Origin of the sequence: Aeromicrobium sp. Root236 (assembly GCF_001428805.1) — a bacterium.
Classification (GTDB): domain Bacteria; phylum Actinomycetota; class Actinomycetes; order Propionibacteriales; family Nocardioidaceae; genus Aeromicrobium.
In genome coordinates this window covers 3,851,850-3,906,969 of the sequence record NZ_LMIS01000001.1, presented here as the reverse complement: position 1 = coordinate 3,906,969, position 55,120 = coordinate 3,851,850, and the positions used below count along the sequence as shown (strand labels likewise).

The 55,120-nt window shown below is 69.2% G+C and carries 57 protein-coding genes (2 of these 57 only partly in view); 15 read left to right on the top strand and 42 right to left on the bottom strand.

Going from position 1 to position 55,120, the window contains the following annotated elements:
• The 5 genes in view from ASE12_RS19560 to recO are tightly spaced (at most 51 nt apart) and all read right to left on the bottom strand, a layout consistent with a single transcriptional unit that may run on beyond the window.
• A protein-coding gene (locus tag ASE12_RS19560; protein WP_056404394.1) for a fumarylacetoacetate hydrolase family protein crosses the window boundary here: on the bottom strand, positions 1-188 show its 5' end (the start). It extends 595 nt beyond the left edge of the window; the window shows 188 of its 783 coding nt (coding positions 1-188); the start codon lies at positions 186-188; its stop codon lies beyond the left edge, outside the window.
• Between the two features lie 51 nt (positions 189-239).
• Positions 240-1,181: a hypothetical protein gene (locus ASE12_RS19555; protein ID WP_056404392.1), complete on the bottom strand. Its 942-nt coding sequence runs from the start codon at positions 1,179-1,181 to the stop codon at positions 240-242.
• Positions 1,178-1,738, bottom strand: coding sequence for an RNA polymerase sigma factor (locus ASE12_RS19550; protein ID WP_200955057.1), 561 nt, complete (start codon positions 1,736-1,738; stop codon positions 1,178-1,180). The genes ASE12_RS19555 and ASE12_RS19550 overlap by 4 nt, the downstream gene beginning before the upstream one ends.
• A gap of 43 nt (positions 1,739-1,781) precedes the next feature.
• Positions 1,782-2,546 (bottom strand): isoprenyl transferase, encoded by a 765-nt coding sequence (locus ASE12_RS19545; protein ID WP_056404389.1) that lies wholly within the window; start codon positions 2,544-2,546, stop codon positions 1,782-1,784.
• Positions 2,547-2,550: 4 nt separating this feature from the next.
• On the bottom strand, positions 2,551-3,279 hold the full coding sequence (gene recO / locus ASE12_RS19540; RefSeq protein WP_056404387.1) for a DNA repair protein RecO: 729 nt from the start codon (positions 3,277-3,279) through the stop codon (positions 2,551-2,553).
• A 68-nt stretch (positions 3,280-3,347) separates the two neighbouring features.
• On the opposite strand from recO, the gene ASE12_RS19535 reads away from it, so the two are divergent.
• On the top strand, positions 3,348-3,752 hold the full coding sequence (locus ASE12_RS19535) for a hypothetical protein (protein WP_056404385.1): 405 nt from the start codon (positions 3,348-3,350) through the stop codon (positions 3,750-3,752).
• On the opposite strand, the gene ASE12_RS19530 is transcribed toward ASE12_RS19535, so the two are convergent.
• The gene (locus ASE12_RS19530; RefSeq protein ID WP_056404383.1) at positions 3,749-4,186 is read right to left on the bottom strand and encodes a VOC family protein; all 438 of its coding nucleotides are present in this window, start codon (positions 4,184-4,186) and stop codon (positions 3,749-3,751) included. The genes ASE12_RS19535 and ASE12_RS19530 overlap by 4 nt on opposite strands.
• Positions 4,187-4,237: 51 nt before the next feature.
• Here ASE12_RS19530 and ASE12_RS19525 point away from each other — a divergent pair, with 51 nt between their 5' ends.
• Positions 4,238-4,903, top strand: coding sequence for a DUF429 domain-containing protein (locus tag ASE12_RS19525; protein ID WP_056404381.1), 666 nt, complete (start codon positions 4,238-4,240; stop codon positions 4,901-4,903).
• On the opposite strand, the gene ASE12_RS19520 is transcribed toward ASE12_RS19525, so the two are convergent.
• Together ASE12_RS19520 and ASE12_RS19515 are read right to left on the bottom strand one after the other, a co-directional pair.
• Positions 4,900-6,405: an aldehyde dehydrogenase family protein gene (locus ASE12_RS19520; protein WP_056404380.1), complete on the bottom strand. Its 1,506-nt coding sequence runs from the start codon at positions 6,403-6,405 to the stop codon at positions 4,900-4,902. The two genes, ASE12_RS19525 and ASE12_RS19520, sit on opposite strands and share 4 nt — an antisense overlap.
• Before the next feature lies 1 nt (position 6,406).
• The gene (locus ASE12_RS19515) at positions 6,407-7,489 is read right to left on the bottom strand and encodes a saccharopine dehydrogenase family protein (RefSeq protein WP_082582415.1); all 1,083 of its coding nucleotides are present in this window, start codon (positions 7,487-7,489) and stop codon (positions 6,407-6,409) included.
• Positions 7,490-7,658: 169 nt separating this feature from the next.
• Here ASE12_RS19515 and ASE12_RS19510 point away from each other — a divergent pair, with 169 nt between their 5' ends.
• Entirely contained in the window at positions 7,659-8,846 is a 1,188-nt protein-coding gene (locus ASE12_RS19510; RefSeq protein ID WP_056404378.1) for an MFS transporter, read from the top strand.
• Here ASE12_RS19510 and ASE12_RS19505 read toward each other — a convergent pair.
• From ASE12_RS19505 to ASE12_RS19495, 3 genes are read right to left on the bottom strand one after another with little or no spacing between them, the layout of a single operon-like run.
• The gene (locus ASE12_RS19505) at positions 8,843-10,573 is read right to left on the bottom strand and encodes a glycerol-3-phosphate dehydrogenase/oxidase (RefSeq protein ID WP_056404376.1); all 1,731 of its coding nucleotides are present in this window, start codon (positions 10,571-10,573) and stop codon (positions 8,843-8,845) included. The genes ASE12_RS19510 and ASE12_RS19505 overlap by 4 nt on opposite strands.
• Positions 10,574-10,614: 41 nt before the next feature.
• Positions 10,615-12,132, bottom strand: coding sequence for a glycerol kinase GlpK (gene glpK / locus ASE12_RS19500; protein ID WP_056404374.1), 1,518 nt, complete (start codon positions 12,130-12,132; stop codon positions 10,615-10,617).
• A 45-nt stretch (positions 12,133-12,177) separates the two neighbouring features.
• Entirely contained in the window at positions 12,178-13,023 is an 846-nt protein-coding gene (locus ASE12_RS19495; RefSeq protein WP_056404372.1) for an MIP/aquaporin family protein, read from the bottom strand.
• Between the two features lie 143 nt (positions 13,024-13,166).
• On the opposite strand from ASE12_RS19495, the gene ASE12_RS19490 reads away from it, so the two are divergent.
• Positions 13,167-13,925: an IclR family transcriptional regulator gene (locus ASE12_RS19490; protein WP_157413068.1), complete on the top strand. Its 759-nt coding sequence runs from the start codon at positions 13,167-13,169 to the stop codon at positions 13,923-13,925.
• Positions 13,922-15,430: a glycerol kinase GlpK gene (glpK, locus tag ASE12_RS19485; RefSeq protein WP_056404367.1), complete on the top strand. Its 1,509-nt coding sequence runs from the start codon at positions 13,922-13,924 to the stop codon at positions 15,428-15,430. The genes ASE12_RS19490 and glpK (ASE12_RS19485) overlap by 4 nt, the downstream gene beginning before the upstream one ends.
• 21 nt (positions 15,431-15,451) lie before the next feature.
• Here the strand turns inward: glpK (ASE12_RS19485) and leuA are convergent, their stop codons facing one another.
• On the bottom strand, positions 15,452-17,182 hold the full coding sequence (gene leuA / locus ASE12_RS19480; RefSeq protein WP_056404366.1) for a 2-isopropylmalate synthase: 1,731 nt from the start codon (positions 17,180-17,182) through the stop codon (positions 15,452-15,454).
• A 222-nt stretch (positions 17,183-17,404) separates the two neighbouring features.
• Here leuA and ASE12_RS19475 point away from each other — a divergent pair, with 222 nt between their 5' ends.
• Entirely contained in the window at positions 17,405-18,334 is a 930-nt protein-coding gene (locus ASE12_RS19475; RefSeq protein WP_369797255.1) for a glutathione S-transferase family protein, read from the top strand.
• On the opposite strand, the gene ASE12_RS19470 is transcribed toward ASE12_RS19475, so the two are convergent.
• The 6 genes from ASE12_RS19470 to ASE12_RS19445 all read right to left on the bottom strand — a co-directional run bounded on the left by ASE12_RS19470 (position 18,320) and on the right by ASE12_RS19445 (position 25,288).
• Complete coding sequence (locus ASE12_RS19470) at positions 18,320-20,548, bottom strand: DUF3488 and transglutaminase-like domain-containing protein (RefSeq protein WP_157413067.1); 2,229 nt, start codon at positions 20,546-20,548, stop codon at positions 18,320-18,322. The genes ASE12_RS19475 and ASE12_RS19470 overlap by 15 nt on opposite strands.
• Entirely contained in the window at positions 20,535-21,797 is a 1,263-nt protein-coding gene (locus ASE12_RS19465) for a DUF58 domain-containing protein (protein WP_056404360.1), read from the bottom strand. Before ASE12_RS19465 ends, ASE12_RS19470 begins: the two co-directional genes overlap by 14 nt.
• A 5-nt stretch (positions 21,798-21,802) precedes the next feature.
• On the bottom strand, positions 21,803-22,741 hold the full coding sequence (locus ASE12_RS19460; protein ID WP_082582413.1) for a MoxR family ATPase: 939 nt from the start codon (positions 22,739-22,741) through the stop codon (positions 21,803-21,805).
• 108 nt (positions 22,742-22,849) lie between these two features.
• Entirely contained in the window at positions 22,850-24,283 is a 1,434-nt protein-coding gene (locus tag ASE12_RS19455) for a bifunctional 2-polyprenyl-6-hydroxyphenol methylase/3-demethylubiquinol 3-O-methyltransferase UbiG (RefSeq protein WP_056404356.1), read from the bottom strand.
• 84 nt (positions 24,284-24,367) lie between these two features.
• Positions 24,368-24,715: a hypothetical protein gene (locus ASE12_RS19450; RefSeq protein ID WP_056404354.1), complete on the bottom strand. Its 348-nt coding sequence runs from the start codon at positions 24,713-24,715 to the stop codon at positions 24,368-24,370.
• Between the two features lie 114 nt (positions 24,716-24,829).
• A complete protein-coding gene (locus ASE12_RS19445) occupies positions 24,830-25,288 on the bottom strand; it encodes a hypothetical protein (protein WP_157413066.1) in 459 nt (152 codons plus the stop codon).
• A 192-nt stretch (positions 25,289-25,480) separates the two neighbouring features.
• Here ASE12_RS19445 and ASE12_RS19440 point away from each other — a divergent pair, with 192 nt between their 5' ends.
• Together ASE12_RS19440 and ASE12_RS19435 are read left to right on the top strand one after the other, a co-directional pair.
• Positions 25,481-25,966, top strand: coding sequence for a flavodoxin family protein (locus ASE12_RS19440; protein ID WP_056404348.1), 486 nt, complete (start codon positions 25,481-25,483; stop codon positions 25,964-25,966).
• A 37-nt stretch (positions 25,967-26,003) separates the two neighbouring features.
• Positions 26,004-26,723, top strand: coding sequence for a hypothetical protein (locus ASE12_RS19435; protein WP_056404346.1), 720 nt, complete (start codon positions 26,004-26,006; stop codon positions 26,721-26,723).
• 3 nt (positions 26,724-26,726) lie between these two features.
• Here the strand turns inward: ASE12_RS19435 and ASE12_RS19430 are convergent, their stop codons facing one another.
• From ASE12_RS19430 to ASE12_RS20190, 4 genes are all read right to left on the bottom strand, one after another.
• Positions 26,727-27,746: a PHP domain-containing protein gene (locus tag ASE12_RS19430; RefSeq protein ID WP_056404344.1), complete on the bottom strand. Its 1,020-nt coding sequence runs from the start codon at positions 27,744-27,746 to the stop codon at positions 26,727-26,729.
• A gap of 9 nt (positions 27,747-27,755) precedes the next feature.
• Complete coding sequence (locus ASE12_RS19425; RefSeq protein WP_056404342.1) at positions 27,756-28,556, bottom strand: pentapeptide repeat-containing protein; 801 nt, start codon at positions 28,554-28,556, stop codon at positions 27,756-27,758.
• Between the two features lie 74 nt (positions 28,557-28,630).
• Positions 28,631-29,794 carry a hypothetical protein gene (locus ASE12_RS19420; RefSeq protein WP_056404339.1) on the bottom strand — a complete coding sequence of 388 codons (1,164 nt, stop codon included), beginning with the start codon at positions 29,792-29,794 and terminating at the stop codon, positions 28,631-28,633.
• Between the two features lie 2 nt (positions 29,795-29,796).
• Positions 29,797-30,183 (bottom strand): hypothetical protein, encoded by a 387-nt coding sequence (locus ASE12_RS20190; protein ID WP_157413065.1) that lies wholly within the window; start codon positions 30,181-30,183, stop codon positions 29,797-29,799.
• Between the two features lie 92 nt (positions 30,184-30,275).
• On the opposite strand from ASE12_RS20190, the gene ASE12_RS19415 reads away from it, so the two are divergent.
• The 3 genes from ASE12_RS19415 to ASE12_RS20440 all read left to right on the top strand — a co-directional run bounded on the left by ASE12_RS19415 (position 30,276) and on the right by ASE12_RS20440 (position 32,579).
• Complete coding sequence (locus ASE12_RS19415) at positions 30,276-30,542, top strand: acylphosphatase (RefSeq protein WP_200955056.1); 267 nt, start codon at positions 30,276-30,278, stop codon at positions 30,540-30,542.
• Positions 30,543-30,623: 81 nt separating this feature from the next.
• Positions 30,624-31,061 carry a hypothetical protein gene (locus ASE12_RS19410; RefSeq protein ID WP_056404338.1) on the top strand — a complete coding sequence of 146 codons (438 nt, stop codon included), beginning with the start codon at positions 30,624-30,626 and terminating at the stop codon, positions 31,059-31,061.
• Between the two features lie 90 nt (positions 31,062-31,151).
• Complete coding sequence (locus tag ASE12_RS20440; protein ID WP_056404337.1) at positions 31,152-32,579, top strand: hypothetical protein; 1,428 nt, start codon at positions 31,152-31,154, stop codon at positions 32,577-32,579.
• Positions 32,580-32,622: 43 nt separating this feature from the next.
• Here ASE12_RS20440 and ASE12_RS19400 read toward each other — a convergent pair whose 3' ends face one another.
• Genes ASE12_RS19400 through ASE12_RS19370 form a run of 7 tightly spaced genes read right to left on the bottom strand, consistent with a single transcriptional unit; the run spans position 32,623 to position 37,704 of the window.
• Positions 32,623-33,150 (bottom strand): GNAT family N-acetyltransferase, encoded by a 528-nt coding sequence (locus ASE12_RS19400; RefSeq protein WP_056404335.1) that lies wholly within the window; start codon positions 33,148-33,150, stop codon positions 32,623-32,625.
• Between the two features lie 2 nt (positions 33,151-33,152).
• On the bottom strand, positions 33,153-34,070 hold the full coding sequence (gene era / locus ASE12_RS19395) for a GTPase Era (protein ID WP_056404333.1): 918 nt from the start codon (positions 34,068-34,070) through the stop codon (positions 33,153-33,155).
• Complete coding sequence (locus tag ASE12_RS19390; protein WP_056404330.1) at positions 34,067-34,396, bottom strand: hypothetical protein; 330 nt, start codon at positions 34,394-34,396, stop codon at positions 34,067-34,069. The genes era and ASE12_RS19390 overlap by 4 nt, the downstream gene beginning before the upstream one ends.
• The gene (locus tag ASE12_RS19385) at positions 34,380-35,687 is read right to left on the bottom strand and encodes a hemolysin family protein (RefSeq protein ID WP_056404328.1); all 1,308 of its coding nucleotides are present in this window, start codon (positions 35,685-35,687) and stop codon (positions 34,380-34,382) included. The genes ASE12_RS19390 and ASE12_RS19385 overlap by 17 nt, the downstream gene beginning before the upstream one ends.
• Before the next feature lie 10 nt (positions 35,688-35,697).
• A complete protein-coding gene (ybeY, locus tag ASE12_RS19380; RefSeq protein WP_056404325.1) occupies positions 35,698-36,174 on the bottom strand; it encodes an rRNA maturation RNase YbeY in 477 nt (158 codons plus the stop codon).
• Positions 36,152-37,180, bottom strand: a complete 1,029-nt coding sequence (locus ASE12_RS19375; protein ID WP_056404323.1) for a PhoH family protein — start codon at positions 37,178-37,180, stop codon at positions 36,152-36,154. The genes ybeY and ASE12_RS19375 overlap by 23 nt, the downstream gene beginning before the upstream one ends.
• Before the next feature lie 41 nt (positions 37,181-37,221).
• Positions 37,222-37,704, bottom strand: a complete 483-nt coding sequence (locus ASE12_RS19370) for an Rrf2 family transcriptional regulator (protein ID WP_056404319.1) — start codon at positions 37,702-37,704, stop codon at positions 37,222-37,224.
• 89 nt (positions 37,705-37,793) lie between these two features.
• Here ASE12_RS19370 and ASE12_RS19365 point away from each other — a divergent pair, with 89 nt between their 5' ends.
• Positions 37,794-38,528, top strand: a complete 735-nt coding sequence (locus tag ASE12_RS19365) for an SDR family oxidoreductase (protein ID WP_056404318.1) — start codon at positions 37,794-37,796, stop codon at positions 38,526-38,528.
• Here ASE12_RS19365 and ASE12_RS19360 read toward each other — a convergent pair.
• From ASE12_RS19360 to hrcA, 3 genes are read right to left on the bottom strand one after another with little or no spacing between them, the layout of a single operon-like run.
• Positions 38,525-38,875, bottom strand: a complete 351-nt coding sequence (locus ASE12_RS19360; protein ID WP_056404316.1) for an HIT domain-containing protein — start codon at positions 38,873-38,875, stop codon at positions 38,525-38,527. The genes ASE12_RS19365 and ASE12_RS19360 overlap by 4 nt on opposite strands.
• Positions 38,872-40,020, bottom strand: coding sequence for a molecular chaperone DnaJ (gene dnaJ / locus ASE12_RS19355; RefSeq protein WP_056404314.1), 1,149 nt, complete (start codon positions 40,018-40,020; stop codon positions 38,872-38,874). Before dnaJ ends, ASE12_RS19360 begins: the two co-directional genes overlap by 4 nt.
• Before the next feature lie 29 nt (positions 40,021-40,049).
• Positions 40,050-41,066 carry a heat-inducible transcriptional repressor HrcA gene (gene hrcA, locus ASE12_RS19350; protein ID WP_056404311.1) on the bottom strand — a complete coding sequence of 339 codons (1,017 nt, stop codon included), beginning with the start codon at positions 41,064-41,066 and terminating at the stop codon, positions 40,050-40,052.
• A 59-nt stretch (positions 41,067-41,125) separates the two neighbouring features.
• Here hrcA and ASE12_RS19345 point away from each other — a divergent pair, with 59 nt between their 5' ends.
• Together ASE12_RS19345 and ASE12_RS19340 are read left to right on the top strand one after the other, a co-directional pair.
• Positions 41,126-41,569, top strand: a complete 444-nt coding sequence (locus ASE12_RS19345) for a hypothetical protein (protein WP_157413064.1) — start codon at positions 41,126-41,128, stop codon at positions 41,567-41,569.
• Positions 41,562-42,401 carry a DUF3097 domain-containing protein gene (locus tag ASE12_RS19340; RefSeq protein WP_056404307.1) on the top strand — a complete coding sequence of 280 codons (840 nt, stop codon included), beginning with the start codon at positions 41,562-41,564 and terminating at the stop codon, positions 42,399-42,401. The genes ASE12_RS19345 and ASE12_RS19340 overlap by 8 nt, the downstream gene beginning before the upstream one ends.
• On the opposite strand, the gene ASE12_RS19335 is transcribed toward ASE12_RS19340, so the two are convergent.
• The 7 genes from ASE12_RS19335 to lepA form a co-directional block, all read right to left on the bottom strand.
• Entirely contained in the window at positions 42,391-43,233 is an 843-nt protein-coding gene (locus tag ASE12_RS19335) for a CHAP domain-containing protein (RefSeq protein WP_056404305.1), read from the bottom strand. The two genes, ASE12_RS19340 and ASE12_RS19335, sit on opposite strands and share 11 nt — an antisense overlap.
• A gap of 55 nt (positions 43,234-43,288) precedes the next feature.
• Positions 43,289-44,392, bottom strand: coding sequence for a CHAP domain-containing protein (locus ASE12_RS19330; RefSeq protein WP_082582411.1), 1,104 nt, complete (start codon positions 44,390-44,392; stop codon positions 43,289-43,291).
• A 106-nt stretch (positions 44,393-44,498) separates the two neighbouring features.
• Positions 44,499-45,665, bottom strand: coding sequence for a radical SAM family heme chaperone HemW (gene hemW, locus ASE12_RS19325; RefSeq protein ID WP_056404302.1), 1,167 nt, complete (start codon positions 45,663-45,665; stop codon positions 44,499-44,501).
• A 4-nt stretch (positions 45,666-45,669) separates the two neighbouring features.
• The gene (locus ASE12_RS19320) at positions 45,670-47,505 is read right to left on the bottom strand and encodes a long-chain fatty acid--CoA ligase (RefSeq protein WP_056404298.1); all 1,836 of its coding nucleotides are present in this window, start codon (positions 47,503-47,505) and stop codon (positions 45,670-45,672) included.
• Positions 47,506-47,577: 72 nt separating this feature from the next.
• Positions 47,578-48,213: an MOSC domain-containing protein gene (locus ASE12_RS19315; RefSeq protein WP_056404297.1), complete on the bottom strand. Its 636-nt coding sequence runs from the start codon at positions 48,211-48,213 to the stop codon at positions 47,578-47,580.
• An 89-nt stretch (positions 48,214-48,302) separates the two neighbouring features.
• On the bottom strand, positions 48,303-48,932 hold the full coding sequence (locus ASE12_RS19310; RefSeq protein WP_157413063.1) for a hypothetical protein: 630 nt from the start codon (positions 48,930-48,932) through the stop codon (positions 48,303-48,305).
• A 162-nt stretch (positions 48,933-49,094) separates the two neighbouring features.
• Positions 49,095-50,951 (bottom strand): translation elongation factor 4, encoded by a 1,857-nt coding sequence (gene lepA / locus ASE12_RS19305; protein WP_056404293.1) that lies wholly within the window; start codon positions 50,949-50,951, stop codon positions 49,095-49,097.
• Between the two features lie 243 nt (positions 50,952-51,194).
• Between lepA and rpsT the strand changes: the two genes are divergently transcribed.
• Positions 51,195-51,455 carry a 30S ribosomal protein S20 gene (rpsT, locus tag ASE12_RS19300; RefSeq protein ID WP_056212949.1) on the top strand — a complete coding sequence of 87 codons (261 nt, stop codon included), beginning with the start codon at positions 51,195-51,197 and terminating at the stop codon, positions 51,453-51,455.
• A 66-nt stretch (positions 51,456-51,521) separates the two neighbouring features.
• Here rpsT and holA read toward each other — a convergent pair whose 3' ends face one another.
• The 3 genes in view from holA to ASE12_RS19285 are tightly spaced (at most 14 nt apart) and all read right to left on the bottom strand, a layout consistent with a single transcriptional unit that may run on beyond the window.
• The gene (gene holA / locus ASE12_RS19295) at positions 51,522-52,493 is read right to left on the bottom strand and encodes a DNA polymerase III subunit delta (RefSeq protein ID WP_056404291.1); all 972 of its coding nucleotides are present in this window, start codon (positions 52,491-52,493) and stop codon (positions 51,522-51,524) included.
• A gap of 9 nt (positions 52,494-52,502) precedes the next feature.
• Positions 52,503-54,722, bottom strand: coding sequence for a ComEC/Rec2 family competence protein (locus ASE12_RS19290; RefSeq protein ID WP_056404289.1), 2,220 nt, complete (start codon positions 54,720-54,722; stop codon positions 52,503-52,505).
• Between the two features lie 14 nt (positions 54,723-54,736).
• On the bottom strand, positions 54,737-55,120 hold the 3' portion of the coding sequence (locus ASE12_RS19285; protein WP_056404287.1) for a helix-hairpin-helix domain-containing protein. Its footprint extends 351 nt past the window's final position; 384 of the gene's 735 nt are visible here — the last part of the coding sequence; its start codon lies off the right edge, out of view; its stop codon occupies positions 54,737-54,739.

The following is a 55,120-nucleotide window of genomic DNA, read 5'->3' as shown; positions in this document are numbered from 1 at the left end:
ACGACCTTGCTGCGCGGGATCACCGGCGCCAGCAGGCGTACGTCCGCGAGAGGGATCTTCTGACCGCTGAGGTTGAGCCCCGCGTAGAGAGGATCGCCGTTCAGGACCGCGATGGTGGGGACGCCATTGTCGTCCCCGATGACTCCGAAGCGGGGATCGTCGTCCCCCGCGAACCTGGCAATGCGCATATGCACCAGCCTATCGGTCCGGTCGCACCCGCCGTCCCGCGACCGAGCCCGCTAGGACGTGGTGGTGGGCGGCGCGGGCTTGGCGTCGGTCGGGCCCTGCGACAGATAGGTCATCCGGTAGGTCAGTCCGTCCTCGAGCTTCATGCGGCTCTCGAGGATCCGACCGCTGCTCGGCTCGACGACGTACGTCATGGCGCCCAGCGTGATGCCGTAGCCGGTGCGTCCTTTGGCGTCCGTGACCTCGCCGTCGTTCTTGACGCCCTTGAGCTCGGCGGCGGCATCCCACATCGCCTTGCGGACCGCCGGCGGCGCCGGCGTCTCGGCCAGCATCTCGCCCAAGGTCTTGAACGCGTAGTGGTCCGGCGGGCCGCCCTTGAGGTCGCCCGTGCCGGCGCGGAGCAGCCGCAGGAGCTCCGACTTCGACGTCGTCAGGTGCAGGAGCTGGTCCCACGTGAGTGACTGCTGCTGGAAGCTGAACTTCGCGACGCCCATCGTCACGAGGCCGCCGTCGCCGAAGCCCTCGTCGAAGAGGTAGCCGGGCGTCGTGTGCCCCTGCCAGAACGTACGACGGAAGACCCCGTCGTGCCCCTGCTCGTACTCGGAGTCGACCCGCCAGTACTTCGCGTGCGCCACATCGACGTCCTGCGTCGCCGACGACGTGCCCGCGGCGCGCAGCACCTGGGACGCGTTGCGGAACTGCGGCGTGGCGACCGGCGGCGACGGGGTCGGTCCCTGGGTCGTGGGCTCGGCTGTGGGCGTGGAGACGTCTCCGTCCCACGGCGCGATGACCAGCACCGCTGCCGCCGCACACGCCACCATGAGGACGCCGGCCGCGCGCCGCCTCCGGGTGCGGATCCGCGCGATGTGGGTGATCCGGTCGATGCTCGCCTTGGCCGCGGCGAGTGCCTGGGCGCGACCGAGCTCCAGCGCCTCAGGACTCGGGTCGACGGTGTCGCGGGTGTCCTCGAGGATGTCGTCGATGTGCATGGTCATGACTCCTGTCGGTGGGGCTGCGGGGAGATGGCTGACAGCAGCGACTCCGCGCGCGTACGAGCGCGGTGGAGCCTGCTGCGGGCGGCGACGTCGCTGATGCCGAGCGCCTCAGCCGCCTCGGAGACCGTGAGCTGCTCCCAGCCGACGAGCAGCAGGACCTCCCGCTCGCCCGGTGAGAGCTGGTCGAGCGCTTGACGCAGGCGCGACCGCAGGGACGACGCGTCGAGGCGGGCGTCGACCGCGTCCCAGTCGAGGTCGAACGAGTCGTCGTGCGGGCTCCGGGGGTTGCGTTGCCGCAGGTGGGAGCGCAGCACGTTGCGTGCGATGCCGTAGAGCCAGGGCAACGCCGAGCCGCTGGAGTGCGGCTTGACGCGGAGTCGCGCCTCGACGGCCACCGTGAACACCTCGGCGAGCAGGTCCTCGGCCGTGGCCGCTCCGGCGCGCCTGGAGAGATAGCGGTGCACGGCCGGGGCATGCCGGGCGTAGATGACGCCGAACGCCTCGACGCTCGTGCGCGACCTGACCAGGAGCTCGGTGTCCGACGTCTGCGTGCTCACACCTTGCTTATGCCAGTCGGCCGCAAAGCGTTGCATCGGCGCGTCAGGCGCTGCCGTAGCGGCGGTTGCGGGCGGCGTACTCCTCGATCGCGGCCCAGAGCGCGCGGCGGTCGACGTCGGGCCAGGCGATGTCGGAGAACACCATCTCGGCGTAGGCCGACTGCCACAGCAGGAAGTTGCTCGTGCGCTGCTCCCCCGACGTGCGCCAGAACAGGTCGACGTCCTCCATGTCGGGCTCGTCGAGGTAGCGGGCGAACGTACGCTCGTTGACCTTGTCGGGGTTGACCTTGCCGGCCGCGACATCGCGCGCCAGCGCTGCGGCGGCGTCGGCGATCTCGGCCCGGCCGCCGTAGTTGACGCACATCGTGAGGGTCAGGACGTCGTTGTGCTTCGTCATCTCCTCGGCGGTCTCGAGCTCCTTGATGACGCTGCGCCAGAGGCGAGGTCGCCGCCCGGCCCACCGCACGCGTACGCCCAGCTCGTGCATCTCGTCGCGCCGGCGCCGGATGACGTCGCGGTTGAAGCCCATGAGGAACCGCACCTCGTCGGGCGACCGCTTCCAGTTCTCGGTCGAGAACGCATAGGCCGAGATCGCCTTGACGCCGATCTCGATGGCACCCTCGACGACGTCGAACAGCGCCGACTCGCCCATCTCGTGGCCGGCGGTGCGTGGCAGGCCCCGCTGCTTGGCCCAACGACCGTTGCCGTCCATGACGATCGCGACGTGCCGGGGCACCTGCTCGAGCGGCAACGCAGGAGGCTTCGCGCCGGAGGCGTGCGGGACCGGCTGGCGTACGGAACGCTTCATGCGGTTACCGGTCGACGTGGCTCAACGAACGCAGTCCGCGCTCGAGGTGCCACGACAGGTAGGCGCTGACGATGCCGCTGGCCTCGCGGCGGGACCGGTCGTCCGACGTGCCGACGGCGACCCAGTCGCCGCTCAGCAGCCCGGCGAGCAGCGAGACGGTGAACGGCGACGGCGCGGCTGATCCCGCGACCCGGCAGTCGTCGCACAACATGCCACCCGAGGCGGCGTGGAAGTTGCGGTGCGGCCCCTCCGCTGCGCAGCGGGCGCACGCGTCGAACGTCGGGGCGTAGCCCGCGATCGACAGCGCCCGGAGCTGGTAGGAGTCGAGGATCAGGCTCGGCGTCATGCGCCCCTCGGTGAGCGCGCGCAGCGCCCCGACGAGGAGCTGGAGCTGCGGCACGGCGGGCTCGCCGTCCTCCTGCACGAGGCGCTCGGCGGTCTCGAGCATCGCGGTGCCGGCGGTGTAGGCCGCGTAGTCGCCGCCGAGGTCCTTGGCGAACGCGTTGATCGTCTCGACCTGCGTGATGATGTCGAGCGAGCGGCCCTCGGCGAGCTGGAGGTCGACGTGCATGAACGGCTCGAGCCGGCCGCCGAACCGGGACGTGGTCTTGCGGATGCCCTTGGCCGCGGCGCGCACGATGCCGCGGTCACGCGTGAGGAGCGTGATGATGCGGTCGGCTTCGCCGAGCTTGTGGACGCGCAGCACGATGCCGGCGTCACGGTAGAGGCTCACCTGTCCATTGTGCCGTGCGGGACCGACGATTGTGCCCCGGCACGCGGCGCGAGCACTAGTGTCGGTCCATGGCGCAGGACTCCGGCTACTCGGGCACGCCGCAGCTCAAGAAGCTCGGCATCAAGCCCGGCCTGCGCCTCGCGCTCGTCGGCGCCGACGCCGGGTGGGCGTTCGCGGAGCCGCTCGATGACGTCGAGCTCGTCGCCGGAGGGCCGACGGACGTCGCGGTGGTGTTCGTACGCTCCGCAGCCGAGCTCGACCAGCTGCCCGCGTGGGGCGAGTGGATCTTCCCCGCCGGATCGCTCTGGGTCGCCTGGCCGCGCAAGGCAGCCGGGCATGTCAGCGACGTCACCGAGAACGCGATCCGCGACGGTGCGCTCGAGCTCGGCCTGGTCGACGTGAAGGTCGCCGCGATCGACACCGACTGGTCGGGGCTCAAGCTCATGTGGCGCAAGGAGAACCGGACGCGCTAGTCGAGGCAGAACTCGTTGCCCTCGGGATCGCGCATCGTGATGAATCCGCTCTCCAAGGGCGGCTCCGGGTCGACGCGATAAGCGCGGGTCGCTCCGAGGGCCTCCAGCCGGGTGGCCTCGGCCTCGAACGCGGCCATCCGCTCGTCGCCGGTCAGCCCGGGCGCGACGCGTACGTCGAGGTGCACGCGGTTCTTGACGGTCTTGCCCTCGGGCACGCGCTGGAAGAAGATCCGCGGACCGTCGCCGTCGACCGGTCGCAGGGCGGACCTGGAGTTCCACTGGTCCTCGGGCACGCCGAACGCCTTGAGCGCGTCGGGCCAGGTCTCGAAGCCCTCGGGAGGCGCCTCCAGCTGATAGCCGAGCACCTCGGCCCAGAACCCGGCCTGCGCGGCCGGGTCGGCGCAGTCGAACGTGACTTGGAATTCTCTGGTCATCACGCCACCCTCTCGCGCGGCACCGACAGTTGCCAGTGCAAGGATCGGCCCATGACGGTGCTGGGCGTTGACGGGTGCTCCGTGGGCTGGGTCGGCGTGGCATGGGGCGACGAGGTCAGCACGTTCGTCGCGCTCGACATCGAGCAGCTGGTCCTCCAGGCGATGCGCCGGTTCCCGATCGAGGTCGTGGCGATCGACACGCCCATCGGCCTGTCGTCCGACGGTGACCGGGCGCCCGAGGCGTACGCCCGCCGGCGCCTGCCCGGGCGGGCGTCGACCGTGTTCAGCTCGCCGGCGCCGAGCGCGTTGCGCGCCGAGACGTACGACGAGGCCAACGCCGCCAACCGGGCGGCGCTCGGCAAGGGGCTCAGCCGGCAGGCCTTCGGCATCCTGCCCAAGATCGCCGACGTGCACGACTGGCTGGCGACCGAGCCGGGCGTGCCGGTCATCGAGGTGCACCCGGAGGTCTGCTTCGCCGCGAAGAACGGCACAGTCGTGCTGGAGCCCAAGCGGACGCCCGCCGGCGCCGCCCTTCGCCGCCGCCTGCTGGAGCGGGAAGGCATCGTCGTGCCGACCGCGCGCGTACGCGGTGCCGCTCCGGACGATGTCGCCGACGCGGCCGCCGCGGCGTGGACCGCGCGGCGATTCGCCGACGGCGTCGCCGAGCGCCTGCCGCCGGAGCCACGCGATCAGGTGGCTCCGGCGATCTGGGCCTAGACGAACTCGACGCCCTGCGCGAGCGGGAGCTCGGTCGAGTAGTTGACCGTGTTGGTCGACCGGCGCATGTAGGCGCGCCAGGCGTCGGAGCCGGACTCACGCCCGCCGCCGGTCTCCTTCTCGCCGCCGAACGCGCCACCGATCTCGGCACCCGAGGGGCCGATGTTGACGTTGGCGATGCCACAGTCCGAGCCGACGACCGACATGAACTGCTCGGCCTCGCGGACGTTGAGCGTGAAGATCGACGACGACAGGCCCTGGGCGACCTCGTTGTGCAGCGCGAACGCCTCGTCGAGGTCGGTGTAGGTCAGGACGTAGAGCAGCGGGGCGAACGTCTCGGCCTTGACGATCTCGGTCTGCTTGGGCATGTCGATGATCGCGGGGTGGACGTAGTGCCCGCCACCCTCGACGTCGGCCGCGGTGCCACCGGTGACGAGCTCGCCACCATCGGCCGTGGCCTGCTCGACGGCGGCGCCGAACGCGTCGAACGCGGGCTTGTCGACGAGTGGTCCGACCAGCGTGGACGCCTCCAGCGGCGAGCCGATCGGCAACGTCTCGTAGGCCGCCTTGAGGCGCGCGACGAGGTCGTCCTTGATCGACTCGTGGACGATGATGCGTCGCAACGACGTGCAGCGCTGGCCGGCGGTGCCGACGGCGGAGAACACGATGCCGCGGACGGCCAGGTCGAGATCGGCCGACGGGGCGACGATCGCGGCGTTGTTGCCGCCGAGCTCCAGGAGCGTACGTCCGAGTCGGGCCGCGACGCGGGGCGCGACCTGCTTGCCCATGCGCGTCGAGCCGGTCGCCGAGACGAGCGGCACGCGCGGGTCGTCGACCAGCACCTCACCGATGCGGTAGTCGCCCAGCAGCACGGCCGACAGGCCCTCGGGCACACCCGCACGACGAGCGGCCTCGGCAGCCAGAGCCTGGCAGCCGAGGGCGGTGAGCAACGTCTTCTCCGACGGCTTCCACACCACGGCGTCGCCGCACACGAATGCGAGAGCGGCGTTCCAGGACCAGACGGCGACCGGGAAGTTGAAGGCCGAGATGACGCCGACGACGCCCAGAGGGTGCCACTGCTCCATCATGCGGTGGCCCGGACGCTCCGTGGCGATCGTCAGGCCGTGCAGCTGGCGCGACAGGCCGACGGCCAGGTCACAGATGTCGATCATCTCCTGGACCTCACCGAGGCCCTCGGACACGATCTTGCCGGCCTCGATCGAGACCAGGGCACCGAGATCGTCCTTGTGCTCGCGCAGCAGCTCACCGAGCTCGCGGACGAACTGGCCGCGTACGGGCGCGGGGACGCTGCGCCACTGCTCGAAGGCTGCCTGGGCGCGACCGATCACGTCGGCCGCCTCGTCGGCGGTGTGCGACCGGAGCCGGCCGATCTCGCCGCCGTCGATCGGCGACCGGCACACCAGGTCGCCGTCGGCGACGAACGGGTTGCCCGCGCCGAGGCGGTCGAGGATGTCCTGCGTACGTGTGGCGATGTCGGTCATGTCAGACCTCTCCCTGCTCGGCGAAATGACGCCCGGCTTGTGTGGAGAACAGCTGCTCGAGCGTGATGTCCTCCTGCTTGATGAATCCAGTGTGCGGCAGCGTGCCATCGGCGACGAGCTCGACGACGCTGACCGCCGAGGCGGCCGTCGTCCACGAGATCGCGCGCCACATGCGGCCGGAGATGTCGAGCGGCTTGTAGGCGCGCACGTGGTTCTCACGGAACGGGTGACCGTTCTTGACGCCCTCGACGGCTGCGTGGATGAACACGACGTCGTCGCTGACCGGGGGCTTGGAGTCGACCAGCATCTTGCCGACGAGGTCGCGCTGCTCGCGGAGGTTGAGCTCGTCGAACAGGAAGTGCATCTGGTCGAAGTGGCCCGGATAGCGGAGGGTCTTGTAGTCGAGGCGGTGCACGCGGCCTTCGTACGTCTCGCACATCGTGCCGAGACCGCCGGACGTCAACGCGGCCTCGAGCTCGATGCCACCGATGAACACCCGCTCCTTCTCGGTCATCGCCGGCACCATCTGCCGGTTGCCGGAGCGCAGCACCTCGCAGTCGTTGAGGTACTCGTTGACGACGCCCTCCGGCGACCAGTTGATGGCGTAGCCGAGCAGGCCGGTCGGGTTCTGCGGCAGCGCGCCGACCTTGAGCTCGATCGAGCGGATCTCGTCGAACGTCTTGGCGATCGAGGCGCCGATGATGCCGATCAGTCCCGGAGCGAGGCCGCACTGCGGGGCGAACGCGGCACCAGGCTTCTCGGCGGCGAGCTCGATGACCCGGTTGGTCGTGGGGACGTCCTCGGTCAGGTCGAAGTAGTGGGTGCCGGCGTCGTACGCGGCCTCGGCGACGTCGATGTTGAGGTGATAGGGCAGGCACGACACGACGGCGTCGACGCCTCGCAGCGACTCCCGCAGCCCGGCAGTGTCCTGCACGTCGAGCGGCTTGACCTCGAACCCGAGGTCGTCACGGGGTGCCGAGTCGTAGCCGATGACCTTGAAACCCGACTCGCCCAGCATGACGGCGACGAGCTCGCCGACCTTGCCGAGCCCGAACACCGCGACCTGGTTGATGATGCGCGCCACGAATCCTCCTCACGACCGGGGTGGATCTCACACCGGCGGAACACTGCGCCGAGGGTGGTCGGCGTCCCCCCGAGCGTATCGCGTGCGTGGGCCATTTACTGTACCGGCCGGTGCAGTGATTCAGAGCACGTCGGGAAGGCGTCGCCGACGTCGTTGGTTGACCTCGGTCATGACGTCCCTCAGCGGTGGTCGCGCGTTCGCGGCTCTGGCGTACGCGTTCGCGGTCACGATGATGGGCACGACCCTGCCCACGCCGATGTACGTCATCTACCAGGGGCGCTTCGGCTTCTCGATCACGATGTCGACGGTGATCTTCGCGACGTACGCCTTCGGCGTCCTGGCCGCGCTGCTCGCGTTCGGCCGGTGGTCCGATGCCCTCGGCCGTCGTCCCCTGTTGCTGGCCGGGCTGGCGCTGGCGATCGCCAGCGACGTGGTCTTCCTGCTCGCCGGCAACACCGGCGCGCTGCTCGCCGGCCGCGTCCTCTCGGGACTGTCCGCCGGGATCTTCGTCGGCACCGCCACGGCCGCTGTCGTCGAGGCAGCCCCCGCCAGCTGGCGATCCCGCGCGGCGCTGCTGGCGACGGCTGCCAACATCGGCGGGCTGGGACTCGGACCGCTCGTCGCGGGCGCGTTCGTCGACTGGCTCCCGTGGGACGTGCACCTCGCGTTCCTCGTCCACCTCGGCCTCTCGCTGATCGCCGTCGCCCTCGTGTGGTGGGTCGCCGAGACGGTTGACGTGGTGGCGGGTGCACGCCCGTCCTTCCAGCGGCTCGCGGTCCCTGCCAAGGTGCGTACGACGTTCGTCGCCGCCGGTACCGCGAGCTTCGCCGGGTTCGCCGTCATGGGGCTGTTCGTGGCGGTCTCGCCCCGGTTCGTCGCCCAGGCGCTGACCGACCCGAGCCCGGCGTTCGAGGGGCTCGTCGTGTTCACGGTGTTCGGCGCCTCGGTCGTCGCGCAGGTCGTGCTCAAGGGCGTCTCGACGACGCACGCGGTCAACGCCGGTTGCGCGCTCCTGGTGGTTGGCATGCTCGTCCTCGTCTGGGGCCTGCAGACGGAGTCGGTGCCGCTCATCGTGCTCGCGGCCGTCGCCGCCGGCTCCGGGCAAGGGCTCTCGTTCAGCAAGGGTCTCGCGTCGGTGCTGGCCAAGGTCGACCCCCATGAGCGGGCCGGAGTGACCTCGGCATTCTTCGTCGTCGCGTACGTGGCGATCTCACTGCCGGTGATCGGCGAGGGCGTCGCCGCCCAGCACTGGGGACTGACGTCTGCCGGCACGTCGTTCTCCGCCGCGGTGGCCGGCCTTGCGGCACTGGCCCTGATCACCCTGGTGATCGACCAGCGCCGCGACAGGACCGCCTAGCCCGCAACGGTCACGGGCACGACGTCCGCAGCACCCTTGCGCGCCGCGTCGGCGGTGTCGTCGTCCGGCATGGTCTGGCTCTCGCGCTCGGCCTCGACCCGCTTGACGTAGTGGTCGACCTCGTTGGCCCGCTGTGACTCGTCCCAGCCGAGGACTCGCGCCATCAGGTCCGCGACCATCGGCGCCGCCGTCACGCCGCGGTCGAACTCCTCGAACGAGATGCGCGTACGCCGGGTGAGCACGTCGTCGAGGTGGCGCGCCCCCTCGTGCGTGGCGGCGTAGACGACCTCGACGCGCAGGTAGTCCGGCGCGCCGTCGAGCGGCAGGCCCAGGTCCGGGTCCTCGGCGACGAGCGCCAGGAGCTCGTGGATCAAGGACCCGTAGCGGCCGAGCAGGTGGACGATCCGCTCGTCGTGGAGCCCGGAGTCCCGCGCGAGGAGCTGCCGCTGGTTGGACACGGCATCCCAGCCCTCGGCGCCGAGCAGGGGGACGTGCTCCGTGGTCGACGGCGGCACGCGACGGTCGAGCTGTCCCTCCAGCGCGTGGGCCACCTCGTCGATGACGTCCTTGGCCATGATCCGGTACGTCGTGTACTTCCCGCCCGCCACCACGATGAGCCCAGGCGCGGCATGCCCGATCGCGTGCTCGCGGGACAGCTTGCTGGTCGCCTCGTCCTCACCACGCAGGAGGGGCCGCAACCCGGCGTAGACACCCACCACGTCGTCGTGAGTGAGCGGCTCGACGAGGACCTTATTGACGTGCTCGAGCAGGTAGTCGATGTCGCTGCGGCTCGCGGCTGGGTGGTCTTTCGACAGCGACCAGTCGGTGTCGGTCGTGCCGATGATCCAGTGGCGGCCCCACGGGATCACGAAGAGGACCGACTTCTCGGTGCGCAGGATCAGGCCCGAGTCGCTGCGGATGCGATCGCGGGGCACCACGAGGTGGACGCCCTTGCTGGCGCGCACGTGGAACTGGCCGCGCTCCCCCGCGAAGGCTTGCGTCTCGTCGGTCCAGACACCGGTCGCGTTGACGACCTGCCGTGCCCGGACGGTGATGGTGCGGCCCGACTCGAGGTCGCGCACCTCCGCCCCGACCACCCGGCCGCCCTCCTTGACCAGCGACATGACCCTGGCGCGTGTGGCCACGTGCGCCCCGTACGCCGCCGCGGTGCGCGACAGGAACATCGTGTGGCGGGCATCGTCGACCTGGGCGTCGTAGTACTGCAGCGCCCCGACGAGGGCGTCCTTGCGCAACGACGGGGCGATGGCCCGCGCGCCGCGTCGCGTCAGGTGCCGGTGCAGCGGGACGCCCGCTCCGTAGCCCGAGGCCTTGCTCATCGCGTCGTACAGCGCGACACCGGCACCGGCGTAGACGCGTTCCCACGCCCGGTGCTGCAGCGGATAGAGGAACGGGACCTCCCGGACCAGGTGGGGCGCCAGCCGCTGCAGGTGCAGCCCGCGCTCCTTGAGCGCCTCCGCCACGAGCCGGAAGTCGAGCATCTCGAGATAGCGCAGTCCACCGTGCATGAGCTTGCTGGACCGGCTGGACGTGCCGGACGCCAGGTCACGGGCCTCGACGAGGCCGACCGTCAGGCCACGCGTGGCGGCGTCGAGTGCTGCTCCTCCCCCGACGACGCCACCACCGATCACCAGGACATCGAGGGTCGTGGCGGCCATCGCCTCGAGTGCGTCCTCGCGGGACTGCGGGGACAGGGGTGCTGACCTCATGCTCGTACCTCTCGATGTCGTGGTGATCGGCGGTGCTGCGACTAGCTGACGTCGACCCAGTCGAGGGTCCGGGTGACGGCCTTCTTCCACTGGCCGTACCCGGTCTCGCGCTGCTCGTCGTCCCACTGCGGCTCCCACCGCTTCGACTCGTTCCAGTTCTCGCGCAGCTCGTCGGTCGAGCTCCAGAAGCCGACTGCGAGGCCCGCTGCGTACGCGGCACCGAGCGCCGTCGTCTCTGCGACGACCGGTCGGCTGACCGTGACGCCGAGGACGTCGGACTGGATCTGCATGCACAGCTCGTTGGCCGTGACGCCGCCGTCGACCTTGAGCACCTCCAGGACGACGCCGGAGTCCTTCTCCATCGCCTCGGCGACGTCGCGGGACTGGTAGCAGATCGCCTCGAGGGTCGCCCGCGCCAGGTGGGCGTTGGTGTTGAAGCGCGACAGGCCGACGATCGCCCCACGGGCGTCGGACCGCCAGTACGGTGCGAAGAGTCCCGAGAACGCCGGCACGAAGTACACGCCACCGTTGTCCTCGACCTGGCTGGCGAGCGACTCGGACTGCGCGGCGCCGGAGATGATGCCGAGCTGGTCGCGCAGCCACTGCACGGCCGACCCGGTCACCGCGATCGACCCTTCGAGGGCGTACACAGGCTTGTCGTCGCCGAACTGGTAGCAGACCGTCGAGAGCAGTCCCGCGTTGCTGCGGACGAGCTCGGTGCCGGTGTTGAGCAGCATGAAGTTGCCAGTGCCGTACGTGTTCTTGGCCTCGCCAGGGGCGAAGCAGACCTGGCCGACGGTGGCCGCCTGCTGGTCGCCGAGGATGCCGGTGATCGGCACCTCGCCGCCGAAGGGCCCGCTCTCGAGCGTCAGGCCGTACGGCTCCTTGGTCGACGACGGCTTGATCTCCGGCAGCATGGCCCGCGGAATGTCGAAGAAGCCGAGCAGCTCGTCGTCCCACTCGAGGGTCTCGAGGTCCATCAGCATCGTGCGGCTGGCGTTGGTCGGGTCCGTGACGTGGACGCCGCCGTTGCGGCCACCCGTGAGGTTCCAGATGACCCAGCTGTCGGTGTTGCCGAAGATCGCCTCACCCTTCTCGGCCGCCTCGCGGACACCCTCGACGTTCTCGAGGATCCACTGGATCTTGCCGCCGGAGAAGTACGTGGCCGGGGGCAGCCCGGCCTTGCGCCGGATGATGTCGCCGCGCTCGTCGCGGTCGAGCGCACTGGCGATGCGGTCGGTACGCGTGTCCTGCCACACGATCGCGTTGTAGTAGGGCCGGCCGGTGTTCTTGTTCCAGACGACCGTCGTCTCGCGCTGGTTGGTGATGCCGAGCGCCGCGAGGTCCTCGGCGCCGAGCCCGGCCTTGGTGAGCGCCGTCTGGATGACGGCGGACGTACGCTCCCAGATCTCCGCCGGGTTGTGCTCGACCCAGCCGGCCTGCGGCATGATCTGGTCGTGCTCGAGCTGGTGGCGAGCCACCTCGTTGCCGCTGTGGTCGAAGATCATGAAGCGAGTGCTGGTCGTGCCCTGGTCGATGGATCCTACGTATTCAGCCATGGTGGCCCCTTTCGATGGAGTGGGTGTGGTCCTGAGCGAGCGCGGTCATACGAGGCTGTCCGCGTCCTCGCGGGCGACCGAACGGGCCGGCTCGGGCACCGGCTCGGAGACCGTGATCTCCTCCGGCTCGTCGGGCAGGTGGCGCTCGATGAGGTACTTGAACATGGCACCGCCGATCAGTCCGCCGAGGATGGGCGCCACGATCGGCAGCCAGAAGTAGAGCGGGTGGCTGCCGCTCGTGCTCCACCACGCGTCGCCGTAGCCGGTGATCCACGAGGCCAGGCGCGGGCCGAAGTCACGTGCCGGGTTGATGGCGTAGCCGGCGTTGCCGCCGAAGGCCATGCCGAGTGCGACGACGAGGAGGCCGACGACGACCGGGCCGATGTTGGCCATCGGCGGGTTGTTGGTGGCCGTCGTCAGGGCGAAGATCACGAAGACGAGGATCGCCGTGCCGACGACCTGGTCGAGGAACGCCGACGGGATCGACACACCGGCGGTCGGCGACGTCGAGAAGATGCCCTGCGTGTCGTACGTGTGGTGGGGATCGAGCTTGTCGATCAGGTCGGCGTACGTCGCCCGGATGATCAGCGCGGCGAGGAACGCACCGGCGACCTGTGCCGCGATGTACGGCGCGACCTTGCGCCACTCGAAGCCCTTGAACGCCGCGAGGGCGATCGTGACGGCGGGGTTGAGGTGCGCCCCCGAGATGCGCGCCGCGACGTAGACGCCGAGCGTCACGCCGATGCCCCAGGCCCAGGCGATCGAGTCGTGGTCGCCTGCGGCGCCGTCGCCCGTGACGACCTGCGCCACGACACCGGTGCCGAACAGGATGAGGACCATCGTGCCGAGCAGCTCGGCCGAGATCTCACCCCAAAGAGTGTTCTTCTTCATGTCGTCGTACCCCCCACTGTCTGGGCGGCTCGTGCCGCCTCGAGCGACGCTAGGACCGGGTATGAGGTGGCTCAAGGTCGAGCGTTCGACATCGTCGAACGGGTGGTCTGGCGCCTCACCATGTGCGCGCTAACGTCACTGATGTGCCGGGGGCCATCCAATCTGTCGAGCGTGCGGCCGCGGTGCTTCGGATCCTCGGCGGGGCGGGTCGTCCGCTGCGTCTCTCCGAGATCGCCGACGCCCTTGACCTGCCCAAACCCACGATCTTCGGACTCGTCCGCACGCTGCGCGACGTGGGGTTCGTCCACCAGGACCGGGTCACGTCCGACTACTCGCTCGGCGACGGCATCCGCAACCTCCACGAGTCGGGGCTGGACCCCAACGACCTGCGCTCGCACGCGATGAACTGGTCGGACGCGCTGGCATCGCGCACCCGCCTCGAGGTGCACATCGGCTTCCCCGATCCCGAGGGCGCCCGCATCGTGCACCACGTCTTCCGGCCGGGCGGCTCGTTGCAGCAGCTGCGCATCGGCGAGGTGCTGCCGTTCCACGCCAGCGCCCTGGGCAAGATCATGCTCGGGTTCGTCGCCGGCACGCCGTCGAGTCCCCGGGCTCTGGAGCGCTACACCCCGCGGACCCTGGTCAGCCGTGCGGCGCTGGACGCCGAGCTGCACCGCATCCGTGCACGCGGCTGGTCGTCCGAGGGCAGCGAGCTCATACCCGGGATCGGGGCCCTCGCCGTGCCCCTGCGTGGCTACGGCGGCATCGGGGTCGGCGCGCTGGCGGTGACCGGGCCGGTCGAGAAGGTGTTCCGCCACGCCGGCCCACCGCTCGACACGATCATCCGCGCGACGGTCGACACGGCCGCCTCGATCTCCCGCTCCCTCGGGCTGCACGCGTGAACGAGACCGTCATCGCCGCGATCGACCAAGGCACGACGTCGACGCGGTGCATGATCTTCGACCGGCAGGGGCGGACCCGTTCGCTGGCCCAGCGCGAGCACCACCAGACGTTCCCCCGCCCGGGGTGGGCCGAGCAGGACGCCGACGAGATCTGGCGGCACGTGCAGCGTCTCGTCCCCGAGGCCCTGGCGCAGGCGGGGCTCCACCACCGGCAGGTCGCGGCCCTCGGCATCGCCAACCAGCGCGAGACCACGGTGGTCTGGGACCGCACGACCGGGCGATCCGTCGCGCCGGCGATCACGTGGCAGGACACACGTACGTCAGACATCGTCGACGACCTGGTCGCCAAGGGCGCGACCGACAAGGTCATGGCGGTGACCGGGCTGCAACCGCGCACCTACTTCGCCGGCCCTCGGCTCCGCTGGCTCCTCGACCACCGGCGCGGGCTGCGCCAGCGGGCCGAGGCCGGCGAGCTGCTGTTCGGCACGATGGAGAGCTGGCTGATCTGGAACCTCACCGGTGGTCTCGACGGCGGGGTGCACGTCACGGACGTGACGAACGCCAGCCGCACGATGCTGATGGACCTCTCGACCGGCCAGTGGGACGACACGATGCTCGACCTGCTCGACATCCCCCGAGCCGGGCTGCCGAGCATCCGCTCCAACGCAGAGATCTACGGCACGTGCGTCGCGCCACTGCAGGGTGTGCCGATCGCCGGGGCACTGGGCGACCAGCAGGCAGCACTGTTCGGCCAGACCTGCTTCGAGCCCGGAGATGCCAAGTGCACGTACGGCACCGGCGCGTTCCTGCTGATCAACACCGGCCCCGAGCGGCCCACACCCGGTCCGTCCGTGCTGCCGACCGTCGCGTACGCGCTCGGCGACGACGCCCCGGTCTATGCCGTCGAGGGCTCGATCGCGATGGCCGGATCCCTCGTCCAGTGGTTGCGGGACGCCCTCGAGATCATCCCGACAGCGCCGCAGATCGAGACGCTCGCGCGCTCGGTGGACCACAACGGCGGGTGCTACATCGTGCCGGCATTCTCCGGGCTGTACGCCCCTCGGTGGGACCAGGACGCTCGCGGGGTGATCGTCGGCCTCACCTCGTTCGTCACCAAGGCGCACCTCGCACGCGCCGTGCTCGAGGCCACCGCGTGGCAGACCTGGGAGGTCGTCGAGGCGATCCGGCGCGACCTCGGCCTGACGTTGGAGACCCTGCGGGTCGACGGCGGCATGACGTCGAACCACCTGCTGATGCAGATGCTGAGCGACGTGCTCGACGCGTCGGTCGAGCGGCCCCTCGTCTCGGAGACCGTCTGCCTCGGCGCCGCGTACGCCGCAGGGCTCACGGTCGGCTACTGGTCCGACCTGGCGACGCTCAGCCACCACCGGCACGTCGCCGCCGTGTGGCGGCCGCAGATGGATGCCAAGGTGCGCAAGCGCGAGTCGGCGCAGTGGAACCGGGCCGTCGACCACGCCCTCGGGTGGGTCCTGCCGCCGGAGTGAACCGGCGGCAGGACACCGCGGTCAGCCCGGGATCGTCTGAGCGGCCGCGCGGTTGGCGGCCGACACGACGGCCCGCAGCGACGCCGTGACGATGTTGGCGTCGATGCCGACGCCCCACACGATCTCGCCGGCGATCTCGCACTCGACGTAGGCGGCGGCGAGCGCGTCGCCGCCGGACGACAGCGCGTGCTCGGAGTAGTCGAGCACCCGGATGTCGGCGCCGGCGTGGTGCATGCCGTCGACGAACGCGGCGACGGGTCCGTTGCCCTGGCCCTTGAACTCCTGCACCTGACCACGCACGCGGAGGTCGACGACCTGCTCGTCTCCCCCGTCAGTGGCGGTCACCGACCGATAGGTCTCAAGGGCGTACGGCTCGGCGCGGTCGAGGTACTCGGCACGGAACGCTGCCCAGATCGCGGCCGGCTCGATCTCGCCGGCCTCGCCCTCGGTCAAGCCCTGCACGACGCGGCTGAACTCGATCTGCAGGCGTCGCGGCAGGTCGAGCTGGTGCTCGGACCGCAGGATGTAGGCCACCCCGCCCTTGCCGGACTGGCTGTTGACGCGAATGACGGCCTCGTACGAGCGACCGACGTCGTGCGGGTCGATCGGCAGGTAGGGCGCCTCCCAGGCGATCTCCGAGACCGGGATGCCCTGCTCAGCAGCGCGTACGTCGAGGTCCTCCAGCCCCTTCTTGATCGCGTCCTGGTGCGATCCCGAGAACGCCGTGTAGACCAGGTCGCCGGCGTAGGGATGACGCGGGTGGACCGGCAGCCCCGTGCAGTACTCGACCGTGCGGCGGATCTCGTCGATGTCGGAGAAGTTGATCTGCGGGTCGATGCCCTGGCTGAACATGTTCATGCCGAGCGTCACCAGGTCCACGTTGCCGGTGCGCTCGCCGTGGCCGAACAGGCAACCCTCGACGCGGTCGGCGCCGGCCATCATGGCGAGCTCGGTGGCGGCGACCGCGGTGCCCCGGTCATTGTGCGGGTGCAGCGAGACGCACGTGTGCTCGCGGCGGGTCAGCTGGCGGGTGAACCACTCGATCTGGTCCGCATAGACGTTGGGCGTGGCCATCTCGACCGTCGCCGGCAGGTTGAGGATGATCTCGCGACCGTCCTCGGGCTGCCAGACGTCGGAGACCGCCTCGCACACCTCGACGGCGAACGGCATCTCGGAGCCGGTGAAGATCTCCGGCGAGTACTCGTAGCCGATGACGGTCTTGTCGAGGTAGCCCTCGGCATACTTCATGACCAGCTCGGTGCCGCGCGTCGCGATCGCGCGTACCTCGTCCTTGCCGGCGTGGAACACGACGCGGCGGAACAACGGCGCGATGGCGTTGTAGAGGTGGATGTTGGCGTGCGGGACGCCGACCAGCGACTGCACGGTGCGCTCGATCAGGTCCTCGCGGGCCTGCGTCAGGACCGAGATCGTGACGTCCTCCGGCACGAGGTCGCCCTCGATCAGGTGACGCACGAACGCGAAGTCGGTCTCGCTGGCCGACGGGAAGCCGACCTCGATCTCCTTGTAGCCCATGCGGACCAGCAGGTCGAACATCTTGAGCTTGCGGGCCGGCGTCATCGGGTCGATCAACGCCTGGTTGCCGTCGCGCAGATCGGTCGAGAGCCAGCGCGGCGGGGCGGTGATGACGTTCCCCGGCCAGGTGCGGTCGGGCAGCTCGATGGGCTGGAAGGCGCGGTAGCGCTCGAAGGGCATACCGCTGGGCTTCTGGGTGGTGAAGCGGGGGTCGGACATGGTGAACTCCTGGCAAATGCGGTTTGTCTGGGCTGGCGGCCGGTGCGTGACAAACTCCGCGCCGAGGGGTCCGACCTAGAGGACCTCGACGCGGCAGAGAAGGAGCAGGCTCTGGAACCGCATGAGGGCTACTTTAACAGCATGGCTGAGTCCCTCCACGAACAATCCTCCGACCGCTCGGTCGCGTCCTACGTCGAGCCCGGCAAGGGCTACGACCGCGACATGAACTACATCCCCGACCGGATCACCCGCGACGCGGCGGATGGCTGGCCCGTCGAGGCCGGCCGCTACCGGCTGATCGTGGCCCGGGCCTGCCCATGGGCCAACCGGGCGATCATCGTGCGCCGGCTGCTGGGGCTCGAGGACGCGATCTCGATCGGCTACTGCGGACCGACGCATGACGAGCGCAGCTGGACGTTCGACCTGGACCCCGGCGGCGTGGACCCCGTGCTCGGCATCGAGCGCCTGCAGCAGGCGTTCTTCAAGCGCTACCCCGACTATCCGCGCGGCATCACGGTCCCGGCGATCGTCGACGTGCCGACGGGCCGGGTCGTGACCAACGACTTCCCGTGGATCACCCACGACTTCGCGACCGAGTGGACCGAGCTCCACCGCGAGGGCGCGCCCGACCTGTGGCCCGAGGCCGTCCGCGACGAGATGGAGGAGGTCATGCAGCGGATCTTCACCGAGGTCAACAACGGCGTCTACCGCTGCGGCTTCGCCGGTTCACAGGCCGAGTACGAGGCGGCGTACGACCGACTGTTCACCGCGCTCGACTGGCTCGAGGAACGGCTGGCGGGTCGGCGATACCTCATGGGCGACACGATCACCGAGGCCGACGTGCGCCTCTTCACGACCCTGGCACGGTTCGACGCGGTCTATCACGGCCACTTCAAGTGCAATCGGCAGAAGCTGACCGAGATGCCGGTGCTCTGGGCGTACGCGCGCGACCTGTTCCAGACGCCCGGCTTCGGCGAGACGATCGACTTCGACCAGATCAAGACGCACTACTACGTGGTGCACTCCGACATCAATCCGACCGGCATCGTGCCCAAGGGTCCCGAGCCGGAGGTCTGGCTGACACCGCACGGCCGCGAGTCCCTCGGCGGCAACCCCTTCGGCACCGGCACTCCCCCGCTACCCGAGCGTTGACACCGGCTGCAGCGGGCCGTCCGGGATGTACGCCCTGCGGCCTGCCAACGAGCGCGGCAGTGCGATCGCGCGCCAGCGTTCGCCGCGGGACGCCCCGGTGGCAAGCGAGCCGATGATCGCCCTCAGGTCGTCGGCGCCGTCGCCGTCCTGGAGCGCGGTTCGGGCGAATCGCGCCCGCTCGACCCGCTTGAGCAACCGGTTGAGGGCGTCGTGGTCGATGCCGTCACGCCCGCCGAGGCGGGTCGCGAAGCCGCGTGGCGTGTCGGTCGGCGAGAACGGCATGCCGAAGTCGCGTGCGGTGTCCTCGAGCTCGCGCCACAGTGGTTCGACCGAGGAACCGGCCCGGCTGAGACGCCAGCGGCGGCGCGCCCACCGCAGGAGTGCCGGGATGCCGACGAGCAGGAGCAGCGCGGCGAACGTGATGAGCGCGGTCCGGGGAGCGGTCTTGGACGTCGCCGAGGAGCTCGCCGCCGTGCTGTCGACGCTGTTGGCCTCCTCACGCACCGAACGGCGCGGCGCGTTGGCGACATCGCCCTCGTCGGTGTCCGTCGTCGTCGAGCCCGGCTCCTTGAACGACGTCGCCGAGCCGACACCGGGCGTCGGCTCGAAGCTGACCCAGCCGATGCCCGCGAAGTAGATCTCGGTCCACGCGTGCAGGTCGTCCGACGTCGCCTCGTACTGGTTCTGGCCGTCCTTGATGCCGACGACGCTGCCCGGCGCGTAGCCGACGGCGATGCGTGACGGAATGCCCAGCGTCCGGGCCATGACCGCCATCGCCGACGAGAAGTGCACGCAGTAGCCGGACCTCTTCTCGAGGAACTTCGCGATGACGTCGACGCCGTTGCCGTCATAGCCATCGGCGACGGGCGCGGTCTCGGAGTAGGCGAAGCCACCGTCGTTGCGGAGATAGTCCTGCAGGGCGACCGCCTGGTCGTACTCGTTCGTGGCGCCCTCAGTGACCTTGCGCGCGGTCCGCTCGATGATCGCGGGCGTCTTGGCGGGAAGCTTGGTCTCCTCCTGGAGGAGCAGGTCGCGCGGGCTCGTGGTGATGGCGCGCATCTGGGTGGCGGTCGGCTGGATGTCGAGGCTCGTGACGGAGTACTTCTGGCCGCGGGTGTCGTCGTCGGGCGACGTCATCGTGAGCCCGAACCCCGGCAGCCACTTGCCCTTGAGGCCGGTGACCTTGTCCATCGGGTAGGGCACGGGGAGCATCGTGGTCTTGAGGTTCCGGATCGTGATGGTCGTCGACTCCTTCTCGACCTTGATGCCGATGGCCTTGATCGCCTCTTGCCCTTCGGGAGCGCCGAACTGCTGGTTGGTGCCGGGCTTCCACGTCTTGCCGGTGAAGTTCCGCAACGTGGCGACCTTGAGATAGGGCGCCTGCGGAAGACCCGTCGTGTAGCTCAACGCGGTCGTGGTGCCGTTGCGGCGGAGGTTCTGGCCGAGCTCGAGCATGGGGTTGATGCCGCGGCCGAACACGGCCGGAGGCGGCTTCCCCCACGATGTCGCGACGGCGCTGACATCAGGTGAGACCAACGGGAACGCGATCGACGCCGCGAGCGCCGCCGTGGCGAGGACGAGGGCCGGACCACGTTGCCTGCGGGCGAGCGATCCGCTCAGGGCTGTGCGGGAGCGCAGGATCACCAGCCACAGGGCGGCGACCACCACGAACAGCCACGTCGACGGAGTGTCGCCGGAGATCAACGCCGGCGTCGCGAAGACCGAGAGCAGCAACAGCCCGATGGCCGATGCGGCGTGGCGTCGCTCGAGCAGGACGTCCGCGACGATGACGAGCAGCCCGAACGAGCTGGCAATCACGAGGACGACCGGCTTGGCCGCGGCGACCGGCGCCTGCTCCTCGACGATGATGTCCTGCGCGGCAGACGCCAGGTGACCCAGCTCGCGGAAGGTGTCGAACGTCGGCAGGATGCCGATCAGCGTGCCGGGCACGAAGATCCACGCGAGGGCGAGCAGCTCGACGACGATCGCGATCGGCGCGACCCAGCGCAGCCCGACGGCGCGCAGCACAGCGCAGCACAGGCCGGTCAGCGTGGCCACCAGGATGGTCGTGATCCACCAGTCGCTGCCGGTGATGACGCTGCGGAAGCCCGAGAGGAGCAGCGCGAAGGCCACTCCGATGATGACGTGGTCGAACCAGGTGTCGCGCACCGTGCGGTTGCCGGCCCGCTGCGTCGACGCCTCAGCCCGCAGCATGCGCACGCGCCCCGTCGAACTCGGTCCACAGGTCGCCGATGTCGTCCTTGGGGGTGTAGGTCACGACCCGCCAACGCGCGTCCTCGAGGATCCCTCGCGCTTCTGCGGGCGTGTTGGACGCGACCAGGGCCAGCACGGCCCGCGACGTCGACATCAGCGCCGCCCAGTGCTGCGCCCGTTCGACGCTGAGCCGGCCCAGAACCATGAACACGGCGCGCTCCGGTGCCACCCGACGATCGTTGTCCTGCGGCTCCGGCTCGATCACGGCAAGGTCGACCATGGCGTCCTCGAGCGTGTCCTGGCCGTCGGCGATGAACCGGTCGATCTCGGTGCCGTTGGACTGCAGCACGACGACGTAGCCGGCCCTGACGAGGTGCGCCGAGATCGACGCGGTGGCGACGACGCACCACTCGAACACCGAGGAGAACTCCCACTCGCCCTGCCGGTCCTTGGCGGTGCCCTGGCTGTTGGGCTCGCAGTCGAGGATGACCGCCGCACGCGGTGTGAGCTGCTGCTCCTCCTGGCGGACCATGAGCTCGCCGCGGTGGGCCGTGGCCTTCCAGTGCAGCCGTTTCATCGCGTCGCCGGGCAGGTAGTTGCGGGCGATGACGTCGTCCTCGCCCAGGCCCACGTGCTGCGGCGCCGGGCGCGTCGCCCCGTCCTCGCTCGTGCCGCGCGGCGCGATGGGTCGCAGGCCGATGCATCGCGGCAGCACCGTCAGCATCTCGGGGCTGCCGAACGTGTGCCGGCGGAAGACCAGGCCGAAGGGGTCCAGGACGTTGACCCCCAGGGGCCCGATCGGATGTCGCCCGCGCCGAAGGCCCTGCAGTGCGTACGAGAACGAGACGCGCGAGTCGGTGCCGTGGCTGCCGCCGAGTGCGGGCAGGGTGCCCGATGCGTCACCGGAGATGCCGTGGGGCAGGACGTCGGACCACTTGGCCTCGAGGCACGGCAGCACCGACAGGTTGGTGATGCGTACGTTCGCGCGTGCCATCTGCCCCGGGGGCACGACCTGCGGCGAGAACGAGCGCTCGATGCGGACGCGGGAGTGACCCACGAAGACGAACACGGCGGAGAACAGCACGAGCCCGATCAGCAGGCCCGTCACGTAGAGCAGTGCCGGCAGCGACAGGATCGGCGCGGCCACGAAGCTCACGACGCCGGCGACGAGGAACCCGAGTCCGCGCCGGGTGAGCACGACCGAGCTCGCGGCCCGTCTGAGACGGCCGGCCGAACTCTCGCTCGTCATGGTGGTCAGCTCGGCTGGACGGCGCCGGCTGGGACCGGAGTCTCGGCGATGATGCGGTCGACGACGTCCTCGACGCTCGACGCGCCGCGCATCGGGATCAGCCGGTGAGGCAGCACGACCGGTGCAAGGGCATCGATGTCGTCGGGGAGCACGTAGTCGCGGCCCTGGATCGCGGCCCGCGCCTTGGCGGCCCGGACCAGCTGCAACGTCGCGCGGGGGCTGGCGCCGAGGCGCAGGTCGGCATCGATGCGGGTCGCCTGCGTGATGTTGACCGCGTACTCCTCGACAGCCGGCGACACGTAGATCGCCCGGGCTGCCGCGATCATCGCCTGCACGTCCTCGATCGACGCCACGGACTCCAGGCCGTCGAACGGGTTCTCGGCGTCGCGCCCGCGCACCATGGCGAGCTCCGCGGCGGAGTCGGGGTAGCCCATCGAGATGCGGGCCATGAAGCGGTCGCGCTGGGCCTCCGGCAGGGCGTACGTGCCCTCCATCTCGTAAGGGTTCTGCGTCGCGACGACCGTGAACGGGCTGGCCAGCACGTACGTCGTGCCGTCGACCGTGACCTGCCGCTCCTCCATCGCCTCGAGGAGCGCCGACTGGGTCTTGGGCGAGGCGCGGTTGATCTCGTCACCGATGACGATGTTGGCGAACACCGCACCGGGCTTGAACTCGAACTCACGATCGGCCTGGTTGTAGACCGAGACACCCGTGATGTCGGACGGCAACAGGTCAGGCGTGAACTGGATGCGTCGCACCGAGCAGCTCACCGAACGGCCGAGGGCCTTGGCGAGAACGGTCTTGCCGACACCCGGAACATCCTCGATCAAGAGGTGCCCTTCGGCGAGAAATACGACCAATGCGGCCTCTGCGGCCTCGGGCTTGCCGTCGATGACCTTCTCGATGTTGGCGAGAATGGCCCGAGCAGCTGTCTCGAACTCCATATGTGATGGTAAGCACATCGGGTCAAATGCGCAGTCAACTCCCCCAGGATCGACCGTTCGGAGTCGTCGAGTGTTCACCTCGTCCGGGCGGATGTCCCGGACTGGACGTCAGGGCAGGAACGCGGCCTTGAAGCCGAATGTCGCCGTTCCTCCGGCCACGGCGTGCACGCGTACCTCGACCCGGTCGGCGCTCCGGATGTCGTGGTGCGGGCCGGCGTTGAAGCTGAGACCCTTCTCCCCCGGGCGCATCGAGAATCGCTGCACGCCCTTGACGAGGGCACCCTTCTTGGGCGTCCACGACCACTGACCGGCCAGGCGATCACCCTCGTGCGCCGTCACCTCGAAGCGCAGGAGCTGGTCGGGCTCGGGCACGTCGAACAGCACGCGTACGGCCTCGAGGCCGTCGACCGGGAACGAGACGCCGCCCTCGGCCGTGATGCTGCAGCTGACCTTGTCGCCGTCCTTCGCGTCAGGCTCGAGGCGCGTCCGGCCGCCGAGTGCGGTCATGTCCTTCGCGTCGATCCGCAGGAACGTACGGCTGCTCACCAGGGGCGCCGAGACGCGCGTCGGCGGGCGCCCGCTGGCGTTGCGTACGCGCTGCGACAGCTCGGGGCTGCGCGAGGCGACGACCAACGTCCAGGCGTTCGACAACGGCTCGACGTGGTGGGCGTGGAGCCCCGCGCCGTCGAGCATCTCCTTGAGGCGTGCCACGTCGAACACCGACAGATGTCCCCAGGTGCTCTCCATGCGGCCGTGGAGCGGCACGGAGAACAGCAGGTCGGCGCCGTCGGGCAGCGCGTCGGCGAGCGTACGCAGGGCCAGCTCGGCATCGTCCACGTGCTCGAGCACCTCGCAGCAGATCATCAAGGTGGCGCCGGTGCCCTCGACCTTCTCGCGGGTGAGCTCGAAGAGGTCGCCGATCTCGAGGTCGATCGACGCGTCGGAGAGCCCGTTGGCCTCGAACAGCTCGAGCGCCGACTTCAGGTAGCCCTGGACGACGTCGATGCCGTGATAGGCCTCGATGCCCCGCTCCTTGATGAGCTGAGCGGCCAGGTAGCCCCGGCCGAATCCCACGTCGAAGACGCGATCGCCGGGCTGGGCGAAGTCCATCGTGCGGCGGTAGCGCAGCCGGTTGATCTTGCTCTCCGGGACCGCCATGGAGCCGGGCTTGGCGTGGTGGTTGAGCAGGGCGATCGTGTCGTCGGCGTACGCGTGCCAGGCGTCGAGCTCGTGCTGGAACACCTGTCGCGCACCGAGGCGGCTGAGGCGCTCGTGCGCGTCGACGAGGAGCCAGCCGGCCCGTACGGCTGCAGCCTCGGTCGGGTCGGTCACCTCGCGCTCGAGCTGCCGGCTGCCCGTGGCGGTCGGGTCGACGACGCGGAGCCATCGTCCGGGAACGTCGCCGGCGATGGCCCTGGCCCCCGCCGGCTGCGCGACCGGGCGACCCGTGACGAACGACCGGGCGTGGCGGAGCATGCCGATCAGCGCCTCGTCACGCCGTCCCGGGAGGAGGCCGAGGAGCTTCCGGACGTACCTGCGCACACGACTCTGACTGTTGGATCCACGCGATGCCATGTGCAGTGACTTTAGGGCAGACACCGCGTCACCCAGACGGTGGCGGCGTCACTAGGCCGATATCGCGCCCGCGGACCGTCCCTCGGCCTTGGCACGACGGCCTTCGACGAGGAGAGCGCCAACGAGGTAGAGCACTGACAGCGGTCCGGCGACGGCGGGAACGACGATCCAGTCGATCCGGTCCTGCGCCGCGTCGCGACACTGATCGATCCAGTCCCGCGGATAGGGCATCTCACCGCCGTAGAGCGGCTTGCCCTCGAGCGCACCCCGAACGCTGCCGCAGGTCATCTCGGTGCCCTTGACCGAGGAGGGCGTCACGTCGGCCGCCAGTATCCAGATGCCCCAGATCAGCGAGGCGCACATGACGAGCATCGCGAGGACAGCGACGTAGCGGCGCATGACTCATCGTGGCAGGCAGCGACGGTCGACGGGGCGGATTGCTGGCTGCTCCTGGAAACGCTCCATCTGACAGCGCAGTCCACGAGGATTCGGCCTCAGTCGGCTCGTGAGCGATCAGAGGTCGTCCGCGATCGACGCCGGCAACCTGAGGCAACCGGTGCCGACCTTGAGGCTGATCGCAACGAGAGCGGGATCGCTGGCCGCTTCCTGCACCGTTGCCCACCCCGTCAGTCGCACGCCGGTGGACGTCTCGGTAGTCAACATGACCCGGTCCGGCGCGGCGAGCTCGACCGACCAGCCCTGCTCGTCCCAGCCTTGTCGCACCCGGGACACGACGTCGTCGAGCTCCGCACCGCTCGTGACGAACGACCCACCGACCTCGAGCTCGCGGAACTCCTTGCCGTACGCCTCTCCGCACGTCACGTCCCGCACTCGGTCTCCGTTGCGGATCCCGCCACCCTCGACGGCGTCGGTGGCCGAGGCGGCAGCGGCGTCGAAGACCGACTTGACGTCCGAGCGCGTGCCGGAGAGTGCCTTGGCGTCGGCGATCGTCGTGAAACTCGTCGGTTCCACGGCGTCGTCGCATGCGGCCATCGGCACCAGAGCCAGGCACGCGAGGAGAAGTGGAACCGACTGAAGCGCGCGTGCAGAGATCGCGATGGCGACACCTCGTTCCCTGGTCAGCGTGCCAATGATCTGGCGAACCTACTCGATGCCACGGTTCTGGCTCCGGACGGACCCGTGTTGGTTGACTAACCTCGTGCCATGCCCCGGCTGCTGATCGTCCACCACGCCCCCACAGCGAACCTGCAACGGCTCGCCGACGCCGTCGTGGCCGGCGCTTTCGACGAGGCCATCGAGGGTGTGGAGGTGGTCGTACGCCCGGCGCTGGAGGCCAACGCCGAGGACGTGCTGGCCGCCGACGGTTACCTGCTGGGGACGAGCGCGAACTTCGGCTACATGAGCGGCGCGCTCAAGCACTTCTTCGACACGATCTTCCTCGAGGCCGGCGGCTCGCTCGCCGAGGACGGCTCCGCCGGCAGCGGCGCGGGCGGCAAGAAACCGTACGGGCTGTGGGTGCACGGCCGCTACGACACGACGGGCGCCGTGCGATCGGTCCAGAGCATCGTGCAGGCGCTGTCGTGGATCCAGTCCGCCGACGTCCTCGAGATCATGGGCGACGTCACCGACGCGGATCTCGAGGCCGCCCGTGACCTCGGCGGCACGTTGGCCGCCCTGCTGATGGACTGAGGTGGCTTGACGCACGCGGGACACTGGAGGGGTGACCATGAACCTGCCCGATGCCCTGCCGACGCTGTCCGCCGGCTCGCACGACGCCGACCACGGCGAGGCGTGCGTGATGGAGTACGTGTCGCTGCTTGCCGGCGAGGAGTGGAGCGATCGTCCCGAGTGCACGCACCCGATGTTGGCTCACGAGGCACGTACGACCAACGACCTGCTGCGCGACGGGGACCGTACGCGGCTCGTGCCGCTGATCGGCCGGCTCTTCGGCACCACCGAGGACTCCCCGGAGCTGCGCGCCAGGCTCCGGATCGAACAGGCCCGCCAGGTCATGGCACTCCTGGAGCCGGGTGCACGCAGCCGGGTCAGCGGTGCGATCGACGAGGCAGAGGCCTGGCTGCAGAAGACCGGCGACGCCGCAGACGTGCAGCGGGCGATCGACGCGGCGACGAGCTACCCGCGGCACACGGGCGACCTCGACGCCGCGCACACGAGCTTCCACCTCAACGCGTCGCGGGTCTTCGCGTTCGTCATCACCCCCGAGCTCGAGGCCGCCGAGGCGTACGCCGCCAAGGCTCTCGTCGTCGCACATGTGGTCGCGGCCTCCGGTGAGTGCCGCGCCGACTGCGGCAACGAGCCGGCCCGGGCTCGCCGCATGGTGAAGGACCTGGCTGCCCTGATCGACGTCTATGACGAGGTCACCGGCCGTGCGGCTCGCGAGGTGTCGCCTGACGAGATCCGCGAGCTCGCCGACGTCCTCGGCTGACGGTCAGCGTTTCGCGTTCGACCATTCCAGGAGGCGCTCGACGGGCCACGTCGTGACGATGCGTGACGCCGGCACCTTGTTGGCGGCGGCCCGTTCGGCGCCGTAGTCGAGGAAGTCGAGCTGACCCGGGGCGTGCGCGTCGGTGTTGATCGCGAACAGGCAGCCGTAGTCGAGCGCGATCTGGATCAACCGGCTCGGCGGGTCGCGGCGCTCGGGCCGGGAGTTGATCTCCACCGCGACATCGAACTTCTCGCACGCCGCGAACACGATCTCGGGATCGAACCGTGACTGGTCGCGACCGCCCCGCGAACCTGCCACGAGGCGGCCGGTGCAGTGACCGAGCACGTTGGTGTGCGGGTTCGCGATCGCGTTGACCATGCGTCGCGTCATCAGGTCGCGGTCCATCTTGAGCTTGGAGTGCACGCTGGCGACGACGACGTCGAGGCGGCCGAGCATCTCGTCGGTCTGGTCGAGCTCGCCGTCGTCCAGGATGTCGACCTCGATGCCGCTGAGCAGCCGGAGATCGTCGTGCTCCGCATCGACCTCCGCGATGACGTCGAGCTGCTCCGCGAGGCGTTCCTCGCTCAGCCCGTTGGCGATCGTCAGCCGGGGCGAGTGGTCCGTCATGACCTGGTACTCGCGACCCAGCCGTGCCGCCGCGCGGGCCATCTCCTGGATCGACGAGCCGCCGTCGGACCAGTTGGAGTGGCTGTGCAGGTCGCCGCGCAGCTTGGCTCGCAGCTTGGTCCCGCCCGAGGCGAGCGGCTTCGCGCCGCGCTCGCGCAGGTCCGCCAGATAGGCCGGCACGTCGCCGGCCACGGCCTCTGCGATGATGCCGAACGTACGGTCGCCGATGCCCTTGACGCGCTTGAGGCTGCCGTCCTTGACCTGCTTCTCGAGCTGTTCCGGCGACAGGTGCTCGATCGCGGCGGCGGCTTTGCGGAACGCCTCCACCCGGTACGTCTTGGCGAGCTCGCGCTCGAGCCAGAAGCCGATCTCCTTCAGCGCCTCGACAGCATCCATGTGCCCTTCCTACCCCGCCCAGTGCCCGGGTCGCACGAGCACGTCAGGGATCTTCGTGCGCGAGTCGCCGTTGGCGGAGCTGACCTGGGTCTGGGTGAGGAACAAACTGCCCGTCAGGTCGGCTCCGGCGAGGTCGGCGTCCCTCAGGTCGGCGCCGATCAGGTCCGCCTCGCGCAGGTCCGCGTGTCGGAGGTCGGCGGCAATCAAGAGAGCACCGCGCAGGTTGGCACCTCGCAGGTTCGCACCCGCCAGCCCGGCACCGATGAGATCGGCGCCGCGGCTCTCGGGCCCGGCGTGCCCCGAACGTACGAGCTCACTGGTGCTCTGCAGCAACGGAGCGACGGTCGACCGGTGGGTTGCCAGGTCCAGGGCTGCGAGCTCGTCGGCGCTCGTACGTGTCAGCGCCTCGGTCGCCGCGTACGCACTCTCGAGCTCCGGACGCAGTCGCGCCGCAGCGGGCAGGGTCAGCGCCTCGGTCAGGTACCAGAGCATCTCGTGCAGCTGCCGCATGACGGGGAGCACGGCAAACATCGTCGCCGACGTGTCCGGAGCGTCCCGCCAGCTCGTACCCCCGAAGGTCTGTTGAGCGACCCGCTGACCAGCACCGAAGCAGTCGTACACCGACGAGCCGCGGAAACCCTCCTCGCGGAGCGAGGCGTGGATCCGGCAGCTGAAGTCTGTGGCGAGGTTGTCGCAGGGCTCACCCACGCGCTTGTCGACCGGGAAGTCGGCGGACTTCTCGAACGCGAGCGCGACGCAGCACAGGCCGAAGCAGCTGCTGCAGTCGGCGACGAGCTCGAGGCGGTCCACGCGGGGAGCCTAATACGCTGGGCCGATGATCCGCCGACGCGTCGTGGTGCGAGGGACCGTGCAAGGCGTCTTCTTCAGGGCGTCGTGCCAGCGCCTTCGGGTGGCAGAGCCTCGCCACCTGTCGCCGGTGGACGAGAAATGAGCCTCGCCGCTCCGGCTTCCCATTCGTCAACGACCGCGGCCGCTTTAGCCATCGAGCGGATCGCATCCTGCATGCGCTTGCCCGGTTTTCGCAAGACTTTGCTCAGCGAACCAAGCCCACCAACCAAGGTTCCAAACTCATTCAGCGACTCCATGCCTTCCCTAGTAGACGCCGCCATAGAGCCAACGGTCGACAGGAACTCTTGGGAATCTTTGGACTCCAGCAATTGCGGATTCTCTGTGAGATCCCGAAGCAAACCCCTCATGGTTGAGTCGGCCTCTTCCATTGACTGAACAAACGAACTGGTGAGCTCAGTTAGGCGTTCTGAGGGTTCGGACAGACTCTCACCATAACGCGCCATAATCGCAAGCCGGCGCTGTGTGGGCGCGTTCGTCTCATTCAAGAGTTCGAACTCAGCGCTCATCTTTTGCGCGTCATCTCCGAGCGACTCGAGAATCTCGCCGATACCTTCGACTGTCTCAGTCATTGCGGGAAAGACTTGCTCGATCTTCACCATGCGCTCGATGAAACCGTCCTCGTCGAGCGGATCAATCTCCTGCTGCTCGGTCTCTTGAGCGTCCGTCTCCGTGACATCCCCGGTCGAATCGCTGAGATCTAATCCGCCTGCGGCGAGCCAAACTTTGGTGGCGGTGACGGCATCCCCGCCCTCAGCAAGACCTACCCGCAAGGCCCGACTCAACTCGTTGCGCGCATCGATCAATCCGCGGTCGGAGCGCGAGAACATGATCGTGCGAACTGAAGAAACGTCGAACGGCAACTGTCCGTACTCGCCGATCTGGACGGTGAGAAGGTTCCGGGTATGCCTCAGCCCGAGCTCGTACATAACATTGGCGTTGCCACCGCTAACGTCGGCAATCACGACTTCGTCCTCGAACAGATGGCGGAAGATCTGGTCGGTAATTTCGCCAGGTATCGCGATACCATCGGCACGGATGGGATCAAGATCGTTCGCCTGGCAAGCCGGCTTGATGACGTCTTCGAAGACCGCGAGCGCTTCTTCCCATGTTTGCCTGCTTGGCGACCCGACCGGAGCAAGTCGATCTCCGATCGGTCCAATTACGAAGCACCGCGCCATATTTAGAATCCTCTCTCATCCGCGAGACGTGCGGCTGCATCGACAATACGGGTCGCATGGGACACCGCCGCGTCGGCGTTGCCGCGAGTGCACGCTGACACCGCGTACTGCGCCTTGTTCTTCAGCCCGAGGCAGGCTCCGAGATGGCGAGCCGCCCTTCCGTATCCTGCTTCCCGCAGCAGCGTGAGTGCGTGCATATGCTGCCCGCCGGTCGGGTAGGTACCCACTTCGATTAGCAGGATTGCGTCCGAAGCATTTACTGCAGCCGAGACCGCGAGGCTTGTAGCCGCGTCGAACGCCTGGTCGTGCGCCACTCCGGCAACAAGAAGAAACTCTTTTGCTTTCGCGAGCTTGTTGCGGACTGAACTAGCCAAAGCTTCCTCAGTCACGTCACCAAGATAGGACCTTGGCCCGGCTTTAGCTGCTGCAGTCGGCGACGAGCTCGAGGCGGTCCACGCGGGGAGCCTAATACGCTGGACCGATGATCCGCCGACGCGTCGTGGTGCGAGGGACCGTCCAGGGCGTCTTCTTCAGGGCGTCGTGCCAACAGGAAGCGGCGCGGCACGGCGTCGCGGGCTGGGTCTCGAATCGCCCGGACGGCGCGGTCGAAGCGGTCTTCGAGGGCGAGGATGCCGCCGTGGAGGCGCTGGTCGCCTGGTGCCGGCAAGGCCCGCCCCGCGCTGCGGTCGACGCCGTCGAAGTGGCCGAGGAGGAGCTCGAAGGGCTTCGCGGTTTCGGCGTTCGCTGAGATCCGCCTCCGGGCAACCACATCTGCGGGAGGATCTACTGCATCGGCGGACTCCCCGTCTCACGCTGCGAAGGAGCCAGGATGCCCAAGACCCAGTTCACGGTGCACACGACACTGTCGCCGAGCGACGTGCTCGGACTGCTGACCGACTTCGGTCCCGATCGTCCGGACAAGTGGCCGAACATCGACGACGCGCACTTCACGGTGCACGAGCTGGGCGCCACCACTGCCGACGTGACCGAGGGCAACTCGATGGGCTGGGAGCGCAGCCACTACGCGTGGGACACCGCCGCCGGCACCGTCACGGTCGACACGGTCGAGTCCAACCTCTGGGGCCCGGGCAGCGGCTGGCGCTACGAGCTCACGCCAGCGGACGGCGGCACGGACGTGCACGTGGTGCTCACCCGCAAGGGCAACTCGTTCAAGGGCAAGCTGATCGGCTCCCTGATCCCGGTCGCCGGCGCCGCCGCCCTCGGCAAGCAGCTCAAGTCGGTGCTGCGCAAGGCCGAAACCGCCTGAATCCGGACAGGGCGTCAGCTGGTTCTCCGAAAGCCGGAGCGAGCGGCGTCTCGGACTGACATCATGCGGTGACCCGCTGGAAGGACCCACATGACATCGTCAGCCGCGCCGGACCCCTCACCACGCTCAGGGACGCTGCTCGACTCGATCAACCACAACCGTTCGTCGCTGCTCGACGCCGCCCGGACGGGCATCGTCGCGTACGCAGGCGTGTGGGTCGTCACCTTCCTGATGACCGGTGCGGCGTTGCTCGCCGTCGCCACGGAGGACGACGTGCCGTGGTCGTGGTACCTCACCGCGCCGGGGCAGGCCGTCGCCATGTCGTCGCACGGCACGTTCGACTACACGACGACCGTGAACCTGGACGATGAGTACGACGACGAGTTCGACAACGAGTTCAGCGAGGGCGGCGAGGAAGGCCAGTTCAGCGAGGACGAGGAGTTCAGCGAGGACGAAGAGCTGGGCATTCCCGACGATGCTGACTGCTGCGACGACGAGGGAGAGCTCAGCGACGACGACGCGGAAGCCACGCCGCCGGATGACGTCGACGACGACGTGTCGTTCGGAGGCAGCTTCACGTCGAGCTCACGCCTGGCGACGATCTCCCTGACCGTCCTCGTCGTCATGATCGGTGCCCTGTGGGTGGCCAGTCGCCGGGCCGAACGCCGCAGGCCGACCCCGTCGCGACGAGCGGTCCTTGCGGCATCAGCGGTCACGGGGACGACGTTCGCGGTGCTGACCTGGGCCGTGGCATTCGCAGCGCGGTTGCGCATCGAGGGCGACTTCGGACACGCCGGCACGTTGTCGATCCTGTTCTACGGGTCCGTGCTCGGAGCTGTCGTGTCTCTGCTCGCCCGCCGCCCCCTCGCGCGCCGTCGGCTGGTGTCGCGCCTGCCCTCCGAGCTGACCGCCTCCCTGCGAGGGGTGGCGGTCTACCTCGCGGCATTCGTCGCCCTGCTCGTCCCGGCGGCGGCGATCTACGCCATCGCCAATGGCGAGTCCGAGGGCATCCTGACGTTCCCGCTGGCGATCCTCAACATCGCCGTGTACGGCCTCACGTTCGGCCAGCTCGCTGGCGTCGAGATTCCCGGGCTGCCGTTCGGCGACGGTTCCGGTGCGACGTTCTTCTGGCTGTTCAGCGATGACGTCGACGGAGTCTTCTTCGTGCTGATCCCGCTCACGATCGTGGCTCTGGTCGTCGCCATTGCGGTGCTCGCACGGCGCTCGGCGGGCCGCCGCAGGACGTCCGTCGACTCCTTCTGGCTCGTCGCATCCTTCGCGGGAGCCGGCGCTCTTCTCACGGCCCTCAGCGCTGTGTCGACGAGCACCTCGATGTTCGGCAGCGGAGGATTCGACGTGCAGGGTGGGATCTCTGCCATCTCGCTCTCCCCGGTGCCGTGGCTGTTCCTGGCGATGGCCGGCTGGGGGATCATCGCGGAGATCGCTGTACGAACCATCGGTCGACCGCTCGCCGCCTTGGTGCCGGACAAGATCCTGGATCGTATGGCCGGAGACTGAGCTCACCGCCTTCACGTCCGAGGGCGTGGCCCAACGCTGACGATCACCGGTGGGCGATGCGCGCGTACATCCACATGTCACGGCGAGTGTCGCCGACCACCCGCCAGGACCGCATCAGGCCCTCACGCTCGAACCCGGCGTCCTCTGCTGTGCGGATCGACGCCTCGTTCCAGGGCTCCACGTAGAGCTCGAGACGAGGAATGCCCAGCTGGGTCAACGCCCAGTCGCCCAGAGCGCGCAGCGCGACGGCGGCATAGCCCTCGCCGCGATGGTCGGGGCCGACCCAGTAGCCGACCGAGGCTCGCCCGTCCGGCCCGAACGTGAGGCCGATGTATCCGACGGCGACGTCGTCGGTCGAGCGCGCGATCGCATAGGCATGGCCGACTCCGGAAGGGTGCCGTGTTCGCTGACGCTCGATGTAGGCCTGCGCTTCGTCCGAACCCTCAGTCGTCGGCACGGTCGTGACGAGCGGAATCAGTGGATCACGCGACGCCGAGACGACGAGGCTCTCGTCGCGGGGCTCGAAGTCACGCAGCCGCACGACGTGTCCGTCGATGATCGACTGGCCCATGGTCAGAAGCCGAGCTTGCGCAGCTGCTTGGGATCGCGCTGCCACTCCTTGGCGACCTTGACGTGCAGGTCGAGATAGACCGGGGTGCCGAGCAGCTTCTCGATCTGGGACCGCGAGCTGGTGCCGATCTCACGCAGGCGCGCGCCCTGCTTGCCGATGATGATGCCCTTCTGGCTGTCACGCTCGACGTAGACGTTGACGCGTACGTCGATCAGCGGCTTGTCCTCCGGGCGATCGGGCCGCGGCACCATCTCGTCGACGACGACCGCGATCGAGTGCGGGAGCTCGTCGCGTACGCCCTCCAGCGCCGCCTCGCGAATGATCTCGGCGATCAGCGTCTCCTCGGGCTCGTCGGTCAGCTGACCTTCGGGGTAGAGCGCAGGGCCCTGCGGGAGCGTGCCGATCAACAGGTCGGCCAGCAGGTCGACCTGGTCGTTGGCCACAGCCGAGACCGGGATGATCTCCTGCCACTGCAGGCCCGCGTCGATGCCGGCCTGCTGGATCTGGAGCAGGTGGTCGCGGAGCTTGTCGGGCTTGACGAGGTCGGTCTTGGTGGCGATGGCGAACACGGGCTTGCGGCGGATCTGGGCGAGCTCGCGGATCAGGAACTTGTCGCCCTCACCCACCGTCTCGTTGGCCGGCAGGCACATGCCGATCGTGTCCACCTCGGACCACGTCGACCGCACCAGCGCGTTGAGGCGCTCACCCAGCAGCGTGTGCGGCTTGTGGAGCCCGGGGGTGTCGATCAGGATCAGCTGGGCATCCGCGCGGTTGACCAACCCGCGGATCGCGTGGCGCGTGGTCTGCGGCTTGGACGACGTGATGGCGATCTTGCCGCCCACGAGCGCGTTGGTCAGCGTGGACTTGCCGGCGTTGGGACGGCCGACGAAGCAGGCGAACCCGGACTTGAACTCGCTCATGACTCACGCACCGATCCCACGGTGCCGCTGGCATCGGCGACGAGCACGCTCACGCCGGTGCCGGCCAGGTCGCGTACGGCTGCCGTGTCGACCGTGTCGGCGTCCGTCACGGCTGCCGCCGCCTCGAGGCCCTTGGCCCCCGACGACACCGCCATGGCAACGGCCAGGTCGAGCGCGGCCAGCTGCAGCGACTCGAGCGCCACGGTCGATGCCGCGTAGGTCCGACCGTCGAGGTCACGCACGGCCGCGCCTTCGGCAGCGCCGGTGCGGGCCCGCGAGGCACGCGCGAGCGTCACCAGCTTGGCGTCCTCAGGACTGAGTTCCATGGTCCGAACCTCTCGATGCTGTGGTGTCTGTGGGTTGATCGATGCGGCTCACGAGGACGCGGCCGATGCGGTTGCGCCGGCCCGAAGGCCCCTCGGCCTCGAACCGCAGCCCCTCGACCTCGACGACGCTGCCGCGGATCGGGACCTTGCCGAGATGCTTGGCCATGAGCCCGCCGACGGAGTCGACGTCCTCGTCCTCGATCGGGATGTCGAACAGGTCCTCGAGGTCGTCGACCTCGAACCGCGAGCTGAGCCGCCATGAGCCGTCCGAGAGCTGCTCGCTCTCCTCGGGTTCGGTGTCGTACTCGTCGGTGATCTCGCCGACGATCTCCTCGACGATGTCCTCGATCGTGACCATCCCGGACGTGCCGCCGAACTCGTCGACGACGATCGCCACGTGCGTGCGCTCGGCCTGCATCTCCTTGAGGAGGTCGTCCGCGTGCTTGGTGTCGGGCACGAACAGGCACGGTCGGGCGATCGACTCGATGCGCTCGGAGGTCTCTGCGTCGTGGTTGTCGAAGACGCGCTTGGTGATGTCCTTGAGATAGGCCATGCCCACGATGTCGTCGAGGTTCTCGCCGATGACCGGCATGCGGGAGTAGCCGCTGCGCAGGGCCAACGACATCGCCTGTCGCAGGGTCTTGTGGCGCTCGATGAACACCAGGTCCGTGCGGGGCACCATGACCTCGCGGGCGATCGTGTCGCCGAGCTCGAACACCGACTGCAGCATCCTGCCCTCGTCGGACTCGATGACGGAGCTGGCGGCGGCGAGGTCGACGAGCTCGCGCACCTCGACCTCGGAGGCGAATGGACCCTCGCGGAAACCCTTGCCGGGCGTGACGGCGTTGCCGAGCAGGATCAGCAGCTGCGGAATCGGGCCGAGCAGGCGGGTCAGCGCGATGACCGGCAGCGCCGATGCGAGCGCGATGGACTCGGCGTGCTGACGGCCGAGCGTACGGGGGCCGACGCCGATCAGGACGAAGCTGACCACGACCATGATGCCGACGGCGATGAGCAAACGGCCCCAGAGCCCGTCGACGTGATCGGCGACGAACAGGGCGACCAGCACGACGCTCGACGTCTCGGCGACGACGCGCACGAGCAGCACCGAGTTGAGGTAGGGCGCCGGGTCCTCGAGGATCTGGGCGAGGCGGCCCGCTCCCCCGCGGCCCTCGTCCTCGAGCTCCTCGGCGCGCGCCTTGGAGAACGCCGAGATGGCCGCGTCGACGCTGGCCAGGGTGCCCGCGACCAGCGCAAGGACGACCGACACGACGATCGGCGCCCAGCTCATCGTGGGCTCGTCACGGTTGTTCGGGGTCCTTGCCCTCGGCCGCCTGTTGCCACTCGAGCAGGAGCCGGCCCTGGATGCCGAACATCTCCTTGTGCTCCTCGGGCTCCGCGTGGTCGTAGCCCAGGAGGTGGAGGATGCCGTGCACCGTCAGCAGGTCGACCTCGTCCTGCGTGGTGTGGCCGGCAGCAGGTGCCTGCTGCTCGGCGACCTGTGGACACAGGGCGATGTCACCGAGATAGCCCTCAGGGCTCTCGGCGCCCTCGCGGCCCGGCGTGAGCTCGTCCATCGGGAACGACAACACGTCGGTCGGCCCCTTCTTGCCCATCCACTGCTCGTTGAGCGTGGCGATGGTCTCGGGATCGACGAGGCGTACGGTCAGCTCGGTGGCGGGGTGGAGACGCATGCGCCGCATCGTGAAGCGGCACAGCCGGGTCAGGCCGACGACATCGACGTCGGCGCCGGACTCATTGAGTACGTCGACGTTCATGCGGCTCTGCACCCGCCTCTGCCACGCGGCTGCGCTGCGGCCGGTCGGCCTCGAACGAGTCGTAGGCAGCGACGATGCGGCCCACGAGCTTGTGGCGGACCACGTCGTTGGCGGTCAGCTGCGAGAAGTGGATGTCGCGCACGTCGTCGAGGATGTCCTGCACGACGCGCAGACCGCTCTTGGTGCTCGACGGCAGGTCGACCTGCGTGACGTCTCCGGTCACGACGATCTTGGACCCGAAGCCCAGGCGCGTCAGGAACATCTTCATCTGCTCCTGCGTCGTGTTCTGCGCCTCGTCGAGGATGATGAACGCGTCGTTGAGCGTGCGGCCGCGCATGTAGGCCAGCGGTGCGACCTCGATGACGCCCGACGTCAGCAGCTTGGGGATCGTCTCGGGGTCGATCATGTCGTGCAGCGCGTCGTAGAGCGGGCGCAGGTAGGGATCGATCTTCTCGCCCAGCGTGCCCGGCAGGAAGCCGAGGTGCTCGCCGGCTTCGACGGCGGGCCGGGTCAGGATGATGCGGGTGACTTCCTTGGCCTGGAGTGCCTGGACGGCCTTGGCCATCGCGAGGTAGGTCTTGCCGGTGCCGGCCGGGCCGATGCCGAACACGATCGTGTGGTTGTCGATCGCGTCGACGTAGCGCTTCTGGTTGACGGTCTTGGGCCGGATCGTCCGTCCGCGGTTGGACAGGATGTTGAGGCTCAGCACCTCGGCCGGCTTCTCCTCGGTCTCGGCGCGGAGCATCGTGACGCTGCGCTCGACCGTCTCGCGCGTGAGGTTCTGCCCCGTGCGCACGATCGTCACGAGCTCGTCGAGCAGCCGCTCGACCATGGCCGCCTCGGCGGGCGAACCCGTCACCGTGATGGTGTTTCCGCGCGCGTGGATGCGCGCCTCGAAGGAGTCCTCGATGAGGCGCAGGAATTCGTCGGCGGGCCCGAGCAGGGCCACTGCCGGAACGCTCGACGGGATCGTGAACGTGTGAGCAGGTGTGGTGTCGTCAGTCATGTGGTCTCAATCGTACGCAATCGCAGTGACAGCGTGCGAATTCACTGGGTGCTCGGCGCAGCCAACCACTGCCGCACGGTGTCCCACGTGCCCGGCAGGTTGGCGTCGACCGTCGCGGCGAGGTCGGCGATCGTCACTCCGCGCAACGAGTCACGCCACGCGCGCTCGGCGTCGGCCATGACCTTCGCGATGCCGCACGGCACCTTGCACGCCTCGCCCGTGGTCGGCAGCGGTCCCTGCTGCCGGATCTCGGTGCACCGGAACGCCGCCTCAGGGCCGTCGACCGCACGCACGACGTCGTAGACCGTGACGTCCCCCGCCGGCCGCGACAGCTCATAGCCGCCGTCACGCCCCTCGATGGCGTGGATCAGGCCAGCCTTCGAGAGCGCCTGCAGGTGCTTGGCGAGGTACGTCCTGGAGACGCCGTGCAGCTCGGCCAGACGGTGCGCCGGCACCGGGGCGCTCGCGGTGCTGAGCACGGAGCAGCAGTGCAGGGCCCATTCGACTCCGGCCGACATCTTCATGCCCCCGACTATACCCGGACACCGATTATCTGAGTATGATCAAGACATACTCGGACAAAATGTGTCCGACTCAACGAGAGGATCACATCATGCGCATTGCCGTCGCAGGCTCGACCGGACTCGTCGGACGAAACGTCGTCGCCGCCGCCACCGCTGCCGGCTACGAGGTCGTCGGGCTGGCCCGAGAGAACGGGATCGACCTCACCTCCCCCGACGGCCTCGCCGAGCGCCTGGCCGGCGTGGACGCCGTCATCGACGTCACGGCCAGCCCCGGCATCGACGAGGAGGCGTCCACGAAGTTCTTCACCACGGTCGCCCGCAACCTGGGCCAGGCAGCCACGGAGGCCGGCGTGGCGCGCACCGTCGTCCTCTCGATCATCGGCGTGGACGCGATGCCCGACTACGGCTACTACGTGGCCAAGCTCGCCCAGGAGAAGGCGGTCATCGAGAACGCACCCGGTCCGCGCATCCTGCGAGCCGCGCAGTTCCTCAACTTCCCCGCGCAGATGCTCGAGTGGTCCCGGCAGGGCGACGTCGTGTCGCTGCCGGAGATGAAGACCCAGCCGGTCGCCGTCGAGGAGATCGCCAAGCTGCTGCTCGCCCTCGCCGACGGCACCGAGACGCGTACGCGCGTCGAGCTGGCCGGACCGAAGCCCGAGGACCTCGCCGACCTCGTCCGCCAGCTCATCGCCCACCGTGGTGAGCAGCTGACGGTGGAGACGTCGGTCCAGAGCCAGGCCATGGCCGACGGAGCGTGCCTGCCGGGGCCGGACGCGATCATCGCCGGCCCGGACTTCGCCACCTGGCTCGCCGAGCAGGACTAGCCGGGCGGCCAGCCGAGCGCGCGGCCGGCCAGCACGTGGGCGTGGCAGTGGAACACCGTCTGGTGGGCGTCCGCCCCCGTGTTGAAGACCAACCGGTAGGACCCGTTGCCCTCGGTCTCGGCGATCTGCTTCGCCTCGGCGAGCAACGCGATCGTGGCCTCGGCATCGGCCGCCGCAAGGCTGCCGATGTCGGGCTCGTGCCGCTTGGGGATCACGAGCACGTGCGTCGGCGCCTGCGGGTCGAGGTCGCGGAACGCCACCGTGTGCTCGGTGGTCGAGACGATCTCGGCGGGTATGTCGCCCGCGACGATCTTGCAGAAGATGCAGTCCGGATCTGAGGTGCTCACTTGAACGCGTCCTTGATCTTGCCGAAGACACCCTTGTGGTTGTTGGCGATCAGGGCCTCGGGACGCTCCTCGTCGCGGAGCTTGGCCAGCTGAACGAGGAGCTCCCGCTGCTCGTCGTCGAGCCGGGCGGGGGTCTCGACGATGACCTGGACCTTGAGGTCGCCACGACCGGAGCCCCGCAGGCGCGGCACGCCGTGGCCCTTGATCGTCAGCGTGTCGCCGGACTGGGTGCCGGGCGCGACGTCGAGCTCGACCGTCGTCGACCCCTCATCCGGTTCGGGCAGGTCGGCCTCGAGTGTCGGCAGGTCCAGGTGCGTGCCGAGCGCGGCCGCCGTCATCGGCACCGTGATCTGGCAGAACAGCTGGTCGCCCTTGCGCTGGAAGACCGGGTGGCGCGCGACGTTGATCTCGAGGTAGAGGTCGCCGGCCGGCCCACCGCCGGGTCCGACCTCGCCCTCGCCCGACAGCTGGATGCGGGTGCCCTGGTCGACGCCGGCCGGGATCGTGACCGAGATCGAGCGGCGCGAGCGGACCCGTCCCTCACCCGCGCACTCGGGGCACGGCTCGGGGATGACGGTGCCGAACCCGTGGCACGTGGGGCACGGGCGCGACGTACGGATGTCGCCCAGCAGCGAGCGCTGCACGTGCTGGACGTCGCCGTGTCCGTGGCAGGTGCGGCAGGTGACGGGCTGTGAGCCGTTGGCCGCCCCGCTGCCCTGGCACGTCGTGCAGGTGACGGCCGTGTCGACCTTGATCTCGTGGGTCACGCCGAACGCCGCCTCGGCGAGGTCGACGTTGAGCCGGAGGAGGGCGTCCTGGCCACGCTGCGTGCGGGGCCGGGGGCCGCGACTGGCGTTCTGGCCGAAGAACGCATCCATGATGTCGTCGAAGTTGAAGCCCTGGCCGCCGAAGCCGCCGCTGCCGTGGGCGCTCAACGGGTCGCCGCCGCGGTCGTACGTGGAGCGCTTCTGTGGGTCCGAGAGCACCTCGTAGGCGACCGTGACCTCCTTGAAGCGGTCGGAGGCGTCCGGCTCGCTGTTGACGTCGGGATGCAGCTGGCGCGCGAGCTTGCGGTACGCCTTCTTGATCTCGTCGGCGGTCGCTTCGCGCCCGACACCGAGCGTTGCGTAGTAGTCCTGGGCCATCAGTCGTGGGGTTCCTTGATCACGTGGGTTCAGTTGTCGGCCAGCATGCGGCCGACATAGCGGGCGACGGCGCCGACGGCGGCCATCGTTGCGGGATAGTCCATGCGGGTCGGCCCGACGGTGCCGAGCGTCGCGAGGGCCTGGTCGTCCAGCCCGTACGCCGAGGAGACGACGGCCGTGCTCGACAGGCTCTCGTGGCCGGTCTCGCTGCCGATGCGCACCGTGAGACCACCGGTGGCCTCACCGAGCAGCTTCAGCAGCACGACCTGCTCCTCGATCGCCTCGAGGACCGGCTTGATCGCGGTGTCGAAGTCGCTGCCGAAGCGTACGAGATTGGCCGTGCCGCCGACCGCGATGCGCTCGTCGGAGCGCTCGTTGGTGAAAGTCTGCGACAGGGTCGTGACGATCGACGTGACGATCGGGCGGTCGTTGGGGGCGAACGTCTCGATCATGTCGGCCAGCCGCAGCGAGGCCTCGGGCAGCCGCTGGCCGACCGTGGCCTGCGTGATGCGCGACCGGACGTCGCTGACGAGCTGCTCGGAGGGGGTCTCGACGAGCTCGATGATGCGCTGCTCGACCCGGCCGCTGCTCGTGATGACCACGAGCAGGACGCGAGCACCCTCGAGGGCGACGACCTCGATGTGGCGCACCGTCGAGCGGGTCAGCGAGGGATATTGCACGATCGCGACCTGGTTGGTGAGCTGGGCCAGGACGCGCACGGAGCGCTGCACCACGTCGTCGACGTCGACCGCGCCGGTCAGGAACGTCTCGATGGCCCGGCGCTCGGCCGGCGACAACGCCTTGACCGTCGCGAGCCGGTCGACGAACATCCGGTAGCCCTTGTCGGTCGGGATGCGGCCGGCGCTGGTGTGGGGCTGCATGATGTAGCCCTCGTCCTCGAGCGCGGCCATGTCGTTGCGGATCGTGGCCGGCGAGACCCCCAGGTGGTGCCGGTCGAGCAGCGAGCGCGAGCCCACGGGCTCCTGCGTCGCGACGTAGTCCTCGACGATGGCTCTCAGCACGTCGAGACGGCGGTCGTCAGACATCCGATCCCCTCTCCGCGAGCCTGCTGGCACTCTCCCTGGTCAAGTGCCAGTCTAGCGATGTGCGGGGAATCCAGACGAATGACGACGGCACGATCATGGTCGAGGGCGCCGAGCGCACCCTGACCTACGCACCCCGCCTCGTGACCCTCGACGACGGCACCACCGTGGCGCACGAGTCACAGGGCGGCGAGATGACGTCGGTCTGGGCTGCCGATCTCGGCGGTGACTGGTTCGTCGAGGTGGCTCACCTGGGCGACGGGCCGGTCGGTGGCGAGCTCGTCATGACCGCGACCCACATCGGCCTCGACGAGACCGTCCGCTACGTCACGATCGGCGACCTGTGGGCCGACGAGCTGCCCTCGGTCGTGCCGCCGAGCTGGCCCGTCGCGGTCGACCTCGCGCTGGGCCTGATGGAGGGCGAGGTCCACGTCGTCGGCGCCGACATCACCAAGGACGACGTCGAGACGCTGCACCAACGACTTCTGGGGGCTCTTCATGGTTGACCGCTACGGCACCGACGTCCTGTCGAACGACTGGCGCAAGCCGCCGCGCGGCCGCACGACCGACGTCGTCGTCGAGCACGGCATGGTGGTCGAGGACGCCACGACCGGCTTCTGCGGCGAGGTCATGATCATCGAGAAGGACCTCGGCATGATGATCCTGGAGGATCGCCGGCTCGTACGCCGGTCGTTCCCGTTCGGGCCCGGGTTCCTGCTCGACGGCAAGCCGGTCAACCTACGCCCGCCGTCCGCCGCGACCAAGGCCACCTCCGGGCGTACGGCGTCAGGCTCGCGAGCGGTCGCCGGCGCCAAGGCACGCGTCGCCCTGCCGAGCCGCATCTACGTCGAGGGACGCCACGACGCCGAGCTCGTCGAGAAGGTCTGGGGCGACGACCTGCGCATCGAGGGCGTGGCGGTCGAGTACCTCGGCGGCATCGACGACCTCTCGTCGATCGTCGACGAGTTCGCTCCGGGGCCGGACCGTCGGCTCGGGGTCCTGGTGGACCACCTCGTGCCGGGGTCCAAGGAGACCCGCATCGCACAACAGGTCTCCGGTCGCCCGCACGTCCTCGTCGTGGGTCATCCGTACGTCGACGTGTGGCAGTCGGTCAAGGCCGACCGGCTCGGCATGGCCGCATGGCCGGTCATCCCTCGCGGCACGGACTGGAAGCACGGCATCTGCGAGGCGATGGGCTGGCCGCACCGCGACCAGGCCGACATCTCCCGGGCGTGGAAGCACATCCTCGGCCGGGTCGACTCCTACGCCGACCTCGAGCCGGCGTTCCTGGGACGGGTCGAGGAGCTCATCGACTTCGTCACCGCACCTACGGCTTGATGTCCACGACCTGCTGGTGGAGCAGGACCGAGCTCGCCCCACGGGTTCCCTTGACGTTGGCGCCGTACAGGTAGACCGTGTGCTGCCCCGTCGGCATCGACGAGCTCGTCCAGAACGTCGAGAACGCGAACTTCGCCGCCCGCGGGCTCGTGTACGTCACGAGCTTCGCACCGTTGCGCACCACTGCCTTCAGCACGACGCCGCTCGCGTACGAGTCGGGGTCGGTCACGAACCCGCCGACGTCGATCCGCTTCGCGCTCGGTGAGGTGATCGCCGGGATCTCGCTCTTGATGCTCCCGCTGGCCTTGGCGAACGAGATGTAGCCCTTCGGGAGGTAGTCGCCCGACACCCGGATCCACCGGAACGCGCCGCCCTTGTTGTCCTCCGAGACCGTCACGTACGTCTTGCCGTCGATGGTCTCCACCTTCTGCACGTACGCCACGTGCCCCTCCGCGCCCGCCAGCCCGGTGTTGGCCGGCCACCACGCGATCGTGCTGGCCCTCGGTGTGGTCGACATCGTCGCGCCCCAGCCGGGGTGCGCCGTCACCGCGTTCGCCCACTCCGACGCGTTGCCGGTGCCCGGGACGCGCGCGGTGACCCGGCCGTTGTGGGTCAGCCGCCACGCGACGTAGTTGGTGCAGTTGTGGCCGGCCTGCTGGCTCCAGTAGGACGACGTGTACGTCGCCTGGTAGCCGTAGGAGCTGAGCCCGGCCTTGGCGCAAGCGGCCCAGCCGTTGCACAGGATCGTGAGGTCCGCGGCCTGCGCCGGGGTGGCGGCGACGAGAGAGCCGAGCGCGAGGGCCGCGGCCAGGACGAGGTGACGGATGCGCATGGTCCGAAACTACGTGGCGCCAACGCTACAGGTGGGCGAAACAAGCAAACCTGTCTCATCGGACCCGCAGATACACCGTCCTGCTGCTCGCCTCGTACGTCCTGGTGCCGCGATAGCGGATCGACAGCGCCCACCGGCCCCTCCGCTGCCGGGGCAGCGACACGGTCAGCCGCGAGCCGCTGATCATCGTCACCCGTTTCACCAGGGTGGAGCCGCGCATGACGTCGACGGTGCCACTTGCCAGGGTCGGCGCGAGGCTGATGCGCACCCGCGGGTGCTGCGTCCGCGTGATGGAGGAGTCGACGAACGACGCCCGAGTCACCGAGGTTGCCCGGATCGTGACGTCCCGCTGCCCGAGGAGGGCGTCGCCGCCGGCTGTTCCCGGGGCGTTGAGCGCGTACAGGAACATCGAGGTCGGTCCGCTGGTGCTGACATGACTGATGCGATGGAACCGGAAGAACTCGCTCTCGAACGTGAAGACCTCGGCGCCCGGCGTGCCGCGTGGCCCGCCGAGGCTCACGAGATAGGTCCGGTTGCCGGCCGGACCGTCGGGGTCCATGGACGATCCCCAGAAGTCGAGCGTGCCCACGTCGGGCGATGACACCGACGTGAACTCCCCCGACGGCGAGCCGTCGGAGGCCGGGTAGTGGATGAAGCCGGACGGCCACGTGCCGTCGAGCCTGGTCATCAGCCGCCAGCGGAAGTCGCCGCTGAGGTTGTCCTCCGAGACGAGCACCCCGCCCGGCACGATCGCCTCCACGTACGCGACGTGACCCGAGGTCGCCGAGGCCCCGTCGACGCCGGCGTCCCACCACGCGATCGCGCCGACGGTCGGCACGTCGTCCACCGGGATGCCGGCCTGCGTCGCGGCCGGGCCCCAGGTCAACGCGCTGTTGGTGCCCGGAGGACGGGCGACCAGCCGGCCGTGCGTCAGCCGGTACGCCACGTAGTTGGTGCAGTTGTGCCCGGCCGTCATGCTCCAGAACGACTGCAGGTACGCGGCACCGTAGCCGCCGTCCGTACGCCCGATTGTCAGGCAGCCGGTGAATCCCGTGCAGAGCACGGTCAGCGACAACCCTTGGGCCGGCGCGGCCCACAGTGTCATGACCATCGCGACCGCCACTCCCAGCAGTCGCCCCGGCCCATGCGCGTGGCGCATAGCTCCCTCGCCGTTTCTCCCCCGAGCTCCCTGGGTCCACTCCCATAGACCCACTCCCTGCTCGGAGCGTAGGCCGTAACTTCGCGTTACTTCAGCGAATCGCGGTTTATTCGACGAGCTCGCGCACGACGGCGTCGGCGAGCAGGCGGCCGGTGCGGGTCAGCACGAGCCGGTCACCCTCGAGAGCTGCGAGACCCCGCGCCACCACGCCGTGCACTGACGTCCGGGCGTCGGCGGTCAGCGAGTCGACGGACAGCCCCGTGCGCAGCCGGGTCTCGAGCATGATGCGCTCCATCCGCGCCGTGGCGGCGTCGATCGTCTCGCCGTCATGTCGCGGGGACTCCCCTGCGGTCAGCCTCTGGGCGTACGCCGCAGGGTGCTTGACGTTCCACCAACGCTCGCCGCCGACGTGGGAGTGGGCGCCGGGCCCGATCCCGAGCCAGTTGTCGCTGTGCCAGTAGAGGACGTTGTGCCGGCACTGGGCCGCGTCGTCGACCGCCCAGTTGGACAGCTCGTACCAACCGAGTCCCGCAGCGGCGAACAGCTCGTCGGCGATGACGTACTTGTCGGCGGTCTCGTCGTCGTCGGGCATCACGACCTCACCGCGTCGGACCTTGCGGGCGAACGCCGTGCCGTCCTCGACGATCAGGGCGTACGCGCTGATGTGGTCGGGCTCGAGCGCGATCGCCTGCTCGATGCTGGCGCGCCAGTCGTCGATCGACTCCCCCGGTGTGCCGTAGATCAGGTCGACGCTGAGCTGCTCGAAGCCCGCCTCGCGCGCCCACCGGACGGCCTGGGGCACACCGGCAGGGTCGTGCGTACGTTCGAGGGTCGCCAGCACGTGGGGCGCGGCGGACTGCACGCCGTACGAGATGCGGGTGAAGCCGCCGGCCCGCAGGGTCGCGAGCGACTCGGGCGTGACGCTGTCGGGGTTCGCCTCGGTCGTGACCTCCACGCCGTCGGCGAGCCCGAACGTCCGCCGGATCGCGTCGAGGATGCGTACGAGGTCGGCCGACGGCAGCTGGGTCGGCGTGCCGCCGCCGAAGAACACCGTCTCGACGGCCGGCGCTCCCGTGAGCTCGCGGCCGGCACGCTCGATCTCGAGGATCGCCGTGTCGGCGTACGACGCCCTGGTGGCGCCCTCGCCGAGCTCGTCGGCGGTGTAGGTGTTGAAGTCGCAGTAGCCGCAGCGCACCGAGCAGAACGGCACATGGACGTAGACGCCGAACGGTCGCTCTCCCAGCGTGGACAGGGATCGTTCGGTCAGGGGCACACCGTCAAGCGTAGAAGCCGTCGAGGATGTCCTTGTTGTTGGCTTCGACGACGTTGCGCTTGACCTTGAGGCTGGGCGTGATCTCGCCGTTCTCGATGCTGAGGTCGTGGTCGAGGATCGCGAACTTCTTGATCGTCTCCCAGCGGTTGAGCTTGGAGTTGAGCTCGTCGATCTGGCTCTGCAGCAGGTCGTGGATCTCCTGCGACGCGACGACCTCGGCGTACGACTTGCCGGCCATGCCGTGCTTGCCGGCCCACTCCGAGACACCGTCGGGATCGAGCGTGATGAGCGCGGAGCAGAAGTTGCGCTCGTTGCCGTGCACGACGATCTGGCTCGTCAGCGAGCTGATGCCCTTGAACATGCCCTCGATGTGCGGCGGGGCGACGTACTTGCCGCCCGAGGTCTTGAACAGCTCCTTCTTGCGGCCCGTGATGAACAGGAAGCCGTCCTCGTCGATGCGGCCCTCGTCGCCGGTGTGCAACCAGCCGTCGGAGGTCAGCGACGACGCGCTCTCGGCGTCGAGGTTGTGGTAGCCCTGCATGATGTGCGGACCCTTGATGAGGATCTCGCCGTCCTCGGCGATCTTGGCCTCGCTCCCGGGGAACGGCGTGCCGACCGAGCCGAGCTTGAAGCTGTCGGGCTGGTTGACGAATGCGCCGGCCGACGTCTCGGTGAGGCCGTAGCCCTCGAGGATCAGGACGCCGGCGGCGTGGAACCACTCGGCGATCTCGGGTGACAGCGCCGCCGCACCCGAGATGAAGAAGCGCACGCGGCCGCCGAAGCGGTCGCGCACCTTGGAGAACACGAGCTTGTCGGCGACGGCGAACTTGGCCTTGAGCACGGGCGACACGGCCTTGCCGGAGCGGATCGCGCGCGAGTAGTCGACGCCGACGCCCTCGGCCCAGCGGAAGATCTTGAGCTTGGCGCCGCCCTCGGCCTCAGCCATGCCGACGATGCGGCCGTAGGCCTTCTCGAAGATGCGCGGCGCGGCACCCATGAACGTCGGCTTGATGATGGCCAGGTTGTCGACGATCTTGGGCACCCGGCCGTCGATCGCCGTCGGGAAGCCGATCGCGATCTGCGTCGACAGCAGGACCTTGCCGAACGAGTGGGCCATGGGCAGCCACAGGAACTGCAGGTCGTCCTCGCTGAGGAAGCCGCCGGACACGATGACGGCGCCTTCGTACGTCCAGCCGTCGTGGCTCAGGCGCACGCCCTTGGGCCGGCCGGTGGTGCCGGACGTGTAGATGAGGGTCGCCAGCGAGTCGGGCCTGGTCGCGGCGACGCGGTCCTGGACGACCGTCGGGTGCTGCTCGAGGTAGCCCTCGCCGAGCTTCTCGAGCTCGTCGAACCCGATGACCCAGTCACCGTCGGTGGTGCCCTCGAAGACCACGACCTTGATGATCGACGGCAGCTCGGAGTGCTTCTCACGGAGCTTGGCGACCTGCTCGTCGTCCTCCGCGAACACGATGCGGCTGTCGGAGTCGGCGAGGATGTAGGCGACGTCGTCCGACATCGTCGACGGGTAGACCGTGGTCGTCGCGGCACCCGCGGCCAGGACCGCGAGATCGGCGAGGATCCACTCCAGGCGCGTGCCGGAGGCGATCGCGACGCGCTCCTCGGGCTCGATGCCGAGCGAGACGAGCCCGGCCGCGAGGCGAGTCACCCGGTCGCCGGTCTCGGCCCAGGTCATGGAGTGCCAGTTCTCGTCCTCGTCGGGGTAGCGGTAGGCCTCACGCGGGCCGGACTGCTCGACCCGCGAGAAGAACGCGGCACCCATGCTGGGGGCCCGGTCGTTGACGATCTCGATCTGTTCAGGGGTGGCGACGGTGACGGTCATGTGCGGAGTCCTCTGGCGCGAACGTACGAAGAGCGGGGGCTGTGGTGCCGATCACCCTAACTTACCCTTCAGTCACGTTGCTGTGTTGTTGCTGCGTGCACCCAAACGCCTCGCCACGAACGAGTCGAGACGCGGCTCCTCCGCCAGGAGCGGGATCAGGTGGCGTTCGGTCGTCAGGGCACGGAACAGCAGGTCAACCGTCACATCGTGGCTTCGCGTCTCGACGACCTCGATCGCGTCGCCGGCCTCCACCGGGCCCGGTTCGAGGACCCGGAAGTAGGCGCCCGGGCGACCTTCGAGGGTGAAGCGCTTGACCCAGTGCGGCTCGTCGACGAACCCCTGGAAGACCGAGCACGGGATGCGTACGCCGGACAGCTCCAGGAGCGTCCCGCCGATGCGCCACCGCTCCCCCGCCCGAGCAGCGTTGAGGTCGATGCCCTGGGTCGTGAGGTTCTCGCCGAACAGGCCGGCCCGGAGCTCCCGGCCCAGGGTCTGCTGCCAGGCGTCGAGGTCCTCACGGGCGTACGCGTAGACGGCCTGGTCGGGGCCGCCGTGATGCTTGAGGTCCGCGATCTCGTCGTCGCCGACACCGAGCTCGTGCACCGGCACAGGCCCCGCCACCGGTCGTTTGTCGATCGCCGTCCGCTTGAGCTGGCCCCACGGCACGTCGACCGTACGACCGACGTTCACCGACTCGACGAAAGGCATGCGCCAGAGGGTATCGATCATCCCGCCGCGCGTGGCTGCCGCCCGCCGCGCGCGATGCACCCTGAAGCTGAGTCGACTGGCGAGCTGTGTCAGGAAGGGCCTAAGCCCGCCGAATACATGTCCGACGGGAGTCCTGGCGGCAGCCGCGGCGGATCCAGGTCCAGGGCTGCAATGGCCGCTGGGACGTCGCAACTCTTCAAGGGCGAGGCGAGGTTCATCCTGCCCAAGATCGAGAATCCGTCCGGGGTCGAAGGGATCTCAAAGTATGCGGGTGTCCCGGCGGCGAGGGCGTCCGTGTATCGGTCGAGCTCGGCCAACAGGACGGTCCAGTCCGCTCCCCAGTCCTCGGTGGGTATATCGGACTCCAGATCGTCCTTCGACATGGTGGCGACAAATGATGGGATCGACTGTGCCGCGGTCGCGTATGCGTTGAGTGCTTCGACGCGCACCGTGATCGACCCGTTGGTCGGGATCAACGACGCCACCGAGGCGGCGTCGTGGCACACCGGAGTCAACGCCTTGGCAGTCTCCGAGCTGTCGATCAGCTCAAGGGGGTCATGATCCGCGGATGCCAATGCGTACAAGGCCACCATTGCGATGGGCACAAGCACCACCAGCCCGAGCACTGTCCCCAAGACGACCCATATCCCTGCGTTGCTCTTGGGGGGATGCCACGGCGGTAGCGGTGGCGCGGTTGGCAGGCCGCCCTGGTCGGACATGGCATCGACGCTAGTTCGATGACCACGTCTGCCCGCGTGCTTTTCAGCGAAACAGGTTCCAGTTCGGCTACGTACCGGGCGCGCCGTCGCACGATTTGTGACGTTGTGAGCGTTCTGCGACGCGAATGACGCGCATAACGTCACAAATCGCGGGCGGTGGGGCTACTTGTCGGCGTCGCCGGTGGAGAGGGCGGCGATGAAGGCTTCCTGGGGGACCTCGACGCGACCCACCATCTTCATGCGCTTCTTGCCCTCCTTCTGCTTCTCGAGGAGCTTGCGCTTGCGGGAGATGTCGCCGCCGTAGCACTTGGCGAGCACGTCCTTGCGGATCGCGCGGATGTTCTCGCGGGCGATGACCCGGGCGCCGATCGCGGCCTGGATCGGCACCTCGAACTGCTGCCTCGGGATGAGCTCCTTGAGCTTCGACGCCAGCGAGACGCCGTAGGCGTACGCGTTGTCGCGGTGCACGATCGCGCTGAAGGCGTCGACGACCTCGCCCTGCAGCAGCACGTCGACCTTGACCAGGTCGGCGGCCTGCTCGCCGGTCGGCTCGTAGTCGAGCGACGCATAGCCCTTGGTACGGCTCTTGAGCGCGTCGAAGAAGTCGAACATGATCTCGCCCATGGGCAGCGTGTACTTGATCTCGACGCGGTCCTCCGAGAGGTAGTCCATGCCGATGAGCTGGCCGCGGCGCGCCTGGCAGAGCTCCATGATGACGCCGATGTAGTCCGACGGACTCAGGACCGTCGCCCGGACGACCGGTTCGTAGACCTTGTCGATCTTGCCGTCGGAAGGATATTCACTCGGGTTGGTAACGAGGAGGGAATGTTCTTGGTTTTCCATCTCGACGCGGTAGACGACGTTGGGCGCGGTCGAGATGAGCTCGAGGTTGAACTCGCGCTCGAGCCGTTCGCGCACGATCTCGAGGTGCAGCAGGCCGAGGAAGCCGATGCGGAAGCCGAAGCCGAGCGCGCCGGACGACTCCGGCTCGTAGACCAGGGCCGCGTCGTTGAGCTGCAGCTTCTCGAGGGCGTCGCGCAGCGTCGGGTAGTCGTCGCCGTCGAGCGGATAGAGGCCCGAGTAGACCATGGGGTTGGGGGTCTTGTAGCCGCCGAGCGGCTCGGTCGCGCCCCGGATGTTCGACGTCACGGTGTCGCCCACGCGGGACTGGCGGACCTCCTTGACGCCGGTGATGAGGTAGCCGACCTCGCCCACGCCGAGATCGCCGGCCTTGACCGGCTCAGGAGAGATGACGCCGACCTCGAGCATCTCGTGCACCGCACCGGTGGACATCATCTTGATGCGGTCGCGGTGCGACAGCTTGCCGTCGACCACACGGACGTACGTGACGACACCCCGGTAGGTGTCGTAGACCGAGTCGAAGATCAGGGCGCGTGGCGGGGCGTCGGGGTCGCCCTGGGGCGGCGGGACCTCGTCGACGATCAGGTTGAGCAGCTCCTCGACGCCCTGACCGGTCTTGGCCGACACCCGCAGCACGTCGTCGGGGTTGCCGCCGATGATCCCGGCGATCTCCTCGGCGTACTTCTCGGGCTGCGCGCCGGGCAGGTCGATCTTGTTGAGCACGGGGATGATGTCGAGGTCGGCGTCGATCGCGAGGTAGAGGTTGGCCAGCGTCTGCGCCTCGATCCCCTGGGCCGCGTCGACGAGCAGGACAGCGCCCTCGCACGCCTCGAGGCTCCGGCTCACCTCGTAGGTGAAGTCCACATGCCCCGGCGTGTCGATCATGTTGAGCACGTAGACCGTGCCGGCGTCGTCGCCGCTCGACTTCACGAACGGCATGCGGACGGCCTGGCTCTTGATCGTGATGCCGCGCTCCCGCTCGATGTCCATGCGGTCGAGGTACTGCGCCTTCATGTCGCGACCGTCGACGACGCCGGTGTGCTGCAGCATGCGGTCGGCCAACGTCGACTTGCCGTGGTCGATGTGCGCGATGATGCAGAAGTTGCGCAGGACCTTCGGGTCGGTGGCCCCGGGCTGGGGAACGGGGCTGGTGCTCATGATGTCCCCATTGTCCCATCACCCCGGGCATGCTCGTGCCACGTGGGTCGCTCGACGGAGTTTCGACATCTGGCGGCTTCGTCGCGATCGCTCAACCTGCCTCACCGCTCGGCCGCGGGCGGCCTCGGGTTCACCAATTTGAGCCTCCTGCCCGCTGGCTGATAGAGTTGGCGGTCGCGTGCCTCGGCATGTCCAACAACTTTTTCGCAGCATCCACACATTCGAGAGAAACAGGTTTGCCCCGTGGCGAATATCAAGTCGCAGATCAAGCGCAACCGGCAGAACGAGCTGGCTCGCGAGCGCAACAAGTCCGTGCGCTCGGCCCTCAAGACCGCCGTGCGTCGCTTCGAGGAGGCCGTGACGGCCGGCAACACCGACGACGCCAAGAAGCTCGCCGGCGAGGCCACCAAGAAGCTCGACAAGGCCGCCTCCAAGAAGGTCATCCACAAGAACCAGGCAGCCAACCGCAAGTCGGCCATTGCCAAGAAGGCCGCGTCGCTCTGACGTCGTGCCACGAAGACAGCCGCCCCTCGGGGCGGCTTTTTTCATGCCTGACGCAGGCGGCTGGCGTCAGCGGCGGCGCTGGGCCGCGACCTGGAGGACCATGCGCTCGATCGCGTAGGCAGGATCGGCCGATCCACCCTTGACGTCGAGGTCGGCCTGGGCGACCGCGCTCAGGGCCTGCGCGAGGCCGGCCTGCTCCCACGAACGCAGCTGCTGGCGCATCGAGCGGATCTTGAACGGTGGCGCTCCGACGTAGGCCGCCAGGTCGTTGTCGCGCATGCCGTCGGGTGCGCTGGCGAGCTTGGCCAGGGAACGCAGTCCGCTGGCGAACGCACTGGTGACCAGCACCGGCGCGACCTTGGCGGTCTCGGCCCAGCGGGCGGCTTCGAGGGCGACGTTGATGCGTCCGTCGATCGCCGCGTCCGCGATCTCGTAGCCGCGGACGTCGGCGCGGCCGCCGAAGTACTGGCGTACGAGCGAGGCGCTGATCTCGGCGCCCTTCTCGAGGTTGGACACCAACTGGTCGGCGGCCCCGCCCAGGGCGCGCAGGTCCTGGCCGACGGCGGCGACGAGCAGCGTCGCGGCCTCCTCGTCGATGCGTGCGCCGAGGTCGCGGATCTCGGTGTAGACCCAGCGGGCGTAGTCGCGTTCGTACTTGGGCTGCTCGAGCTTGACCTCGCTGACGGTGCTCATCTTGCGGAGCTTGTCGAGCAGGCCCTTGCCCTTGGTGCCACCGCCGTGGACCAGCACCACGGCGATGTCCGGCGAGGTCTCGCCCGCGTACGCCAACAGCTCGGCCTGCGCCACGTCGGGCAGGTCCTGCAGGTCGGTCAGCACGAGCGCGCTGACGTCGCTGAACAACGAAGGACTGGTGAGCCCGGCAAGCTCGCCGGGCTGCAACCCGGCAGCGCTGGCCTCGGCGACCTGGCACTCGGGGTGCTCGGCGGTCACCGCCTTGACCGCCCTGGCGCGGGTGCGATCGGCAAGGAACTCGGCGTTGCCGGTGATGAGCAGGATCTTGCCGAATGCCGTGGCCACGAAGACAGACTAGTCGCGAGTCACGACGAGAAGCCGCCCGTCACGCTCGACGATCGCGATGTCGCCGTCGGTGTCGGTGCGCCACCACTGCATGTCCTCGTCGCGCAACAGCGAGAGCGCCGCGGCGGCGGGATGCCCGTAGTCGTTGCCCTCCCCCGCGCTGATCGTTGCCAGCCGGGCCCCCACGGCGTCGAAGAACCCCTTGGACTGTCGCGCGCTGCCGTGGTGCGGCATCTTGAGGACGTCGGCGGCCAGACCATCCGGGTGCTCGCGCAACAGCCCGTCCTGCGCCTCGGGCTCGATGTCGCCGGCCAGCATCAGACGTACGCCGCGGACCTGGGCCGCGAGCACGACGCTCGCGTTGTTGGCCGTCGATCCGTCACCGCCCGCAGCTCGGATCGGCCCTGGGGCGGACGGCCACAGCACCTCCGCGGTGACGTCACCGACGGTGAACGACTCGCCCGGCGTGGTCTGGTGCTGTGGGATTCGGGCCCGGCTGGGCCCGCCGGTCGGCCCCACGGCAACCTGGTCCACCTGTCGTCCGTCGAGCACCCCCGGCCAGCCGTCGACGTGGTCGGCGTGCGCGTGCGTGAACACCATCAGTCGTACGCGGTGGACGTGGAGCCGGTCGAGGCAACGGTCGACCAAGGTCGGGTCGGGCCCAGCGTCGACGACCACCGCCGAGCCCCCACCGGCGTCCAGCACGGTGGCGTCACCCTGGCCGACGTCGCACGCGACCATGACCCAGCCCTCCGGTGGCCACCCGGTCTGCGGCGGACGCCAGACCGCCACCAGCAGTCCGGCCGACAGCCCGATGAACAGGACCGGCCTGGAGGAGATCGCGAGGATCGCGAGGGTGACGAGCGGTACGAACACGAGCAGCCACTGCCACGGCGACCGCCACTCCAGCGACGCGGCGTCCAGGGCGGCGGCGCGGTGCCCGACGGTGAGGATCCAGCTGGCACAGGCGCCTGCGACGATGCCCGCAAGGTGGCTCAGCGGCACGGAGACCAGAGCGAGGATCCCGCCCACCAGGCCGGCGACGGTGGCCGGCGCCACGGCAGGCGCCGCCAGCAGGTTCGCCACGACCGCCACGAGCGAGATCTGGCCCGACAACGCGGCGATGGCCGGCGTGCAGACCAGCTGAGCGGCGATCGGCACCGCGATCGCCAACGCGCACCAGCGCGGCATCCAGCGCTCGAGCCGCCGGGCGAACGGCGGAGCCAGCAGCAGGATCCCGCCGGTGGCCGTCGCCGACAGGATGAACCCGGCCGACCGGGACAGCCACGGGTCGAGGAACAGCAGCCCGACGACGGCCCAGGCCAGCGCGCGTACGCCCCCGCGTGCGCCGAAGCCGAGCGCTGCGACGCCGACGGCGCCCATCGCCGCTGCGCGTACGACGCTCGGGTCGGGCCGCGCGAGCAGCACGAACGCGACGATCGAGAGCGCGCCCAGCACCCACAGGCCGCGACGACGCACGCCGGCCGCGCGGCCGACCGCCATGACGACGGCGAGCACGATCGTGAGGTTGGTGCCGGAGACCGCCATGAGGTGCGTGAGCCCGCTGCGGCGGAAGTCCTCCGCGACCTTGTCGCTGACCCTGCCGTCGTCGCCGTCGACCAGTGCGGGGACCAGCGCCTCGGGCTCGTCGCCGACCGGGGTCACGGACTGGCGCACGCCTTCGCGCACGCGTTCGGACGCTTCCCACCACCACGTCGCACGGTCGGCCGGTCCACGCCGGACGACGTCGATGACCGCGGCCTCGTCCGACGCATCGGACGGCGCGAGCCGGCCGGTGGCGGTGAACCGTCGCCCGACGACGAGATCCGCGGCGTTGCCGTCGAGGAAGGCCGTGGCGTGGTCACGCGTCGTGATGTCCGAGTCGCGGCTGACCGCCCGGCGTACGAGGACCTCGACGACGACGGACTCGTGCCCGAGGTGGGTGAACGTACGGGCGTCCCGTCGGACCTCGAGGTCGAGCGTCGCCAGGCGGTGCTGACGTGCGAGCTCGGTGAGCGGCGAGTGCTCGATCGTCGTGAGGCGCCACGCGCACGAGGTGGCGATCGCCGCGAGGCAGACCGTCGTCAGGAGCCAGACCAGCCCGCGGTGCCATCGGGCCAAGGCGCCGGCCGCGACGACGCTTGCGACCGCGACGGCGACCGCGACGTACGAGCTGAGGCTGACGAGGCATGCCGCGGCGCCCCATGCGGCGAGTGCCGGCGGAACCATCCGCAGGTCGTGGGTCACAACGTCACGAGGTCGCGCAGCTCGGCGAGGGTCGCATCGCCGATGCCCTTGACGTCGAGCAGGTCCTCGACGGATCCGAACCGGCCGTTCTCCTCCCGCCAGGAGAGGATCGCCTGTGCTGTCACGGGTCCGACTCCCGGCAGGGTGTCGAGCTGCTCGGCCGTGGCGGTGTTGAGGTTGACCTTGCCGCCGGTCGGCCCTCCAGCGGCGCCCGCTCCCCCGGACGCCCCAGGCGCGACCACCGGATCGATGCCGACGAGGATCTGCTCACCATCGTCCAGCACCCGGGCCATGTTGAGCGACGCCGTGTCGACGCGTCCCTTGAGGCCGCCCGCAGCCTCGATCGCCTGGTAGACGCGCGATCCCTTGGGCACCGTGAC

What these genes read in the sequence shown, in the direction of transcription:
- ASE12_RS19555 (WP_056404392.1), bottom strand. Translation starts at nt 1,181, where the DNA reads ATGACCATGCACATCGACGACATCCTCGAGGACACCCGCGACACCGTC.
- ASE12_RS19545 (WP_056404389.1), bottom strand. Translation starts at nt 2,546, where the DNA reads ATGAAGCGTTCCGTACGCCAGCCGGTCCCGCACGCCTCCGGCGCGAAG.
- ASE12_RS19535 (WP_056404385.1), top strand. Translation starts at nt 3,348, where the DNA reads ATGGCGCAGGACTCCGGCTACTCGGGCACGCCGCAGCTCAAGAAGCTC.
- ASE12_RS19530 (WP_056404383.1), bottom strand. Translation starts at nt 4,186, where the DNA reads ATGACCAGAGAATTCCAAGTCACGTTCGACTGCGCCGACCCGGCCGCG.
- ASE12_RS19525 (WP_056404381.1), top strand. Translation starts at nt 4,238, where the DNA reads ATGACGGTGCTGGGCGTTGACGGGTGCTCCGTGGGCTGGGTCGGCGTG.
- ASE12_RS19520 (WP_056404380.1), bottom strand. Translation starts at nt 6,405, where the DNA reads ATGACCGACATCGCCACACGTACGCAGGACATCCTCGACCGCCTCGGC.
- ASE12_RS19510 (WP_056404378.1), top strand. Translation starts at nt 7,659, where the DNA reads ATGACGTCCCTCAGCGGTGGTCGCGCGTTCGCGGCTCTGGCGTACGCG.
- ASE12_RS19505 (WP_056404376.1), bottom strand. Translation starts at nt 10,573, where the DNA reads ATGAGGTCAGCACCCCTGTCCCCGCAGTCCCGCGAGGACGCACTCGAG.
- glpK (WP_056404374.1), bottom strand. Translation starts at nt 12,132, where the DNA reads ATGGCTGAATACGTAGGATCCATCGACCAGGGCACGACCAGCACTCGC.
- ASE12_RS19495 (WP_056404372.1), bottom strand. Translation starts at nt 13,023, where the DNA reads ATGAAGAAGAACACTCTTTGGGGTGAGATCTCGGCCGAGCTGCTCGGC.
- leuA (WP_056404366.1), bottom strand. Translation starts at nt 17,182, where the DNA reads ATGTCCGACCCCCGCTTCACCACCCAGAAGCCCAGCGGTATGCCCTTC.
- ASE12_RS19475 (WP_369797255.1), top strand. Translation starts at nt 17,405, where the DNA reads ATGAACTACATCCCCGACCGGATCACCCGCGACGCGGCGGATGGCTGG.
- ASE12_RS19470 (WP_157413067.1), bottom strand. Translation starts at nt 20,548, where the DNA reads ATGCTGCGGGCTGAGGCGTCGACGCAGCGGGCCGGCAACCGCACGGTG.
- ASE12_RS19465 (WP_056404360.1), bottom strand. Translation starts at nt 21,797, where the DNA reads ATGACGAGCGAGAGTTCGGCCGGCCGTCTCAGACGGGCCGCGAGCTCG.
- ASE12_RS19460 (WP_082582413.1), bottom strand. Translation starts at nt 22,741, where the DNA reads ATGGAGTTCGAGACAGCTGCTCGGGCCATTCTCGCCAACATCGAGAAG.
- ASE12_RS19450 (WP_056404354.1), bottom strand. Translation starts at nt 24,715, where the DNA reads ATGCGCCGCTACGTCGCTGTCCTCGCGATGCTCGTCATGTGCGCCTCG.
- ASE12_RS19440 (WP_056404348.1), top strand. Translation starts at nt 25,481, where the DNA reads ATGCCCCGGCTGCTGATCGTCCACCACGCCCCCACAGCGAACCTGCAA.
- ASE12_RS19435 (WP_056404346.1), top strand. Translation starts at nt 26,004, where the DNA reads ATGAACCTGCCCGATGCCCTGCCGACGCTGTCCGCCGGCTCGCACGAC.
- ASE12_RS19430 (WP_056404344.1), bottom strand. Translation starts at nt 27,746, where the DNA reads ATGGATGCTGTCGAGGCGCTGAAGGAGATCGGCTTCTGGCTCGAGCGC.
- ASE12_RS19420 (WP_056404339.1), bottom strand. Translation starts at nt 29,794, where the DNA reads ATGGCGCGGTGCTTCGTAATTGGACCGATCGGAGATCGACTTGCTCCG.
- ASE12_RS19415 (WP_200955056.1), top strand. Translation starts at nt 30,276, where the DNA reads ATGATCCGCCGACGCGTCGTGGTGCGAGGGACCGTCCAGGGCGTCTTC.
- ASE12_RS19410 (WP_056404338.1), top strand. Translation starts at nt 30,624, where the DNA reads ATGCCCAAGACCCAGTTCACGGTGCACACGACACTGTCGCCGAGCGAC.
- ASE12_RS20440 (WP_056404337.1), top strand. Translation starts at nt 31,152, where the DNA reads ATGACATCGTCAGCCGCGCCGGACCCCTCACCACGCTCAGGGACGCTG.
- ASE12_RS19400 (WP_056404335.1), bottom strand. Translation starts at nt 33,150, where the DNA reads ATGGGCCAGTCGATCATCGACGGACACGTCGTGCGGCTGCGTGACTTC.
- era (WP_056404333.1), bottom strand. Translation starts at nt 34,070, where the DNA reads ATGAGCGAGTTCAAGTCCGGGTTCGCCTGCTTCGTCGGCCGTCCCAAC.
- ASE12_RS19390 (WP_056404330.1), bottom strand. Translation starts at nt 34,396, where the DNA reads ATGGAACTCAGTCCTGAGGACGCCAAGCTGGTGACGCTCGCGCGTGCC.
- ASE12_RS19385 (WP_056404328.1), bottom strand. Translation starts at nt 35,687, where the DNA reads ATGAGCTGGGCGCCGATCGTCGTGTCGGTCGTCCTTGCGCTGGTCGCG.
- ybeY (WP_056404325.1), bottom strand. Translation starts at nt 36,174, where the DNA reads ATGAACGTCGACGTACTCAATGAGTCCGGCGCCGACGTCGATGTCGTC.
- ASE12_RS19375 (WP_056404323.1), bottom strand. Translation starts at nt 37,180, where the DNA reads ATGACTGACGACACCACACCTGCTCACACGTTCACGATCCCGTCGAGC.
- ASE12_RS19370 (WP_056404319.1), bottom strand. Translation starts at nt 37,704, where the DNA reads ATGAAGATGTCGGCCGGAGTCGAATGGGCCCTGCACTGCTGCTCCGTG.
- ASE12_RS19365 (WP_056404318.1), top strand. Translation starts at nt 37,794, where the DNA reads ATGCGCATTGCCGTCGCAGGCTCGACCGGACTCGTCGGACGAAACGTC.
- dnaJ (WP_056404314.1), bottom strand. Translation starts at nt 40,020, where the DNA reads ATGGCCCAGGACTACTACGCAACGCTCGGTGTCGGGCGCGAAGCGACC.
- hrcA (WP_056404311.1), bottom strand. Translation starts at nt 41,066, where the DNA reads ATGTCTGACGACCGCCGTCTCGACGTGCTGAGAGCCATCGTCGAGGAC.
- ASE12_RS19340 (WP_056404307.1), top strand. Translation starts at nt 41,562, where the DNA reads ATGGTTGACCGCTACGGCACCGACGTCCTGTCGAACGACTGGCGCAAG.
- ASE12_RS19335 (WP_056404305.1), bottom strand. Translation starts at nt 43,233, where the DNA reads ATGCGCATCCGTCACCTCGTCCTGGCCGCGGCCCTCGCGCTCGGCTCT.
- ASE12_RS19330 (WP_082582411.1), bottom strand. Translation starts at nt 44,392, where the DNA reads ATGCGCCACGCGCATGGGCCGGGGCGACTGCTGGGAGTGGCGGTCGCG.
- ASE12_RS19320 (WP_056404298.1), bottom strand. Translation starts at nt 47,505, where the DNA reads ATGACCGTCACCGTCGCCACCCCTGAACAGATCGAGATCGTCAACGAC.
- ASE12_RS19315 (WP_056404297.1), bottom strand. Translation starts at nt 48,213, where the DNA reads ATGCCTTTCGTCGAGTCGGTGAACGTCGGTCGTACGGTCGACGTGCCG.
- ASE12_RS19310 (WP_157413063.1), bottom strand. Translation starts at nt 48,932, where the DNA reads ATGTCCGACCAGGGCGGCCTGCCAACCGCGCCACCGCTACCGCCGTGG.
- lepA (WP_056404293.1), bottom strand. Translation starts at nt 50,951, where the DNA reads ATGAGCACCAGCCCCGTTCCCCAGCCCGGGGCCACCGACCCGAAGGTC.
- ASE12_RS19290 (WP_056404289.1), bottom strand. Translation starts at nt 54,722, where the DNA reads ATGGTTCCGCCGGCACTCGCCGCATGGGGCGCCGCGGCATGCCTCGTC.